52 protein-coding genes (1 of these 52 running past the window's edge) are annotated in these 57671 nt (G+C 57.4%); 12 read left to right on the forward strand and 40 right to left on the reverse strand.

The genetic code is table 11. From position 1 onward, the window contains the following. Positions 1 to 510 precede the first annotated feature (510 nt). From pssA to BMZ63_RS12350, 4 genes are all read right to left on the reverse strand, one after another. Positions 511 to 1323, reverse strand: coding sequence for a CDP-diacylglycerol--serine O-phosphatidyltransferase (gene pssA / locus BMZ63_RS12335; protein WP_091705922.1), 813 nt, complete (start codon positions 1321 to 1323; stop codon positions 511 to 513). Between the two features lie 91 nt (positions 1324 to 1414). Beyond that, complete coding sequence (gene ilvC / locus BMZ63_RS12340) at positions 1415 to 2431, reverse strand: ketol-acid reductoisomerase (protein ID WP_091705924.1); 1017 nt, start codon at positions 2429 to 2431, stop codon at positions 1415 to 1417. A gap of 67 nt (positions 2432 to 2498) precedes the next feature. Further along, entirely contained in the window at positions 2499 to 2990 is a 492-nt protein-coding gene (gene ilvN / locus BMZ63_RS12345; RefSeq protein WP_091705925.1) for an acetolactate synthase small subunit, read from the reverse strand. Between the two features lie 2 nt (positions 2991 to 2992). Beyond that, on the reverse strand, positions 2993 to 4711 hold the full coding sequence (locus BMZ63_RS12350; protein WP_091705927.1) for an acetolactate synthase 3 large subunit: 1719 nt from the start codon (positions 4709 to 4711) through the stop codon (positions 2993 to 2995). Positions 4712 to 5187: 476 nt separating this feature from the next. Between BMZ63_RS12350 and BMZ63_RS12355 the strand changes: the two genes are divergently transcribed. Further along, on the forward strand, positions 5188 to 5661 hold the full coding sequence (locus tag BMZ63_RS12355; protein ID WP_091705929.1) for a DUF4124 domain-containing protein: 474 nt from the start codon (positions 5188 to 5190) through the stop codon (positions 5659 to 5661). Between the two features lie 30 nt (positions 5662 to 5691). Here BMZ63_RS12355 and clpB read toward each other — a convergent pair whose 3' ends face one another. From clpB to rluD, 3 genes are all read right to left on the reverse strand, one after another. Next, the gene (gene clpB, locus BMZ63_RS12360; protein ID WP_091705930.1) at positions 5692 to 8268 is read right to left on the reverse strand and encodes an ATP-dependent chaperone ClpB; all 2577 of its coding nucleotides are present in this window, start codon (positions 8266 to 8268) and stop codon (positions 5692 to 5694) included. 403 nt (positions 8269 to 8671) lie between these two features. Then, positions 8672 to 9433, reverse strand: a complete 762-nt coding sequence (gene pgeF, locus BMZ63_RS12365; RefSeq protein WP_227663585.1) for a peptidoglycan editing factor PgeF — start codon at positions 9431 to 9433, stop codon at positions 8672 to 8674. Continuing rightward, on the reverse strand, positions 9423 to 10400 hold the full coding sequence (rluD, locus tag BMZ63_RS12370) for a 23S rRNA pseudouridine(1911/1915/1917) synthase RluD (protein WP_091705933.1): 978 nt from the start codon (positions 10398 to 10400) through the stop codon (positions 9423 to 9425). Before rluD ends, pgeF begins: the two co-directional genes overlap by 11 nt. Positions 10401 to 10516: 116 nt before the next feature. Between rluD and BMZ63_RS12375 the strand changes: the two genes are divergently transcribed. Next, positions 10517 to 11350 carry an outer membrane protein assembly factor BamD gene (locus tag BMZ63_RS12375; RefSeq protein WP_091706164.1) on the forward strand — a complete coding sequence of 278 codons (834 nt, stop codon included), beginning with the start codon at positions 10517 to 10519 and terminating at the stop codon, positions 11348 to 11350. A gap of 16 nt (positions 11351 to 11366) precedes the next feature. On the opposite strand, the gene BMZ63_RS12380 is transcribed toward BMZ63_RS12375, so the two are convergent. Next, positions 11367 to 13031 (reverse strand): NAD+ synthase, encoded by a 1665-nt coding sequence (locus tag BMZ63_RS12380; RefSeq protein WP_091705935.1) that lies wholly within the window; start codon positions 13029 to 13031, stop codon positions 11367 to 11369. A gap of 117 nt (positions 13032 to 13148) precedes the next feature. Between BMZ63_RS12380 and BMZ63_RS12385 the strand changes: the two genes are divergently transcribed. From BMZ63_RS12385 to BMZ63_RS12395, 4 genes are all read left to right on the forward strand, one after another. After that, positions 13149 to 14795: a sensor histidine kinase gene (locus BMZ63_RS12385; RefSeq protein ID WP_091705937.1), complete on the forward strand. Its 1647-nt coding sequence runs from the start codon at positions 13149 to 13151 to the stop codon at positions 14793 to 14795. A 63-nt stretch (positions 14796 to 14858) separates the two neighbouring features. After that, positions 14859 to 16205, forward strand: a complete 1347-nt coding sequence (locus BMZ63_RS12390) for a sigma-54-dependent transcriptional regulator (protein WP_425319896.1) — start codon at positions 14859 to 14861, stop codon at positions 16203 to 16205. 2 nt (positions 16206 to 16207) lie between these two features. Continuing rightward, positions 16208 to 16258 (forward strand): hypothetical protein, encoded by a 51-nt coding sequence (locus BMZ63_RS15310; RefSeq protein WP_425319897.1) that lies wholly within the window; start codon positions 16208 to 16210, stop codon positions 16256 to 16258. 73 nt (positions 16259 to 16331) lie between these two features. After that, positions 16332 to 16892, forward strand: a complete 561-nt coding sequence (locus BMZ63_RS12395) for a GspH/FimT family pseudopilin (RefSeq protein ID WP_091705938.1) — start codon at positions 16332 to 16334, stop codon at positions 16890 to 16892. 48 nt (positions 16893 to 16940) lie between these two features. Here the strand turns inward: BMZ63_RS12395 and BMZ63_RS12400 are convergent, their stop codons facing one another. The 13 genes from BMZ63_RS12400 to murJ all read right to left on the reverse strand — a co-directional run bounded on the left by BMZ63_RS12400 (position 16941) and on the right by murJ (position 31301). Next, on the reverse strand, positions 16941 to 17411 hold the full coding sequence (locus tag BMZ63_RS12400; protein WP_091705940.1) for a type IV pilin protein: 471 nt from the start codon (positions 17409 to 17411) through the stop codon (positions 16941 to 16943). Further along, positions 17401 to 20373, reverse strand: coding sequence for a PilC/PilY family type IV pilus protein (locus tag BMZ63_RS12405; protein WP_227663587.1), 2973 nt, complete (start codon positions 20371 to 20373; stop codon positions 17401 to 17403). Before BMZ63_RS12405 ends, BMZ63_RS12400 begins: the two co-directional genes overlap by 11 nt. 12 nt (positions 20374 to 20385) lie before the next feature. After that, positions 20386 to 20751, reverse strand: a complete 366-nt coding sequence (locus BMZ63_RS12410; protein WP_091705941.1) for a hypothetical protein — start codon at positions 20749 to 20751, stop codon at positions 20386 to 20388. 11 nt (positions 20752 to 20762) lie between these two features. Next, complete coding sequence (locus tag BMZ63_RS12415) at positions 20763 to 21263, reverse strand: pilus assembly PilX family protein (protein ID WP_227663588.1); 501 nt, start codon at positions 21261 to 21263, stop codon at positions 20763 to 20765. Further along, complete coding sequence (locus BMZ63_RS12420; RefSeq protein ID WP_227663589.1) at positions 21263 to 22360, reverse strand: PilW family protein; 1098 nt, start codon at positions 22358 to 22360, stop codon at positions 21263 to 21265. The genes BMZ63_RS12415 and BMZ63_RS12420 overlap by 1 nt, the downstream gene beginning before the upstream one ends. After that, positions 22357 to 22884 carry a type IV pilus modification protein PilV gene (gene pilV, locus BMZ63_RS12425; RefSeq protein ID WP_091705943.1) on the reverse strand — a complete coding sequence of 176 codons (528 nt, stop codon included), beginning with the start codon at positions 22882 to 22884 and terminating at the stop codon, positions 22357 to 22359. The genes BMZ63_RS12420 and pilV overlap by 4 nt, the downstream gene beginning before the upstream one ends. An 11-nt stretch (positions 22885 to 22895) precedes the next feature. After that, entirely contained in the window at positions 22896 to 23492 is a 597-nt protein-coding gene (locus tag BMZ63_RS12430; RefSeq protein ID WP_091705945.1) for a GspH/FimT family pseudopilin, read from the reverse strand. 147 nt (positions 23493 to 23639) lie between these two features. Beyond that, positions 23640 to 24593, reverse strand: coding sequence for a 4-hydroxy-3-methylbut-2-enyl diphosphate reductase (gene ispH / locus BMZ63_RS12435; RefSeq protein WP_091705947.1), 954 nt, complete (start codon positions 24591 to 24593; stop codon positions 23640 to 23642). 178 nt (positions 24594 to 24771) lie between these two features. Beyond that, positions 24772 to 25224, reverse strand: coding sequence for an FKBP-type peptidyl-prolyl cis-trans isomerase (fkpB, locus tag BMZ63_RS12440; protein ID WP_091705948.1), 453 nt, complete (start codon positions 25222 to 25224; stop codon positions 24772 to 24774). A gap of 17 nt (positions 25225 to 25241) precedes the next feature. Beyond that, positions 25242 to 25763 (reverse strand): signal peptidase II, encoded by a 522-nt coding sequence (gene lspA / locus BMZ63_RS12445; RefSeq protein WP_091705950.1) that lies wholly within the window; start codon positions 25761 to 25763, stop codon positions 25242 to 25244. Beyond that, the gene (gene ileS / locus BMZ63_RS12450; RefSeq protein ID WP_091705952.1) at positions 25763 to 28582 is read right to left on the reverse strand and encodes an isoleucine--tRNA ligase; all 2820 of its coding nucleotides are present in this window, start codon (positions 28580 to 28582) and stop codon (positions 25763 to 25765) included. The genes lspA and ileS overlap by 1 nt, the downstream gene beginning before the upstream one ends. 29 nt (positions 28583 to 28611) lie before the next feature. Further along, entirely contained in the window at positions 28612 to 29580 is a 969-nt protein-coding gene (ribF, locus tag BMZ63_RS12455) for a bifunctional riboflavin kinase/FAD synthetase (protein ID WP_091705954.1), read from the reverse strand. Between the two features lie 113 nt (positions 29581 to 29693). Then, positions 29694 to 31301 (reverse strand): murein biosynthesis integral membrane protein MurJ, encoded by a 1608-nt coding sequence (gene murJ / locus BMZ63_RS12460; protein WP_218141245.1) that lies wholly within the window; start codon positions 31299 to 31301, stop codon positions 29694 to 29696. 280 nt (positions 31302 to 31581) lie between these two features. Between murJ and rpsT the strand changes: the two genes are divergently transcribed. Continuing rightward, a complete protein-coding gene (gene rpsT / locus BMZ63_RS12465; RefSeq protein ID WP_091705955.1) occupies positions 31582 to 31842 on the forward strand; it encodes a 30S ribosomal protein S20 in 261 nt (86 codons plus the stop codon). Between the two features lie 76 nt (positions 31843 to 31918). Here rpsT and proB read toward each other — a convergent pair whose 3' ends face one another. The 4 genes from proB to rplU all read right to left on the reverse strand — a co-directional run bounded on the left by proB (position 31919) and on the right by rplU (position 35023). Further along, the gene (gene proB / locus BMZ63_RS12470; RefSeq protein ID WP_091705957.1) at positions 31919 to 33043 is read right to left on the reverse strand and encodes a glutamate 5-kinase; all 1125 of its coding nucleotides are present in this window, start codon (positions 33041 to 33043) and stop codon (positions 31919 to 31921) included. Positions 33044 to 33072: 29 nt separating this feature from the next. Next, on the reverse strand, positions 33073 to 34272 hold the full coding sequence (gene cgtA, locus BMZ63_RS12475; RefSeq protein ID WP_091705958.1) for an Obg family GTPase CgtA: 1200 nt from the start codon (positions 34270 to 34272) through the stop codon (positions 33073 to 33075). 143 nt (positions 34273 to 34415) lie between these two features. Beyond that, positions 34416 to 34676, reverse strand: coding sequence for a 50S ribosomal protein L27 (gene rpmA, locus BMZ63_RS12480; RefSeq protein WP_091705960.1), 261 nt, complete (start codon positions 34674 to 34676; stop codon positions 34416 to 34418). A gap of 35 nt (positions 34677 to 34711) precedes the next feature. Further along, on the reverse strand, positions 34712 to 35023 hold the full coding sequence (gene rplU / locus BMZ63_RS12485; protein WP_091705961.1) for a 50S ribosomal protein L21: 312 nt from the start codon (positions 35021 to 35023) through the stop codon (positions 34712 to 34714). Positions 35024 to 35265: 242 nt separating this feature from the next. Between rplU and ispB the strand changes: the two genes are divergently transcribed. Beyond that, complete coding sequence (gene ispB / locus BMZ63_RS12490; protein WP_091705963.1) at positions 35266 to 36234, forward strand: octaprenyl diphosphate synthase; 969 nt, start codon at positions 35266 to 35268, stop codon at positions 36232 to 36234. Between the two features lie 143 nt (positions 36235 to 36377). Here ispB and BMZ63_RS12495 read toward each other — a convergent pair whose 3' ends face one another. Continuing rightward, positions 36378 to 37364, reverse strand: coding sequence for a glutathione S-transferase family protein (locus BMZ63_RS12495; protein ID WP_091705964.1), 987 nt, complete (start codon positions 37362 to 37364; stop codon positions 36378 to 36380). 296 nt (positions 37365 to 37660) lie between these two features. On the opposite strand from BMZ63_RS12495, the gene BMZ63_RS12500 reads away from it, so the two are divergent. Then, complete coding sequence (locus BMZ63_RS12500; protein ID WP_091705966.1) at positions 37661 to 38590, forward strand: LysR family transcriptional regulator; 930 nt, start codon at positions 37661 to 37663, stop codon at positions 38588 to 38590. 52 nt (positions 38591 to 38642) lie between these two features. On the opposite strand, the gene BMZ63_RS12505 is transcribed toward BMZ63_RS12500, so the two are convergent. Beyond that, positions 38643 to 39266, reverse strand: coding sequence for a DUF2057 family protein (locus tag BMZ63_RS12505; protein ID WP_227663590.1), 624 nt, complete (start codon positions 39264 to 39266; stop codon positions 38643 to 38645). A gap of 142 nt (positions 39267 to 39408) precedes the next feature. On the opposite strand from BMZ63_RS12505, the gene BMZ63_RS12510 reads away from it, so the two are divergent. Then, positions 39409 to 39612, forward strand: coding sequence for a DUF6316 family protein (locus BMZ63_RS12510; protein WP_091705969.1), 204 nt, complete (start codon positions 39409 to 39411; stop codon positions 39610 to 39612). Here BMZ63_RS12510 and BMZ63_RS12515 read toward each other — a convergent pair. The 8 genes from BMZ63_RS12515 to glyA all read right to left on the reverse strand — a co-directional run bounded on the left by BMZ63_RS12515 (position 39609) and on the right by glyA (position 46212). Further along, complete coding sequence (locus BMZ63_RS12515; protein WP_244888403.1) at positions 39609 to 40163, reverse strand: phosphatidylglycerophosphatase A family protein; 555 nt, start codon at positions 40161 to 40163, stop codon at positions 39609 to 39611. The genes BMZ63_RS12510 and BMZ63_RS12515 overlap by 4 nt on opposite strands. Continuing rightward, positions 40160 to 41110 carry a thiamine-phosphate kinase gene (gene thiL, locus BMZ63_RS12520; RefSeq protein WP_091705971.1) on the reverse strand — a complete coding sequence of 317 codons (951 nt, stop codon included), beginning with the start codon at positions 41108 to 41110 and terminating at the stop codon, positions 40160 to 40162. Before thiL ends, BMZ63_RS12515 begins: the two co-directional genes overlap by 4 nt. Positions 41111 to 41124: 14 nt before the next feature. Next, positions 41125 to 41598 carry a transcription antitermination factor NusB gene (nusB, locus tag BMZ63_RS12525; RefSeq protein WP_091705972.1) on the reverse strand — a complete coding sequence of 158 codons (474 nt, stop codon included), beginning with the start codon at positions 41596 to 41598 and terminating at the stop codon, positions 41125 to 41127. Continuing rightward, the gene (gene ribH, locus BMZ63_RS12530; protein WP_091706174.1) at positions 41598 to 42074 is read right to left on the reverse strand and encodes a 6,7-dimethyl-8-ribityllumazine synthase; all 477 of its coding nucleotides are present in this window, start codon (positions 42072 to 42074) and stop codon (positions 41598 to 41600) included. Before ribH ends, nusB begins: the two co-directional genes overlap by 1 nt. 5 nt (positions 42075 to 42079) lie before the next feature. Beyond that, a complete protein-coding gene (ribBA, locus tag BMZ63_RS12535; RefSeq protein ID WP_091705974.1) occupies positions 42080 to 43195 on the reverse strand; it encodes a bifunctional 3,4-dihydroxy-2-butanone-4-phosphate synthase/GTP cyclohydrolase II in 1116 nt (371 codons plus the stop codon). A 61-nt stretch (positions 43196 to 43256) separates the two neighbouring features. After that, a complete protein-coding gene (gene ribD, locus BMZ63_RS12540; RefSeq protein WP_091705975.1) occupies positions 43257 to 44372 on the reverse strand; it encodes a bifunctional diaminohydroxyphosphoribosylaminopyrimidine deaminase/5-amino-6-(5-phosphoribosylamino)uracil reductase RibD in 1116 nt (371 codons plus the stop codon). Further along, entirely contained in the window at positions 44369 to 44887 is a 519-nt protein-coding gene (nrdR, locus tag BMZ63_RS12545) for a transcriptional regulator NrdR (protein WP_091705977.1), read from the reverse strand. Before nrdR ends, ribD begins: the two co-directional genes overlap by 4 nt. Before the next feature lie 71 nt (positions 44888 to 44958). Continuing rightward, the gene (glyA, locus tag BMZ63_RS12550; protein ID WP_091705978.1) at positions 44959 to 46212 is read right to left on the reverse strand and encodes a serine hydroxymethyltransferase; all 1254 of its coding nucleotides are present in this window, start codon (positions 46210 to 46212) and stop codon (positions 44959 to 44961) included. A gap of 200 nt (positions 46213 to 46412) precedes the next feature. Between glyA and ettA the strand changes: the two genes are divergently transcribed. Both ettA and radA read left to right on the forward strand, forming a co-directional pair. Beyond that, positions 46413 to 48074 carry an energy-dependent translational throttle protein EttA gene (gene ettA, locus BMZ63_RS12555; protein WP_091705980.1) on the forward strand — a complete coding sequence of 554 codons (1662 nt, stop codon included), beginning with the start codon at positions 46413 to 46415 and terminating at the stop codon, positions 48072 to 48074. A gap of 89 nt (positions 48075 to 48163) precedes the next feature. Beyond that, positions 48164 to 49540, forward strand: a complete 1377-nt coding sequence (radA, locus tag BMZ63_RS12560; protein WP_091705982.1) for a DNA repair protein RadA — start codon at positions 48164 to 48166, stop codon at positions 49538 to 49540. Between the two features lie 4 nt (positions 49541 to 49544). Here radA and BMZ63_RS12565 read toward each other — a convergent pair whose 3' ends face one another. The 5 genes from BMZ63_RS12565 to BMZ63_RS12585 form a co-directional block, all read right to left on the reverse strand. After that, a complete protein-coding gene (locus BMZ63_RS12565; RefSeq protein WP_091705984.1) occupies positions 49545 to 49910 on the reverse strand; it encodes a PilZ domain-containing protein in 366 nt (121 codons plus the stop codon). 215 nt (positions 49911 to 50125) lie between these two features. Next, complete coding sequence (hemE, locus tag BMZ63_RS12570; protein WP_091705986.1) at positions 50126 to 51190, reverse strand: uroporphyrinogen decarboxylase; 1065 nt, start codon at positions 51188 to 51190, stop codon at positions 50126 to 50128. Between the two features lie 121 nt (positions 51191 to 51311). Next, positions 51312 to 52730: an FAD-dependent oxidoreductase gene (locus BMZ63_RS12575; RefSeq protein ID WP_091705987.1), complete on the reverse strand. Its 1419-nt coding sequence runs from the start codon at positions 52728 to 52730 to the stop codon at positions 51312 to 51314. 13 nt (positions 52731 to 52743) lie between these two features. Continuing rightward, positions 52744 to 57192, reverse strand: a complete 4449-nt coding sequence (gene gltB, locus BMZ63_RS12580) for a glutamate synthase large subunit (RefSeq protein ID WP_091705989.1) — start codon at positions 57190 to 57192, stop codon at positions 52744 to 52746. Positions 57193 to 57370: 178 nt separating this feature from the next. Continuing rightward, positions 57371 to 57671 carry the end of an AAA family ATPase gene (locus tag BMZ63_RS12585; protein ID WP_091705990.1) on the reverse strand. The gene runs 1163 nt beyond the window's last position, so the window shows 301 of its 1464 coding nt (coding positions 1164–1464); the start codon falls outside the window, past its right edge — the gene reads right to left on this strand; it ends in the stop codon at positions 57371 to 57373.

Consider the following 57671-nt stretch of genomic DNA (forward strand, 5'->3'; position numbering starts at 1 on the left):
TTCTTAATTCTTGCTCAAGACAAAACTCAATTTCGACGAGTCACTGTCCTGATATTTCGTGTCCGAAATACCTCGGCCAGCGCCCACACGAATTACTTGGTTCACTTGTTAAAGAGCGTTGAGCTGCTGCTCAATCGAGGCTGCGTATTCTACATCCCGCCTCGCTGTTGTCAACCACTTTTTTGAAGATTTTTCGAAGCGACTCAAGCGCCTAAAACCGAAATCCCTCAAGACCAAAGTGGCCAACCTCCCCAGGAAGCCGCCGTGGCTGACCCCCTCAGAAGTGGTGCGCATTCTACAGCGAATTCGCACCCTGTCAACCGCTATTTTAAAGAATCTCTAAATCGTCTTTCTCTAAAACTTTCAAGCGGTTAACTCGCTCTCGCCACCCCCGCAATCCGGGGCGTGCCTCAAGCGAGATGCGCATTCTACAGACCGCAGATTTCCTGTCAACGCGCTTTCGGAAAAAACTTTCTGAACTTCGGTTTACACGTACAAGGCCAGCCTGATTCACGCCTTCTTTGGCTTGCCCCTGAACAACGCCCGCACCGGTCCTGACAAGGCAAAAAGCAGAAATGCCGCAAACAGCACGGTTGCCGGATCGAGCGCAATAACGACAAAAGCCAGCACAACCAGCAGGATCGCCGCGAACGGGACCCGGCCACGCAAATCCAGATCTTTAAAGCTCGGGTAGAGGATATTGCTCACCATCAGCACGCCAGCACCACCAACCACAACCATGGTGAGCAAGGTCAGCCAGGTGCTTGTTTCGAATTGGTGGAAACACCATACGAGCCCCGCCACGCACGCGGCGGCGGCCGGGCTCGGCAGCCCGACAAAGTATTTCTTGTCGACCGAGCCGATCTGGGTGTTGAAACGTGCCAGTCGGAGCGCCGCACCGGCCAGATAAACGAAAGTAATCACCCAGCCGATCTTGTCAAAGCTGTTAAGTGACCAGAAAAAGGCCACCAGCCCGGGTGCCACGCCAAAGGCCACCATATCGGCGAGACTGTCATACTCCTCACCAAACTTGCTCTGGGTATTGGTCATTCGAGCTACACGGCCATCAAGACCATCCAGCACCATGGAGACAAAAATGGCGATAGCTGCATTGTCGAAAATGCCGTTGGCGGCAGCGACGATGGCATAGAATCCGGAAAACAGAGAGGCGGTGGTCAGCGCGTTGGGCAACAGGTAAATGCCTTTGCGGCGCACCTTGGCCCCCTCCACCAGCTCCTCTTCAACGACCTCACCTTCTTCAATGGCGATATCATCCTGCCGGGATGCCTCTGCCTCTCCCGATTGTTTGTTTTCTTCAGTCATGTCCACTCACTCCGGAAAACATTTGTGCGGAGTATAAACGAAAAACGCGGCCACTCGGGCCGCGCTTTCAAAACTGCTCCACCTGAATGGATCAGTTTTTGTCCTTGTCGACAATTTTATTGTCGGTGATCCACGGCATCATGGAACGCAGCTTCTCACCCACCACTTCGATGTCGTGGGCAGCGTTCTGACGGCGGCGCGCGGTCATGGACGGGTAGTTCAGGTCGCCCTCGGAGATGAACATCTTGGCGTATTCACCGCTCTGGATGCGCTTGAGTGCGTTGCGCATGGCTTCGCGGGACTGCTCGTTGATGACCTCGGGGCCAGTCACGTACTCACCATACTCCGCGTTGTTGGAGATGGAGTAGTTCATGTTGGCAATACCGCCTTCGTACATCAGATCAACGATCAGCTTGAGCTCGTGCAGACACTCGAAATAAGCCATTTCCGGCGCGTAACCGGCTTCGGTCAGGGTTTCGAAACCAGCCTTGACCAGCTCAACGGCACCACCACACAGAACGGCCTGCTCACCGAACAGATCGGTTTCGGTTTCGTCCTTAAACGTGGTTTCGATGATACCGGTACGACCACCGCCAATGCCGCTGGCGTAGGACAGAGCCAGGTTCTTGGCAGTGCCGGAAGCGTCCTGGAAGATCGCGATCAGGTCCGGGATACCGCCGCCACGCTCGAACTCGGTGCGAACCGTGTGGCCAGGTGCCTTCGGAGCCACCATGATGACATCCAGGTCCTTACGCGGAACGATCTGGTTGTAGTGGATAGCAAAACCGTGGGCGAACGCCAGGGTCGCGCCTTCTTTCAGGTTCGGCTCGATGTCGGTCTTGTACAGTTGCGCCTGGTACTCGTCCGGGGTCAGGACCATGATCACGTCGGCACCGGCAACGGCGGTCGGAACGTCCGCGGTCTTCAGGCCATAGGCTTCAGCCTTGGGGATGGAGGAAGAACCCGGGCGCAGACCCACGGTTACATCAACACCAGACTCTTTCAGGTTGCACGCGTGCGCGTGGCCCTGGGAGCCGAAGCCCAGAATGGCAACTTTCTTGCCCTGAATGATGGAAAGATCACAATCCTTATCGTAATAAACCTGCATGGAAACCTCTTGTCAGTGATGGCCCTTGCCGGGCCATGGTTTTCAAATAAATCTGCAATAACAGCCGTTACAGGCTGAGAACTTTTTCGCCGCGGGCAATACCGGACACCCCGGTGCGTACCACTTCCAGCACACCGGACGTCCCCACCGCCTGAACAAAGCCGTCCAGCTTGTCACTGCTGCCGGCCAGCTGCACGGTGTACACCGAGCTGGTGACATCCACGATCTGCCCCCGGAATATGTCCACCGTGCGTTTGATTTCCGCACGCTGGGATCCGGTCGCCTTAAGTTTCACCAGCATCAGCTCGCGCTCGATGTGGGAACCCTCGGTCAGATCCACCAGCTTCACCACCTCGATCAGCTTGTTCAACTGCTTGGTGATCTGCTCGATCACCTTGTCGGACCCCGTGGTGGTTACCGTCAGGCGAGACAGCGTTTCGTCTTCGGTAGGTGCAACGGTCAGGGTTTCAATGTTGTAGTTGCGCTGGGAAAACAGCCCAACCACCCGCGACAGAGCACCCGGCTCGTTTTCCAGCAAAACAGAAATGATTCGACGCATGATCACACCCTCTCCGTTTTGCTGAGCCACATATCCTTCATGGAACCGCGGGCAACCTGCATGGGATAGACATGCTCGTACCGGTCGATCAGGATATCGACGAATACCAGCTTGTCTTTCATTGCCAGCGCTTCCTTGAGCTTGGGCTCGAGATCTTCTTTGCGTTCAATGCGAATGCCTACGTGGCCATACGCTTCCACCAGCTTCATGAAGTCCGGCAAAGACTCCATATAGGACTGGGAGTGACGGGACTCATAGTTCATGTCCTGCCACTGCTTGACCATACCCAGTGCCTGGTTGTTCAGGTTGATGATCTTCACCGGCAGATCGTACTGCTTGCAGGTGGACAGTTCCTGAATGTTCATCTGGATACTGCCTTCACCGGTGATACAAAGCACTTCGTCGTCCGGGTGGGTATGTTTGACGCCCATGGCTGCCGGCAGACCAAAGCCCATGGTGCCCAGACCACCGGAGTTGATCCAGCGATTCGGCTTGTCGAACTTGTAGTACTGGGCCGCAAACATCTGGTGCTGCCCCACATCCGAGGTCACAAACGCTTCGCCATTGGTCAGCCGGCTCAGCATTTCCACCACTTCCTGCGGCTTGATCACATCATCGCTGGTTTCATAACGCATGCCGTGGAACGCACGCCATTCGTCAATCTGCTTCCACCAGGCGGCCAGTGCGTCGGCATCCGGCTTTTCCTTGGCGCCCTTGACCAGCGACAGCATTTCATTGAGCACCGAATCCACCGGCCCGACAATGGGCACATCCGCATCGATCGTCTTGGAGATCGAGGCCGGATCAATGTCGATATGCACAATGCGCGCGCCCGGGCAGAACTTCTCGGTGGCATTGGTGACACGGTCGTCAAAACGTGCACCCACGGCCAGGATCAGATCCGAGTGGTGCATGGTCATGTTGGCCTCATAGGTGCCATGCATGCCCAGCCATCCAAGGTGCTGCTTGTCTGAGCAAGGATAACAGCCAATGCCCATCAGCGTGTTGGTGATCGGATACCCCAGCAGACGGGTCAATTCCGTCAGTTGCTCGGTCGCTTTCCCCAGGATCACGCCGCCGCCGGCATAAATCACCGGGCGCTTGGCGGCCAGCAACATGTCCACGGCTTTTTTGATCTGGCCGGAATGGCCACGAACAGCCGGGTTATAGGAGCGCAGCTTGACCTTCTTGGGATAGGAATATTCATAGCGCTCGTTCGGAGTGGTCATATCCTTGGGGATATCGACCACCACCGGGCCGGGACGACCGGTCGAGGCAATGTGATAGGCCTTGCGGATGGTTTCAGGAATGTCCTGCGGATGGCGCACGCTCAAGTTGTGCTTCACCACCGGCCTGGAAACGCCGATCATGTCGGTTTCCTGGAAGGCGTCTTCACCAATCAGCGAGGATGCAACCTGACCGCAAAGAACCACCATGGGGATGGAATCCATGAAAGCGGTGGCAATGCCGGTAATAGTGTTGGTGGCTCCAGGACCCGAGGTCACCAGTACGGTACCTGGTTTTCCGGTCGCCCGTGCATAGCCGTCGGCCATATGAACCGCCGCCTGCTCGTGCCGGACCAGAATATGCTTGACTTTGTCCTGCCTGAACAGCGCATCATAAATATGCAGCGCTGCACCACCCGGATAGCCGTATATGTTCTCGATCCCTTCATCCTGAAGGGAGCGGATCAGCATATCGGCGCCAGACAATAACTCCACGATATCTACCCTCTTCTACGAGTGAATGAGCCGGGTTCATCCCGGTTGCCTGGATTCTCGGTTTCCCTGCTTCTTGTGAAAGCGGAACCGGCTACTCCTCCACACCTGCAATTAAAGAGGTTGTCTCCTGGCCGGCCGACCTCCTGAGGGTTGCGGAGAGCGGCCAATCATTGGGTTGCTCGTAAGCAACAACCAGCGCGCGGCGGTCTGCGCCACGCTCAGTGTGGTGATAAACGAGGGATACGTGCCCGGGATTACCTGCCGTATTACCCCCAGTTTCAGGCAATCCGCAATTTTGACAGGGCCTGACTCCCTGTCAATAGCAGGCAGCGGTTATTGCCACCATTTTACCGACTGGTCTGGCATACTGGACCGGCCCCGGCCTCAAATCAAAGATATTTGAACCAGGCCGAAGACAAGCCATACTTTTCGGTGGCAAGTTACCCGCAGGAAGCAAACCAACAACGGACAGAGACATGAACCGAAAAATTCTGATGCTGGCAGCCCTGATGGCAGCAACCCCGGCACTGGCCTACGGCCAATCCGTCTACAAATGGACCGACGAAGACGGTGTTACGCATTTCGGTGACCGGCAACCCTCCGGCAACAAGGTAGAACAGGTCAATATTCGTACCAGCAAACCCTCAGGTTCGGGAGAGGCCCGCCCCGGCCCTCAGGAAAGACTGAATGAGCTGGAAAAACAGCGCCAGGGTGAGCAACAAAAGCGGGAAGAAACCGCAGTGGAGGAAGCCCGCCGCAAACAAAGAGAAGCCAATTGCGCGACCGCCCGCTCGAATCTTGAAATGATCAACCGCAACGCGCGGATCCGGGCGGAAATGGACGGGGAACTGCGTTACCTGACGCCTGAAGAGATCGAGGAACAGCGTCAGAAGTTTGAGGATATCGCAGAAGAAAACTGCAACCCGGAGGAAACCGGGGCCGAGCGCTGAATCCTTTCAGCGCCCCGCCAGCCTGAGCGGTCAGCCCTTGGCAAACGTCAGCTGACCGTCCTCGACCGAGGCCCGGATGGTGTCGCCTGGCACAAACTCGCCCTGCAACAACTTCTGGGCCAGCGGGTTCTCGATCATCCGCTGGATGGCCCGCTTGAGCGGTCTTGCACCGTAAACCGGGTCATAGCCCACTTCCGCCAGCAACTGCATGGCATCGTCGCCCAGGTCCAGTTTCATATCCTGGTCCCGCAGGCGCTTGGCCAGGTTATCGATCTGTACACGGGCAATGCCCTGGATCTGGTCCTTGGCCAGCGGATGGAACACCACCACTTCGTCCACACGGTTGATGAACTCCGGCCGGAAGTGCGTGCCGACCACTTCCATGACCGCACTCTTCATGGCCTCATAGTTTTCCTCACCCGCTTTCTGCTGGATGATGTCCGAGCCAAGGTTTGAGGTCATCACGATCACGGTGTTGCGGAAATCCACCGTGCGCCCCTGACCGTCGGTCAAGCGGCCATCCTCCAAAACCTGCAGCAGGATGTTGAAGACATCCGGGTGGGCTTTTTCCACTTCATCCAGCAACAACACCGAGTAAGGACGACGACGAACCGCCTCGGTCAGGTAACCACCCTCTTCGTAACCGACATAGCCGGGAGGCGCGCCAATCAACCGTGCCACGGAGTGTTTCTCCATGAACTCGGACATATCAATACGCACCATAGCCTCTTCGGTGTCGAACAGGAACGCCGCCAGCGATTTACACAGCTCGGTTTTACCCACCCCGGTCGGGCCGAGGAACAGGAACGAACCGTTGGGCCGATGAGGGTCCGAGAGGCCCGCGCGGGAGCGACGTACCGCATTGGATACCGCTTCCACTGCTTCGTCCTGGCCAATCACCCGATCATGCAAGGCTTCCTCCATGCGCATGAGCTTGTCGCGCTCGCCCTCCAACATTTTGGACACGGGGATGCCGGTCCACTTGGAGACGATTTCGGCAATCTCCTCGTCGGTCACCCGGTTGCGCAACAGTTTCATTTCCATCATTTCCGCCTGGCTGGCCATGTCGAGCTGGCGCTCGAGTTCCGGGATCTGGCCGTATTGCAACTCGGACATTCGGCCCAGATCGCCCGCCCGGCGTGCGTTTTCGAGGTCAATCCGGGCCTGCTCCAACTGGCTCTTGATCTTCTGGGAGCCATGCAGAGCGGCTTTTTCAGTGTTCCAGACCTCTTCCAGGTCAGCGTATTCCCGCTCCACACCAGTAATCACCGCTGACAATTCTTCCAGCCGTTTTTTGGAAGCCGCATCAGTCTCTTTTTTCAGGGCCTCGCGCTCGATTTTCAGCTGGATCAGGCGACGCTCCAGACGATCCAGGGCCTCGGGCTTGGAATCCATTTCCATTCGGATCTGACTGGCCGCTTCGTCCACCAGGTCAATGGCCTTGTCGGGCAACTGGCGATCGGTGATGTAACGGTGTGACAGCTTGGCGGCGGCAATGATGGCGCCGTCGGTCACTTCCACCCCGTGGTGGACCTCGTAACGCTCTTTCAGGCCGCGCAGGATGGCAATGGTGTCTTCCTCGTTGGGCTCGCTGACCAGCACTTTCTGGAAGCGGCGCTCAAGGGCCGCATCTTTCTCGATGTTTTCCCGGTACTCGTCCAGCGTGGTGGCGCCGACGCAGTGCAGTTCACCGCGCGCCAGTGCGGGCTTGAGCATGTTGCCGGCATCCATGGACCCCTCGGCTTTGCCGGCACCCACCATGGTGTGGATTTCGTCAATAAACAGGATGATCTGCCCTTCCTGCTTGGCCAGCTCGTTCAGTACGGCTTTCAGTCGCTCTTCGAATTCGCCACGGAACTTGGCCCCGGCAATCAGTGCGCCCATATCCAGCGAGAGGACCTTTTTATCTTTGAGCCCGTCAGGTACTTCGCCATTCACGATGCGCTGGGCCAGGCCTTCCACAATGGCGGTTTTACCAACACCGGGCTCGCCGATCAGTACCGGATTGTTCTTGCGCCGACGCTGCAGCACCTGGATGGTGCGGCGGATTTCGTCGTCGCGGCCGATGACCGGGTCCAGCTTGCCAGCCTCAGCCCGCTCGGTGAGATCGATGGTGTATTTGTCCAGCGCCTGGCGGCTTTCTTCGGCGTTGGGGTCGTCCACGCTTTCGCCACCGCGCACCTGGTCAATGGCATTTTCCAGCGCGGTTTTGTCCACACCCTGTTCTCGCAGGATGCGACCGAGGGAACTTCGGTCTTCCAGGGCCGCCAGCAACACCAGTTCGGAGGAGATGAACTGGTCGCCCCGCTGTTGCGCCTGCTTGTCGGCAATATTGAACAGGCGGCCCATGTTGTTGGACATGGTGACGTCGCCGGTGTTGTTCTGGATTTCCGGCAGGTTTTCGATTTCCTGGGCGATGGCCTGGCGCACGCGGCCGGGCTCAACGCCAATCTGTTTCAGCAGTGGCTTGATGGAACCGCCTTGCTGGTCCATAAGGGCCTGCATGAGGTGGACAGGCTCGATCTGGTTATGGTCTTTGCCAACTGCGATGGACTGGGCGTCTGCCAGTGCGTTCTGCAGTTTGCTGGTCAGTTTGTCGATTCGCATGTTTTGCTTCCCCGAAATCTTTGCTGAATGCCCCTTTACTTTCAGGGGTATTGATTACTTTGCTCTTTAATGTAGGGGCAAGTGGGGGGACTTCAAGTTACCCAGGGGAAATTCGTCAGAAATTTGACGGTTGTCATGCCTGTTATGGTTCTCAAGCTTTGGTGTAAGCCATGAACAGGTACAACCTCAATGCAAGCGCCGCGATTATTTAGGGGCTTCAGCCGAAAGGTGCCTGAACAGGTGGGGTAAGGCTTTCCAGAAAACGCCGTGTATACATCCATGTAGGCTTATCTGCAGCATCCCTGCTGCAGAAATTTCTGGAAAGCCTTACCCCACCTGTCCCTGGAATTTTGGAGTTGCCTTCCCGCGAAATTGCAGGGGTCTTTTATCAAGTTACTGCTTTCTATCGCTCTATCCACACCAGCGTCGACATTCTTCCGGTTTGGCCGTCGCGACGGTAGGAATAGAAACGCGCCTCGTCGGAAACGGTACAGAAGCCGCCGCCATGGACATTCGTCACGCCAGCCGCCGCTAGCCGGATTCTGGCAAGGTGGTAGATGTCCGCCAGATAGTGGCCCTCGCGGGCGCCTTCTGAACTAAACGCTCCGCCGGATTCGGGGTTCTTGGCAACGAATGCTTCGCGCACTTCCGGGCCGACTTCGAATTTTTGAGGACCAATGGCAGGGCCGAGCCAGGCGATCAGTTCGGTCGGGTCAACCGCCATGGCGGCGATGAGGTTTTCCAGTACGCCGCCGCACAAGCTCCGCCAGCCGGCATGGGCGGCGCCTACGACGGTGCCAGCTTGATCTGCGAGGATCACCGGCAGGCAATCCGCCGTGAGGATGGCGCAGGCAATACCGGGGTGGCGGGTGAAGCTGGCATCGGCATCCGGAATGGTCTGGACGTTGCCCGGCGTGAGTTCGGCCACTTCGGTGCCATGCACCTGGTTAAGCCAGCCGATACGGTTTGCTTTGAGCCCTGCCTGGTGAGCCAGGCGAAGGCGGTTTTTCTGGACGTGTTCGGGGTTGTCGCCCACGTGACAACCCAGGTTCAGACTATCCCAGGGCGGCTGGCTGATGCCGCCTTCGCGGGTGGTGCATAACGCGCCCACATTGGCCGGTGCCGGCCATTGCGGGTGGATGAGGGGGACAGCCTCAGTAGGCACTCTGCTCCAGCTCCTTGGCATGCTTACGCAGCGCCTCGATCAGTTTGACCATATCATCCGGCAATGGCGTTTCCCAGCTAAGGATTTCTCCGGTTTCCGGGTGCTCCAGGGTCAGTTTCTGGGCGTGCAGAGCCTGGCGGTGGAAGGCGGCGAGTACGTCACGAAGCTCATCGCTGGTGCCTTTGGGCAGGCGCAGGCGACCGCCGTATACCGGGTCGCCCACCAGGGGGTGGCGAACGTGGGCCATGTGCACGCGAATCTGGTGGGTTCGCCCGCTCTCCAGTTTACAGCGGACGTGGGTGTGGGCCGCAAAGCGTTCTACCAGGCGATAGTGGGTCACTGCTGGCTTGCCAGTAGGCACCACGGCCATGCGTTTGCGATCAGTAGGGTGTCGGCCGATGGGCGCGTCCACGGTGGCGCCGCCGGTGAGCGAGCCAACCACCACGGCTTCGTATTCCCGCCCCATGGTGCGTGTCTGCAGCTGCTCCACCAGTGAGGTGTGGGCCACCAGGCTGCGGGCCACGACCATAATGCCGGAGGTATCTTTGTCCAGGCGGTGCACAATCCCAGCCCTGGGCAGGTTCTCCACTTCCGGAGCGTAGTTGAGCAACGCATTGACCAGAGTGCCATCGGCATGGCCGGCCGCCGGGTGCACCACCAGGCCCGCCGGCTTATTGATCACCAGCAAGTGTTCGTCTTCGTAAACGACATCCAGGCTGATGGGCTCGGCTTCCCAGGTAACCTGCGCTTCCGGCTCGGCATCCAGTTCCAGACGGTCATCAAGCATGACTTTGTCGCGGGGCTTGCACTGTTTGCCATTAACGGTCAGCGCACCGCTTTTGATCCACGACTGCAGGCGCGAACGGGAATGTTCGGAAACCAGTTCGGCAGCGGCCTGGTCCAGGCGCTTGCCACTGAGTTCCGGCGGCACGGTGTAATGGCCGGTAATGCGGTTTTCGGATGACATAGGTTACCTTTCAGTCAGATTGGGCCGGGCAGATGTTTTTGGCACTGCACATGGGCAAGGTTCCCCGTTACAATGGCCCATCCATTCAAAACCATAACATTATACGGGATTCCGGCATGAGATCAGTTGTCCGATTACTGCTTCTTTCCACAGTCATTGCGTTTACCGGCTGTGCGACCCAGCAGGAGGAAGCGGAAGTCCTAGCGGAGCAAACCTACTATGAAAATGCCCGTCAGGCCATGAACTCGGGCAACTTCAACCAGGCCGAGGAAAACCTGGATGCGCTGGAAACCTATTATCCGTTCGGCCGTTACGCTGAGCAGGCCCAGCTTGACCTGATTTATGCCCGTTTCCAGAACATGGACCTGGAAGGCTCGCGGGCAGCGGCCGATCGTTTTATGCGCCTGAATCCACAAAGCGAGCAACTGGACTATGCCATGTATATGCGTGGCCTGGCTTCCTACAATCTGGACCTGGGCCTGGCCGCCAAATACCTGCCGATTGACGTTGCCGCTCGCAACCCAGGCGAACAGCTGCAGGCGTTCCGGGATTTCTCCCGCCTGCTGGACCGTTTCCCGGACAGCGAATACGCCCCTGATGCCCGCCAGCGCATGATTGCGGTACGTAACCGGATGGCCGATCTGGAACTGCATGCCGCCCGCTACTACATCAAGCGAGAAGCCTATCTGGCGGCGAACAACCGGGCTCGCTACGTTGTCGAGAATTATCCATCCGCACCTGCCGTTGAGGATGCGCTGATTCTGATGACCGACACCTACCGCATGCTGGAACTGGACGACGCCGCCGAAGATTCACTGGCGACACTGCGCAAGAATTTCCCGGACAGCGACGTCTTCGCCGATAATGGCGATTACCAGTCCGAAGCCATACAGCGCCAGGATCGTTCGCTACTGAACGTCGTTACCTTCGGACTGCTGGGCGAGGATTAACCCCGCCCCGAACACCTCAGTTACCCGGTTTCCAGCCATTGGTAATCGGGTAACGACGGTCCTTGCCAAAGCCTCTCTCGGTGATCCGAACACCAATCGGCGCCTGCCGACGCTTGTATTCGTTGACGTCCACCAACCGTACCACTCTGTGCACATCTTCCGGCTTGAAGCCCTGGGCGACAATAGCCTCGGCACTGAAGTCCCGCTCCACGTACAAATTCAGTATCTGATCGAGAATATCGTAGCCCGGCAGGCTGTCTTCGTCTTTCTGATCCGGCGCCAACTCGGCGGACGGCGGGCGGGTGATCACCCGCTCCGGGATCACCGGCGACACGGTATTACGGTAGCGGGACAAGCGGAACACCAGGGTTTTGGGAACGTCTTTCAGAACATCAAACCCGCCGGCCATGTCGCCATACAGGGTGGAATAACCCACCGCCAGTTCACTCTTGTTGCCGGTGGTCAGCACCAGTGAACCAAACTTGTTGGACAGCGACATCAGCAACACCCCCCGCAATCGCGCCTGCAGGTTTTCCTCGGTGGTATCGGTTTTGGTGCCGGCAAAGGGTTCAGCCAGCGCCGTCATGAAACTGTCGTACATGGGTTCGATGGAGAACACATCGTACTGGACCCCCAATGTCCTCGCCTCGGCTTCGGCATCTTCAAGACTGGCGCTGGAGGTGTAACGAAACGGCATCATCACCGCCCTCACCCGGTCCTTGCCCAGCGCATCCACAGCTACCGCAAGCGTCAGTGCCGAATCGATCCCACCGGACAGCCCCAGCACCACCGACTTGAAGCCGTTTTTGTTCACGTAATCCCGAACCCCGACCACCAGGGCGCTGTAAACATTGGCTTCCAGCGATGGCTCGGGCGGCAGGCTCTGCGCAACCGGCTGGCAATGGTGCTCACACAGAAACTCCACCGGATACAGACCCGCTTCGAACTGTGGCGCTTCAGCTGCCAGGGCACCGGAGTGGTCGTACACCATGGAACCGCCGTCGAACACCAGTTCGTCCTGACCGCCCACCAGGTTGGTGTACACCACGGTCACCCGGTTATCCGCCGCCTTGCGCTCCAGCAACGCCTTGCGCCGCGCCTGCTTGTCGATGTCGTAGGGCGAGGCATTCAGGTTCAATACCAACTTGGCCCCAGCGGCCGCGGTGTCTTCCAGTGGGCCGTCTTTCCAGATATCTTCACAGACGGTAATGCCCACCGGCACCCCCTTGATGTCCAGGACCAGGGGCCGGGCGCCGGAAGCAAAGTAGCGCTTTTCATCAAATACCTGATAATTGGGCGGGCAACGCTTGAGGTAGCGCCCCCGCACCTCACCCGCTTCGATCACCACAGCACCGTTGTACAACAGGCCATCAACCCGCAGGGGTGCTCCAAAGACAATCGCCGGTGTCAGCGCCTCTTGCTGAAGGCGCGCCAGAGCCTCGGCCACACGCAGGTCCATGCTGGGACGCAACAGTAAATCCTCAGGCGGATAGCCGGTCAGCGCCAGCTCAGGAAACACCACCACATCGGCCCGGTGTTGTTCGCAGGCCCTCTGGGTCGCCTCGATAATCCGTTCCGTGTTACCGGGAATATCGCCCACCAGAAAATCGAGCTGGGCCATTACCACCCGCAGCTTTTGCGGTTGTACGGATTCGCTACTGCCTGCACCGGCTGCCGACATGAAAGGGCTCCTGTAACTTGTTGCCGTTAAAAGGCTATTATAACGCCGCAACGCGCGGAATTCTCTGGCTGCAGGCCATCCATTTACCCGCGTTTCCGACAGAGGCAGATCAAGGCCATGAGCACCCATACACCCTCGGCCCAGGCGGTTAAGTCACCGTTCGGCCCCATTGCCGATACACAGCAGATACGCCTGTTCCGGATCTACAATCACTACCGGATGCTGATCAGCCTGATGCTCACGGGGCTGTTGTTTATCGAGCCATTCACCGCCGACACCCGGCTGCGCTGGGAAGAATATTACCAGGCCGGTGTTTTCAGTTACCTGGCCCTGAACGTATTCACCGGCATGCTGATGATGGCAGGTTTCAAACCCCGGGAGCGGCACATTACCCTGTCGATCCTCGTCGATATCGCCATACTTCATTTTTTGTTGCTCACCAGCTCCGGCATCACCAACGGCATTGCCAATCTGGTGATTGTTGCCGTGGCGGCGGGCAATATCCTGAATCCCACCCGCATGGGAACCTTCTTCGCTGCTCTGTCGGCGATCTTCTCCCTGGGCATTTCCGGCTGGGCGGTACTGGCCATTCATGAAACCGCCGACGACATCGTGCGCGCCGGCACCCTCGGCATCCTGTATTTCGCCACCGCGTTCGTGCTGCAAAGCATCTCCAAAAGGATGATCCGTAGCGAAGCCCTGGCCCGCAGCCGCGCTAAAAGTATTGCCGAACTGGAGCAGATCAACCGGCAGATTATCCAGCGCATGCGCACCGGCATTCTGGTACTGGATGCCGGGGGGCACGTCAGGCTGGCCAACGCCGCTGCCGAAGAACTGCTATTCGGCGCCCAGGAAAATGCCGGCACCACTCTGCCCCATTCCCTGGTTCTGCCGCCGGCGGTGAAAGAAGGGCTGGCTGCCTGGCGTGAAAATCCGGACCAGCGCATTGAGCCTTTTCAGGCCACGCCCACTTCCCCGCTGCTGCAAGCTACTTTCACCGAGCTGGATCAGGAGCAGGGCGACCAGACGCTGGTGTTTGTCGAGGATTTGAGCAAAATCACCCAGCAAGCACAGCAAATGAAGCTGGCCTCCCTGGGGCGACTGACCGCCAGCATTGCCCATGAAATTCGCAACCCACTGGGTGCCATCAGCCATGCCGGACAACTGCTTGATGAGTCACCCAACCTGGATCAGGGCGACCGGCAAATGCTGGACATCATTCACCGCCACTCCAGGCGGGTGAACGGCATTATCGAAAACGTGCTGGACCTTTCCCGCAGACGGGCGGCAGATGCCAGGCGCATAGACATAGCAGCCTGGCTTGAGGAGTTCCGCGCCGAATTCCGCCAGACGGACCATGACGGCTCGCCGGTGTACATAGAGCTGTACGTTAAATCGAGTTTACCGGCGGCCAGGTTTGATAAAACCCAGATCGAGCAGGTCATGGTGAATCTTTGTGACAACGGTTTGCGGTACAGCAAACAGCAGACCGGCGAAAACAGGATACAATTACACGCAGGCGCCACGGCCGATGGAGAGCGAGCCTACATCGACGTGCGTGACTTCGGACCGGGGATCAGCCCAGAACATCATAACTCGGTATTTGAGCCGTTTTTCACCACCGAGAAAACCGGCAACGGGCTGGGCCTGTATCTGGCCAGGGAACTGTGCGAAGCCAACCAGGCGCACCTGTCGCTGGTTGACGACGATCAGCCAGGCTGCAGGTTTCGCATCACCTTCGCCCACCCGGGGCGTATGATCTGAAACACAACCAACAACACACTGCCATCGGGCGTTAGACACTCAACAGGGAACCGAAGACAGACAATGACAACACACACTGCGCTGATTGTTGACGACGAACCGGATATCCGCAGCCTGCTGGAGATCACCCTGACTCGGATGGGTATCACCACTCATACCGCGGCTGACCTGGGTAGCGCCCGCAACCTTCTGGAAAAACACCAGCCCCATCTTTGCCTGACCGACATGAACCTGCCGGACGGCAACGGCATTGATCTGGTGCACTGGATCCAGCAACACGCGCCCAACACCCCTGTCGCGGTGATTACCGCCTATGGCAGCATGGATACGGCCATTGAATCACTGAAAGCCGGTGCCTTTGATTTTGTCTCCAAACCCGTGGAGCTGCCACGCCTGCGCGAGCTGGTTAACAGTGCACTGAAACTGTCCGAGCGGGACGAGCAACAAAACACCGACAAAGACGAACCCGGACTGCTACTGGGCAACTCGCCCCAGATCCGCAAGCTGCGCACCCAGACCCGAAAACTGGCCCGCAGCCAGGCCCCGGTGTTTATCAGTGGCGAGTCCGGCAGCGGCAAAGAGCTGGTCGCCCGCATGATCCACCTGCAAGGCCCTCGCAGCGACGGCCCCTTCATCGCCGTGAACTGCGGCGCTATTCCCTCGGAGTTGATGGAAAGCGAGTTCTTCGGGCACAAGAAAGGCAGCTTTACCGGCGCCACCGAGAACAAGGACGGCCTGTTTCGCAGCGCCAACGGCGGCACCCTGTTTCTTGATGAAGTGGCCGACCTGCCGCTGGCCATGCAGGTAAAACTACTGCGTGCCATTCAGGAAAAGGCCGTGCGCCCCGTGGGTGACACCAAAGAAATCCCCGTGGATATCCGTGTGTTGAGTGCCACTCATAAACACCTGGCTGAGCTGGTACAACAGGGCAATTTCCGCCAGGACCTATTCTACCGAATCAACGTGATTGAACTGGCGGTGCCACCACTGCGCGACCGGAGCGAAGACATCTCACTGCTGGCCCGCCACATTCTCGAACGCATTGCCCGTGAATACGAATGCGCGCCGGCCACACTGACACACGATGCCGTCAACCGCCTGCAGAATTACGATTTCCCCGGTAACGTGCGGGAGCTGGAAAACATACTGGAGCGGGCCTTCACCCTGTGCGATGACGATGCCATCGATGCCAACGATCTGCACCTGAATGGCGGGGTGGTACCCGATATAGCCGCTGACACAGGTGGTATCGACAATACCCCGCTTCCAGTAACGAACAACGGAAGCAACACAGCCATACCGGATGGCGAGATAGACCTGGAAAATTTCCTGGAAACCATCGAACGCCAGGCTATAGAAAAGGCGCTGGAAGCTACCCGCTGGAACAAGACGCCGCAGCAAGGCGATTAGGTATCAGCTTTCGTGCATTGAGGTATCGGTTGAAGAAACTGGGGATGGATTGATCGCACGCCAGTTTAGGCTATAGTCAGTGTGGGCAGGACGCCCGCACGTTGAACACAAGACAAGGAACTGTCCATGAAATCTGCAAAGATGTTGGCTGGCTTCACGTTGGTGGAGCTTATTACGACCATTGCCGTTCTAATGATTGTTTCTAGCATCGCATACCAAGGTTGGAACGCGTGGATCGAAAGACACCGTCATCAAACGATCCTTCAGGAGTACAACACTCTTTTTTCCTTTGCTCGTTGGTCAGCTGCCAGTAAGCGATCACTGGTAACAGTATGCCCACTATCCGACCAAGGTATATGTGTTGATGACTGGAAGCGACCGGTTTCGGTTTTCATTGACCGGAACAATGACAAAACACCAGACTCAGGAGAGATTCTCAGACAACTCGACGCGATACAAAAGCCTTATCACATAATTTCAAGAACTGCGGGCCGCGGGTATTTCCAATTTAACGAGAGAGGCTTTGCTCATGGCTCACTGGGTAGTCTGGTTCTTTGTCCCGACAGCCATACCAATGGAGTAATGAGCTACATGGCAGTCAACATGGCAGGTCGATTCCGAATCCAGTCGGATGAAGATCGTGACAGAAGCATTAAGCTGAGCTGGGGAGCAACCGTTGAATGCTAAAATAAAGCGACTCCCACCCATGAGCCGCTTTATTCTCCAAATAATGGATTATTCACTCCAAGTATTTTCATCTGAGTCAAAGCTGGAATCACCATCTGCATCCCAACGCCTAGCGCCAGTAGAATCCAACTCAAGCATGCCATCCCCTGCCTGGGCTCCCTTAGGGACAGCCCGAAGAGTATATGAACCGGCAGAAGCCGACTCTATGGTCAGGTCATAATACTTAGTATTACCATCGACTGGCGCCTCATCGGGATATATGGCGGGGGAGCCCGTATCTCCCCCCCCACTAGCGGCCCCAAGATAGCTATTATTCGTCGCGTAATGCCGTTCCATTGCGGAGGCCAACCCCATTAACGCTCCCTGCGCGTCTGAACGACGTGTTTTTTCTACATGATTCGTATAACTCGGATATGCAATAGCGGCAATAATCCCGATTATTGCGACTACGATCATCAATTCGATGAGAGTGAAGCCCGACTCCCGATTAATTCGCATATTTAGGTCCTCAATCTTCATACCAATAGGTCTCGACCACGCCCTGAACGGTGTCAATTGTTTCACATTCAGTACCTACGCATATGACATCGGTATCATCAACTCTCATCCTTTGTGCACTAGGTGGCAGCCCAGCTGTACTCAATGTCATGTATCGATCCTGCCTTGTCAGTTCATCATCTGACCCCAAACCATCATAATTTCGTACTGCTACGCCATTAAAAGCAGACACATGATAGAGCCGAGACGTACCGGTAGCTGGCAAACAGGGGTCGTCGCTAGCTTTTGGCTCGTAAGTAGTAAAAAATATTTCATTATTTACGGTCGTACTTTCAGACAAAACTTTTTCGCCGGGATTATCCAAGCGAATAAACCAACCTTTAGAACCTGCCAGCTTGGCCGCTTCGTCACCACGAACCTCCTCACTCTCTCCATCTTGGATAAGGTTATCTGTAGCATCATAGAGATCATCCTCCGTGATTGGCTCACCATAATCCACTCTCTCCTCATTTGGATCATCCGGATCTATTGGAGGGGCGCTTACATCGGGAATACGAAGCATATACAAACGATCCTTTACATCCGTATCGAGTGGATGAGCCTGATACCCTGATCCAATAACCAGTCCTAGCTCACGCCTTGCTCCTATTTTTATGCCGAACAAATCGGGAGAGTGATAGAAACGACGATTGCTCTCTTCCTCGGTCTCATTTAACCCACTCTGAGAACTACTAAGGTTAGCAATCCTTCCTCCCGTTATCGCAATTTCGCTTTTCTTATTATTCGTTTGAGTGACGACAACATCAAACCGAAAAATCTGCCCACCCATGTCACCGACATAAATTTGGTCAAATAATCCATCACCATTAATATCCAGCACTTTCGGCGACGCAGGAATACTATAATTCATTGAAGAAAGCTCTAGGTCTGCACCACTGCCCTTTGGTCCAGCCCACCAGAGCCGTTCGCCTGTTTCAGCGTCGGCGATAAACAGGGCTCTCCCTTCGGAGTCTTCCGTCCGCACATTTACATCATCCTGCTGTTCATCATAGCCACCGCCGAAAACAAGGACGTCTGTGCCATCGGCAAACTTAGCCTTGACTGGCGTTGACCAGCTTTGAGCCAGTTCTTCATAGTCAGAGCCATCAACTCCTCCCGTAATGGACCACATTAACTCTGGTGAAGTTCTATCGGTCACATCAAGGGCATAGTAGCTTTTCCCGCCTCGACGCATACCTGAGAAAATTCTTACGAAGTCCTCACTAGAACTCCCTATTTCACCGTCATTTTCTGCGTCATAACTCCACTTAACAACAGACCCATCCATCCCATAAACTTTATCGGAAGCATCTGTGCTATTCATTAGTGCGGACTGATTATCCAGCAACTCTCTTGGAATAAAGGAAAAATAACTTCCCCCGGAATTTCCATCAATTGCATGAATAAATCCTTGGTTGTCACCGTAAAAAACAGTTGTGTCCTGTTGGTTGACATCTTGGTCAGCAGAATAAATTACCAACTGAGGAACCGAATGCAGAGGATCAGCGAGGAACTTCCGTGAATCAGAAGTTGATTGATCCCCATCGTCATCATTCACATCCACTCCACGGGTCCAACGCACGAGCTTCTGAAAATCGTCATCGCTCATGCCAGGCATACCGAAGTCAGATTTTGTCAAGTTATTATTATTTTCCAATAACTGGTTCTGAGTATCACTCAGATCTGAGCGATTCGAGGCTAGATTAGAAAAAACATTTCGAGTCGGTACATCATCTGAAAGTTGCGACGCAGCCCCGCCTAACCCAACATTAGGGCCATCTACAACAGGGCTCCACCAGCTCTTAGCCGAATCTTTGAAGAATCCGGTTGTATCGTCAATAGCTTCGTTCCCGTTCACATCAACAACAACTGCTCTTTCTTGACCATCTGCCCCTTCTCTAACCTCTAACTTATATCTTTTTAAGTTTCCGTTCCATATAGCGCCAAGGTCAGACTGAAATAGTGCATAATACAGGGTATTTAGATGATTCAATCTATCGAAGGTATTTACCGCAACGCCCGGAGAAACATACGTTGTTCCTTGAGCTCTAACCGCCTGGTAAAAATCATCAAAGGCAGCAGATAACCCACTTTCATCACTCGCCAAATAATAACTACCACCACCAGAATCTGCTGTATCGGAGAGGAGCTGTTGATTGGTATGAAACCCGACTGTACTTGTTGTGACAAACTGCCTGCCTTCAAGGTTATTGAAGAGATCACCGGAAGAAAGATATCCAGCAACTTCATCTAGACAGTTGTCATTTTCATCACCTGAACTCTCAGTACCACATTTCTCTCCAATATAGTCACTGATAAAGCTATCACTATCGTCAGACTGAGGCTCCCCATCGGTTAAGAACACGACATAATTCTTTTGGCATTGATATTTCACCGGAGAATCATAAACCTCACCATTCATCACTTCATCTATAGGATCAAAATCGTAATAGGGAGTTTCACCCTTGAAATACCTGCCAACTTCTGTAAGTGCCTCGGCCATCGGAGTACTACCCCCTGCCTGAAGATCATTTACAGTGAGTTTTAGTGAATTAACATTAGCCTGAACATCGACATCCATGGGTGGGGATAGAATCTTCGATCCTCTATACTTGGCCCAGCAGGTTCCATACCAAGGACAGTCAACGTCCTCTTCGATATTGAATGTTGCCAAGCCAACATTGACACCGCTCATGTCATCGATAAGCGAATTTGTTACATCTTTTACAACCTGCAAACGGGATTTATCTCCGCCACCTGTTTCGGACATGCTTCCAGAATTATCTATAAGAAACATTATATTTGGCTTTACAACCTGGGATGCGCCTGGTGGCGCAAAAAATATTTCCGTATCATCAGCCAGAGACGACGTTGCGGATGACAAGGTAAGGACAAAAAACATCTTATAAACAAAAATCTTAAAAAAAATCGACTTATTAAACATATATCCCACCTTTCACCTATCCCCCAAAAAGGACACTCGGAAAACCATGCCGCTTTCTTTATCAACATGAACAACTCCGAACTTCCCCTCAAAATCTTGGAGGCTTGATTCATCAATATGCGAACCTGAGGCACCTGTCACCTTAATTCCGGGCGCTGCTAAAAGTGTAGAAGGGCTACAGTTATTACACTGCTCAAGCACTACCCCTAATATAGTTTCATCATCCGCCAAAAAGTCCAGAATGAATCCCTCGATCACCTCAACCTGTGGATCAATCAGCTTATCTACATCACGTTCCTGAGATGCTAGCGGCGAACAATAAGCGGAGACCGCCAGAATTGCCGCAACTGAAATGGAGAACTTTTTAAAAAGATACATAGAGCCACCAATCAATAATATTCGATCCCTTTATAAACTCTGGCAGAAGCCCCAGTATTAGCCATATTTGCTTCCCCTGTCAGTTCATAGCGAAAACCCTTCAAGTTATTACTGCTCTCATCTGCATCCATAGAGCTTCCACTAGTAACAAAAACCTCTCCCAGAAATCTCGCCTGGTAGCTTCCGGAAATATTATTTTCAGAGTCCAATGTCACATCCACTACACTGCTTAAATCATCCCCACTCTGCATGGACTCTCTTAAAAGATCTAAGTTGCTGTCATAAACATCGTCCAGCAGCGCCTGCAAAGTACTTTCTGCAGCCTGAAAAGCACGGTTCGAATTCTGTGAATTAATTGCCATTCGTTCTTGCATGACCGAGGTATTCATTCCTGCAACCCCAATCAACGTTAGGACCAGCAACACTATAAGAGATACGACGAGAACAGCCCCATCCTGTCTAGATCCGCCGCTGGAATTAGCATTAACTTTCATGGCTGCCTTAGATCTCATTAGTCCCGGTTCCTTAGCGTAATTGTCGTGGTGAATGTGCGGCGCAACCGATTGTCCTCCGGATGGGTCACCGTACCACCACTGGATGACGCAGTTATTATTTGCCCTGGAAGACTATAATCAGAACTGTCCACGTCATCCCTTACTGGATCTGAATGGCTGATCAACATCCCAAGACGTAAAGCGACAACAACGCCCATGTCATCCACTTGATCTGCCGGTCTGAAGCGGATATTCCCACTTGGCAAGCGCTCTCCATACTCTATTTGGAGGTTTTCTACACCTTCAACAATTTCCTGGGGAGCTAGTGCTGTACCGTCAAGATTATTAACTTGTCGATACAGCGCAAAAATATCTCCACCTCGTGCGTCATCCCTTCCCGTATCAGCAACAAAATAGGCCGAAGATGAAAAGCGCATTATTCGAGCAGATGATTGATAGGCCTGGCCCAATCGGTTCGTAGTGTTAACGTTGTTTGCATGAGCCCATGTGCCAGAACTCGGATTACTTGAAATTCTGAAAAGATCAGCAGCTTCACAGTCAGAAATCATCACAATGTCATTCTGAGAAAACATATCAATGTCGTCACCCGCAACTTGTATATTCGCGTTATTGGCACTCATGTTCCCGGTCAACTCGATCTCCATCGTATCGCCTCTCTGGACCACGATTACATCGCTTCCAATGACTGCTGACGACTCTATGGGCTCATCATCAAACTCTGTCCCGCCTGCCCAGTTAGAATCTGTGACTTCCCAGCCCCTGAGTGTTGATTCAAAAAAATCGGTGGTGGGTGGGTTATTAGCAATAATATTCATAGTCACTGAGTTAGGGTCAGCACACCCTTGAAAGCCGACCATTCTCATATCTCTGGCCATGACATCCGTCGCAATTCGTGCGGACTCCTGAATTCTTGCAAGCGCCGTACTCATTCTGGATGTTTGGCTAGAATCTATGTATACCGTAAAAATTCCCAGAATAAGAGCAGAGCTAAGAGCAAGCGCTATCATCAGCTCAACAAGAGATAACCCTCTCTCGTTACGATAAGCTCCCGCCACTAACACTTCTTCATAATTTTTATTCATCAGAATGCTCACAAAGCTAGCTGCACAGAATAAGAGTTGTCGCTGTCTATCTCGCTCCCATCCCGTGAGACCTCCTCCCAAGTAATCGTTATTGTGTATACTGACGTTCCCGCATCTCGCTCAATTTCTCCTTCCCCACCCGGAAGTAACGCCATATCACTTCCAACACCTTGAATCTCACGGGTCCACTCTACGAGGTCCCGAGTTACCTGCGCAGTTGGGGGGCAGCCCGCATCGCTGGTGACACAGTCCGGCAACTTTGTGCTTGCACCATCCGTTGAAAACCCGGCGTAATCGGTGACATTACTTTTGTTAGCGCGCATCCGATCAGCCATATCGTAAGCTAGCACCGTGGCTTGAGTTCGCAGATAAGCCCCCTGATTATTTCTCATACCTTCAAGAACTAATGCGGCCAAACCCAAGAGGCCAATAGCAACAATGAAAAGAGTCACTAGGATTTCGATTAAAGTGAAACCTTTCAAGCTAGCCGGATTAGTTGTGGCAAAGAAAGGCCACCTAGCGCTCATCTGCTCCATCTCTCTCCCCACTAAGGACAACTGATATCGTTACCGTCATAATCATTCAGAATTCCATTGTCATCAGTGTCTCTCGCTAAATAGGCTTGACCAGAAGCGTTTATAGACACTGCGCGAGCCTGACCTGCACCTCTCTCATCACAAATGATGAACGTACCTGAGCCGTCATCCCCGACCGAGAGGCTTCTAGGGAACCCCTTACTATCAAATTGGATGTAATTTCCACCACTGCTTGTCATTCCCCGTATTCTCAGTGAGTTGCCACCCCCCAATGCGCCTTGGACTTTGAGCAACTCATCACTGCCATCGAGAGTTCTGTCCATATCCTCGTCGTAAAAAATAATAATTCCAGTTTCGAGAGCATTATTCCCACTGCATGTAGCCCCATCGGTCGAACCACAAACGGTTACAACTCCACCCAATACTTTTGATGCCTCGCTTCTCGCATAACTTATCAAGCTAGTGACCTCGTTCGTTTGGGCAGTCAAACGATTATTCATAACCACCTCTCGAAACGAGGGAATTGCATACATCGAGACTATAGCCAAAACAGCTATTGTCACGATCAGCTCAATCAGCGTAAAACCGCTGTCGTGTTTCCTGAACATAATCCACTTCCATTAAGACGTATTGGAAGGTTAAGTAACATCCATCAAGGATGCCATGCCAGGGCGACAAGCGGCACGTTTACGGGGATAAACGGAAAGGAAGAATTCAGAAATGTGATGCGGGTCAAACAGGCCGGGCGGCCGAAGTCACGAAACCTCGACCGCCTCGATACGCAGCTCACGGGGCATGGAGAACACGATGTTCTCTTCACGGCCGGAGACTTCCTCCGGCTCTTCACCGCCCAGTTCTTTCAAGCGATTGATCACTTCAGCCACCAGTACTTCCGGGGCGGAGGCACCGGCGGTCACGCCAATGGCAAACTTGTCTTCAAGCCATTGCGGGTCAATCTGCGAGGCTTCGTCTATCAGGTAGGCCGGGGTGCCCATGCGCTCTGCCAGTTCCCGCAGGCGGTTGGAGTTGGAGCTGTTGGGGGAGCCCACCACCAGCATCAGGTCGCAGTCGTTGGCCAGCTGTTTGACCGCATCCTGGCGGTTCTGGGTGGCGTAGCAGATGTCGTCCTTGCGCGGGCCTTCTATCTCGGGGAATTTGGCGCGCAGGGCGTCGATCACCCGGGCGGTGTCGTCCATGGAGAGGGTGGTCTGGGTGACGAACGAGAGGCGTGACGGGTCTTTCACTTTCAGGTTGGCGACGTCCTGCTCGTCTTCCACCAGGTAAATGGCGCCGCCATTGCTGGCGTCGTACTGACCCATGGTGCCTTCCACTTCCGGATGGCCTTCATGGCCAATGAGGATGCACTCGCGGCCATCGCGGCTGTAGCGCATGACTTCCATGTGCACTTTGGTGACCAGTGGGCAGGTGGCATCGAAGACTTTCAGCCCACGGCGTTCGGCTTCGTTCTGTACCGCTTGTGAGACGCCGTGGGCACTGAAGATGACCAGTTTGTCGTCGGGCACTTCGTGCAGTTCGTCCACGAATACGGCGCCACGGTTACGGAGGTTGTCAACCACGAATTTGTTGTGGACGACTTCGTGGCGAACGTAGATGGGCGCCCCGAACACATCCAGCGCGCGGTTCACGATTTCTATGGCGCGGTCTACGCCGGCGCAGAAGCCTCTGGGGTTTGCCAGTCTGATTTGCATTATCTTGCCTTTGCTATTGGTCGCCCGTGGGCTGCGGGGATGCATTATCCGGGACACGCGGTGAATACGTCCATGTAGCTTGACTGCAGCATCCCTGCTGCAGACAGTCCCGGATAATGCATCCCCACACCCCACTGACTATGGCGCAGCCGGCAAACGCCGGTTCCGAACAGGTCTTTTAGTGCGTCGGCCCTGCCGGTTCTACGTCCAGAATTTCCACTTCAAATTCCAGTGTACGCCCCGCCAGCGGATGGTTGAAGTCCACATCGACTTCGTCGCCTTCCACGCGGCTGATTACACCGGGCAGTTCCTGTTGGCGCGCGTCGGCGAAGGACACCACAACGCCCGGCTCCAGCACCATGTCGGCGCTGAATTCGTGGCGTTTGAAGCTTTGTACGTTGCTGGGGTTGTGCTGGCCGAAGGCTTTTTCCGGGGTGACTTCGTAGGCGGCGTGGTCGCCGGCTTTCATGCCCATCAGCAGGGCCTCGAAGTTTTCCGGCAGGTTTTCGTCACCGATTTCCAGGGTGGCCGGGTCTTTGTCGAAGGTGGTATCCACCACGTCGCCGTCTTTGATTTTCAGGGCGAAGTGCAGTTTTACCCGGGTACCTTTATCTATAGCTAAATCTTTCATGAGTGTGCGTCACTCCTTCAGGCATCGCCGCCGTCGGCGGGTTTGCGGAATAAGTCGAGTATCATCATGGCCGCGCCAATGGTGATGGCGGTGTCGGCCAGGTTGAAGGCGGGAAAGTGCCAGTCCTGCCAGTAAAAGTGCAGGAAGTCGACCACGTAACCGTGGACGACCCGGTCATACACATTGCCCAGGGCGCCGCCGAGTATCAGTACGATGGCGATGGCGGTCCAGGTTTCATTGGTCTTGAGTTTTCGCAGCCAGGTCACCAGCACCACGCTGACCACCAGCGCCAGTGCCACAAAGAACCAGCGTTGCCAGCCGTCGGCATTGGCCAGGAAGCTGAAGGCCGCGCCGGTGTTGTGCAGCAGCGTCAGGTTGAAGCTGGGCAGTACCGGTACCGGGTTGGCGTAGGTCAGCATGGCCGTGGCCATGGCTTTGGTGCCGAGATCCACCACGATTACCAGCACCGCCAGCCACAGCCATTTGAGCTTGCTGCCTGCCTTGCCTTCAGTCATCACCACGCCTGTCAGTCCGCTCATCAGGCATAGGCGCGGGTTTCACCCGGGCCTTCCACGTTGGTTACGCAGCGGCCGCAAAGGTCGTCGTACTGCTCGTTCTGGCCGACGTCTTCACGGTGGTGCCAGCAGCGCTCACACTTGGGCTTGTCAGACGGTGTTACTTTCACCATCAGGCCTTCCAGACCGGTTTGCTCGGCGCCCCCGGCTTCGCTCACCGGCTTGACGGTGGCCTCGGAGGTGATCAGCACGAAGCGCAGCTCGTCGCCCAGGTGCTGGAGTTTTTCAGCCAGCTGGCCTTCGCAGTACAGCTCCACTTCGGCGGTCAGCGAGCCTTTGATTTCACCACGGCCACGGGCGTCTTCCAGGCATTTGTTGACGGCTTCTTTCACCGCAAAAATATCGCTCCAGTAGTCACGGCCCAGCTCGGAGTCCGCCGGCAGTTCGGTCAGGCCTTCGTACCAGGTTTCATAGAACACGGTATCGCCGCGCTCGCCCGGCAGGTGCTGCCAGATTTCGTCGGCGGTGAAGCTCAGGATCGGCGCAATCCAGCGCACCAGGGCTTCGGCCACGTGGAACAGCGCGGTTTGCGCTGAACGCCGTGCCAGGCTGTCAGCCTGGGTGGTGTACTGGCGGTCCTTGATGATATCCAGGTAGAAACCACCGAGGGTGGATTCACAGAAGTTGTACACTTTGTGGTAAATCCGCAGGAAGGCGTAGTTGCCGAAGTCCTCGTGAATTTCCTTCTGCAGCTGCAGGGCCTTGTCCACCATCCAGCGGTCCAGGGCGATCATGTCCTCCGGGGCCACCATGTGCTGTGCCGGGTCGAAGCCGGTCAGGTTGCTCAGCAAAAAGCGCGAAGTGTTGCGAATCCGGCGATAGCCGTCGGCGGTTTGCTTGAGAATGCCCTTGGACACGGTCATCTCGCCGCTGTAATCGGTGGCCGCCACCCACAGGCGCAGGATGTCGGCACCCAACTCGTTCATGACTTCCTGGGGCGCAATCACGTTGCCCTTGGACTTGGACATCTTGTGGCCCTGGCCATCCACGGTGAAGCCGTGGGTCAGTACCTGCTTGTAGGGCGCCACGCCGTTGATGGCAATGGATGTCTTCAGCGACGACTGGAACCAGCCGCGGTGCTGGTCGGAACCTTCCAGATACAGGTCCGCCGGGAACTGGCCCAGCTCTTCGCGAACCCGCAGCACGGAGTCATGGGTCACGCCGGAGTCGAACCAGACATCCAGAGTGTCGGTCACTTTTTCATAGTCGTCGGCGTCCGCGCCCAGCAACTCACCCTGATCCAGTTCGTACCAGGCGTCGATGCCATCGGTTTCAATCACATCCGCGACTTTTTCGATCAGTTCTTGAGTGTTCGGGTGCAGGTCCTGGGTTTCCTTGTGCACGAACAGTGTGATGGGCACGCCCCAGGTACGCTGGCGTGAGACACACCAGTCCGGGCTCTGCTCAAACATGGCTTCAATGCGGTTCTGGCCCCAGGCCGGCACCCAGCGCACGCCCTTGATCGCTTCCAGGGCGTCGGCGCGCAGGTTGAGCTTGTCCATGCTGATGAACCACTGTGGCGTGGCCCGGTAGATCAGCGGGGTCTTGGTGCGCCAGCAATGCGGGTAGCTGTGGCGGAATTTTTCCGAGCGAACCAGCTTGCCCTCACGCTCCAGCGCGGCGCACACTGGCTCATCGGCCTTGTACACGTGCACACCGGCAAATTCTTCCGCCGCCTCGGTGTAGGTACCATCGGCCTTCACCAGGTTCAGGGTATCGATGCCGTATTCCTTGCCCACCTCGAAATCTTCCAAACCATGGTCCGGGGCGGTGTGAACGGCACCGGTACCGGCGTCCAGGGACACGTGCTCGCCCAGGATCAGCGGCACCTGCTTGTCGTAGATCGGGTGATGCAGCGGCTGCTTCTCCAGCGCCGCGCCGGCGACGTTGGCCAGCACCTTGTAGTCTTCCACACCCCAGCGCGCCATGATGCCTTCGACCATGTCCGTGGCCAGGATCAGACGTTCCGGACCATTGCCGGTATCCACCTGCACCAGCGCGTATTCCAGGTCGGCACCGATGGACACCGCCTGGTTGGCAGGGATGGTCCATGGGGTGGTGGTCCAGATCACTACGGAAACATCGCCCTCACCTTCGTTGGTGCCGAAGGCCTTGAGCACATCCTCCGGGTTTACAGCGGTGAAGCGCACATCAATCTGGGTGGAGGTCTTGTCCTGGTACTCCACTTCGGCCTCTGCCAGTGCGGACTGACCCACCACACTCCAGTAGACCGGCTTGTATCCACGCACCAGGTGGCCCTTCTCAACAATCTTGCCCAGCGCCCGGACAATGCCCGCTTCCACTTTTGGGTCCATGGTCAGGTAAGGCTTGTCCCACTCACCCATCACGCCCAAGCGAATGAAATCGGCTTTCTGACCTTCAATCTGTTTGGCGGCGTAATCGCGGCAGGCCTGGCGGAAGGTTTTGTAGTCCACCTTCTGGCCGGCCTTGCCGATGTCCTGCTCCACCTTGTGTTCGATGGGCAGACCATGGCAGTCCCAACCCGGCACGTAGGGCGCGTCGTAACCCATGAAACCACGGGATTTGACGATCATGTCCTTGATGATCTTGTTGACCGCATGCCCGATGTGAATGCTGCCGTTGGCGTAGGGAGGGCCATCGTGCAGGATGAACTTGTCACGGCCTTCACGCTGCTTGCGCAGGTTGCCGTACACGTCGAGATCCTGCCAGCGCTTGAGCATGTCTGGCTCGCGCTTGGCCAGGTTACCGCGCATGGGGAAGGCGGTTTCCGGCAGATTCAGGGTATGCTTGTAGTCGCTCATGTCTGTGTGCGCACTCTTTGGTTGGTCAGTTAGATAGTTTCATCGGCTGGGTGGTTGGCCAGCCAGGCCCGGGCCTGCTCGAAATCCCGGGCGATCTGTTGGCGCAGATCGTCAACAGAGTCGAATTTCACTTCATCCCGCAGGCCATGGCGGAATATGACGTCCAGATGCTGGCCATAAAGTGTGCCAGTAAAGTCAAACAGGTGCACTTCCAGCGAAGGCCGCTTGCCATCCACCGTCGGCCGCAGGCCAATATTGGCCACGCCATCAAGATGCTCGCCGGTATCGGTGATCGCCCGAACCACATAGACGCCCCGCAAGGCTGGCATCCGGTGCAGCAGAATATTGGCGGTGGGCGCACCCAGTTGGCGGCCCAGTTGGCGGCCATAAACCACCCGGCCATGAATGCGGTAAGGATGGCCGAGCAAACGCTGCGCCTGATCCAGTCCGTTCACATTCAGGGCATCACGAACCCGGGTACTGCTGACCCGCCGGCCGTCCAGGCTGACCGTCAGAGTGTTTTCTACGGTAAAGCCGCGCTCTGCACCCACCTGCTCCAGCAAATTGAAATCCCCGCCCCGGTCACAGCCGAAGCGAAAATCATCGCCCACCACCAGGTGACGTACGCCCAGGCCCTCAAGCAGAACGTCCTCAATAAAGCCCATGGCTGAATAACTGCGAAAGCGCTCACCGAAACGGATACACAGCACCACATCCACGCCTTCGGCCAGCAGGGCTTCGAATTTCTGGCGAAACGGCATGAGCCTTGGTGGTGCCTCACTGCCCTGGAAGTATTCCCTGGGCTGGGGCTCAAAGATCATCACCACCGATGGCACACCCAGTTCGCGGGCTTTTTCTTTCACCTGTCCGATAATGGTCTTGTGGCCCAGATGTACGCCATCAAAGTTGCCGATGGTGGCCACACAGCCGTGAGCCAGCGGCGAATCTGCCCGCCCGGACAGTCGCTTCAGATTGGTCAGGCCTCGAATCAAGCGCATTTACCGCGAACCTTCCGTTGCCAACTGGCTTTGGCGCACGGGCAAACACCCGGCGCTGGTGAGAAAACGCGCGATTATACCCCAGGAGCGGGGTGGGTAGAAATCAGGCACCACTACTTCTGCCGGAACTGACGTACCCGAACCCCCACCACGGCCAGCGCCAGGAAATACGCCAGCACACCGGCGACCACCAATACAGACATTTCAGCGGCCCGTTGCCAGCCGCCCAAAGCCAGCCATTCGGCAACCGGCACGTTCAGCCAGAGCACCACGGCAGCCAGCGCCCCATTGGCCGCTGCTAGCTGCAACAGGAATTTCGGCCAGCCGGGCTGGCTTTGCCAGGCCCCTTCCTTGCGAAGGCCACGCCAGAGCAGATAGCCGTTCAACCAGGCCGACAGGGAGGTTGCCAGCGCCAACCCGGCGTGGGCCAGGGGGACAATCAGGGCAAGGTTAAACGCCATGTTGGCGACCATGGCAATCACGCCGATTTTTACCGGAGTTCTGGTATCTTCCCGGGCGAAGAAACCGGGCGCCAGCACCTTGATCAGCATGAACGCCAGTAAGCCGGCGGAATAGGCCCGCAGGCTCTGCGCCGACATGGCCACATCCCGGTCGGTCACCTCGCCATAATGGAACAGCGTGGCAATCAGGGGTTCAGCCAGCAGTGCCAGCGCGAGCGCGGCGGGCACGCCTATCAACAACACCGCGCGCACCGCCCAGTCCAGCGTAGCGGCAAACTGGTCCGCCGAGGCAGCGGCGTGCTTGCGGGACAAACTGGGCAAAATCACCGTGGCTATGGCAATACCAAACACGCCCAACGGCAACTCCGACAAACGGTCGGAATAATACAGCCAGGAGACGCTGCCGGTTTGCAGGAACGACGCCAGCACGGTATCCAGCAGCAGGTTGATCTGGCTCACCGACACTCCGAACAGGGCCGGCGCCATGAGTTTGAGAATGCGACTGACACCCTCGTGGCGATAATCCACCCGCGGGCGTGGCAACAAGCCCAGGCGCATCAGAAACGGTAACTGGAAGAACAGCTGCAGTGCGCCTGCAATCAGCACGCCCCAGGCCAGCGCCATGACCGGCTCCTGCATCAGCGGGGTAAGGAAAACGGCCGCGGCAATCATGGACAGGTTCAGCAAAACCGGCGTGAAGGCCGGCACCGCAAAGCGGTCATAGCTATTCAAAATGCCGCCGGCAAAGGCGGTCAGGGAAATCAGCAACAGGTACGGGAAGGTAATCCGCAGCATGTCGCTGGTCAGGGCGAATTTGACGTCATTGTCCAGGAACCCCGGGGCAAAGACCGCCGTCAATACCGGAGATCCCAGCATCGCGACCAGGGTCACCGCCAGCAGCACCAGGCCAAGCGACCCCGCCACCGCATCCACCAGGCGCTTTACTTCCGAGATGTCCTGTTTCTCCCGATAGGACGACAACACCGGCACAAAAGCCTGAGAGAATGCCCCCTCGGCAAACAGCCGGCGCAGAAAGTTGGGAATCTTGAAGGCGACAAAAAACGCGTCCGCTCCGGCACCCGCGCCGAAATAACGGGCGATTACCATGTCCCGCACCAGGCCCAGCACCCGGGAAAGCATGGTCATCACCCCTACCAGACCGGAGGACCGCAATAACCCCGGGGCCCTGGGTGGCTCTTTGCTGACCGGTGTATTACCGGACGATTCAGGCTTCACAGGTGGCTGTGGTTCGGATGGCATGGGTCAGTATCCGGGCATCAGGGTCAAAAACAGAAGTTAAGCCGGCAAGGCATTTCGGTAATCCACATAACGGCGCAAACCCCATGGAATCACACCAGCTCATGGGTTGCGGGAGTGTACCACAAGCCCTGAGCACACCCGCATTCAACCGCCATGGATCTTGACATTACATGAGTTGGGCGGCATAGTTCCGCGTCATTTATATCGACGCGCTGTTTTTGGCGCGCCCGCGATCTAAACAGTTTCAGTTTTTCTAGCAACGAATTTCAGGAGTTTTACGGTGGCAAATACCCCGCAAGCCAAAAAGCGCGCTCGTCAGAACGAGGTTAACCGCAAGCACAACGCCAGCCTGCGTTCCATGGCCCGCACCTACATCAAGAAGGTCGAAGCCAAAATCAACGCCGGCAATGCCGAAGAAGCCAAAGCTGCGCTGCAGGAAGCCCAGCCGATCATGGACAGCATGGTCAACAAAGGCATCTTCACCAAGAACAAGGTTGCTCGTACCAAGAGCCGCCTGAACGCCCGGATCAAGGCTCTGTAACAACCCTGCATCCGAGTATAAAAAAACCGGCTTTCGAGCCGGTTTTTTTGTATCTGGAAATCAATAGAACGACCCGCTACACAATCACCAGATTATCCCGATGAATCATTTCCTCATCGGACACATACCCCAGCACCTCGGTAATCCGGCTACTGGCATGCCCCAGAATGGCCCGGGCTTCGCTGGCATCGTAGTTCACCAGGCCTCGTGCCACTTCCCGGCCGCTTTCATCCACGCAAGATACCATCTCGCCCCGGCGGAACTGGCCAGCCACGGCTTTTACGCCTACCGGCAGCAGACTGCGCCCACCGAGGCAGATACCCTTAACGGCGCCAGCGTCCAAAGTCAGCCGGCCACGGGTCTGCAGGTGGCCCGCTATCCATTGTTTGCGGGCGGCTACCCGGCCCTGCTCCGGCAGCAACAGAGTACCAATCACATCGCCCTGGCGCAGGCGAGTGATCACATGCTCAATGCGTCCACCCACAATCACCGTGAAAGCCCCGGAACGGGCCGCCAATCGGGAGGCCCTTAACTTCGTGACCATGCCACCGCGCCCGAGAGCACCGGCACCGCCACCGGCCATGGCATCCAGGGCCGGATCGCTGGCCCGGCTTTCGGTCACCAATGTGGCATCGGCGTTTTTGCGGGGATCCTTATCGAACAGACCGACCTGGTCGGTGAGGATGATCAGTCCGTCTGCATCTACCAGATTGGTCACCAGAGCGCCCAGGGTGTCGTTGTCACCGAAGCGGATTTCATCGGTCACCACTGTGTCATTCTCGTTCACAATGGGAATCACGCCCACGTCCAGCAAGGCACGCAGGGTACTGCGGCCATTGAGGTAGCGCTTGCGGTCAGACAGGTCATCGTGAGTCAGGAGGATCTGGGCGGTGTGGATATCATGGCGCTTGAACTGCGCCTCCCAGGTTTGCACCAACCCCATCTGCCCGACAGCCGCGGCCGCCTGCAGCTCGTGCAACTGATCCGGGCGCTGATGCCAGCCCAGCCGGCTCATACCCACCGCCACCGCGCCGGAAGAAACAATGACGATCTCCACGCCATCGTCCACCAGTTCGGCGATCTGATCCACCCAGAGGCCCAGCGCAGCCTCGTCCAGCCCCTTGCCATCATTGGTCAGCAAGGCGCTTCCGATTTTGATCACCAGGCGGCGGGCCTGGCGCAACTGGGCTCGTTCAGTCATGGTGGCGCTCAAATCTCCGGGGCCGGGGGTTAATAAGGGGCGTAAACCACTTCCACGCCGTCTTCGTCATCATCGTCATCGAAGTCGTCGTCATCGTCATTTTCACGGGCCGCACGGCGGGCCTGCTTTTCCGCTTCGATGCGGGCGCGAGCCTCTTCATCCATCCGGCGACGGCGCTCGGCTTCCTGCTCGGCCATTTCCGGGTTTTCTTTCTCGGCCTCGGCCTGTTCTTCAATCCAGCGCATGATCGCCTGCACCAGTGGCTTGGTGCCTTCGCCGGTCAACGCGGAAATCCAGAATACCGGGCCGTCCCAGTCCAGCTCATCGACAATGGCCTGACAATGGGCCTCACGCTCATCTTCAGGCACCATGTCGACTTTGTTCAGTACCAGCCAGCGGGGGCGACTCGCCAAAGTTTCACTGAACTTTTCCAGCTCGTGGGCGATGGTACGCACGGATTCGGCCGGCGAACTGTCATCGTAAGGCGCCACATCCACCAGGTGCAGCAGCAAGCGAGTGCGCACCAGGTGTTTCAGGAAGCGGATGCCCAGCCCGGCACCTTCTGCGGCACCTTCAATCAAGCCGGGGATGTCGGCAATCACAAAGCTCTGGTGCGCCTGCACACTGACCACGCCCAGGTTAGGCACCAACGTGGTGAACGGATAATTGGCCACTTTTGGCTTGGCAGCTGATACGGAGCGAATAAAAGTGGACTTGCCAGCATTGGGCAAACCCAGCAGCCCCACATCCGCCAGCACTTTCAACTCGAGGCGCAAGTTGCGAAGCTCTCCTTCGCTGCCCTGGGTGGTCTGACGGGGCGCCCGGTTAACGGAGGACTTGAAGCGGGTATTGCCCAGGCCGTGAAAACCACCCTGGGCAACTTTCAGGCGCTGCCCCACATGGGTCAGGTCCCCCAGCACTTCGTGAGTGTCCATATCCACCACGGTGGTGCCCACCGGCACCGGCAGCACCAGATCCTCACCCTTGGTACCGGTACAGTTGCGCCCGGCGCCTGGCTCGCCATTCTGGGCCTTGTGCTTGCGCTGGAAGCGATAGTCGATCAGCGTATTCAGCGAATCATCCGCTTCCAGATAGACAGAACCACCGTCACCGCCGTCGCCGCCGTCCGGCCCGCCCTTGGGCACGTATTTTTCACGCCGGAAACTCAGGCAGCCGTGGCCACCCTTTCCTGCTTCGACAATAATGGTGGCTTCATCTACAAATTTCATGGTTAACCCTTTGCGCCATGCGCATAAACTAAAAAGCCCCGCAGCCTCTGTGAAGCTTTGCGGGGCTCCGGATGGCAACGCTTACCCGAGTTTATCAGGCCGCGCACACCATCCCAGGTTCGAAGAACCGGATCGCCGGAGGCTTACGCCGCCGGAACGATGCTTACAAACTTGCGGTTCTGCGGGCCTTTGGTTTCGAACTTCACCTGACCGGCCGCTTTCGCGAACAGGGTGTGGTCCTTGCCCAGGCCTACGTTGGAACCCGCGTGGAAACGAGTGCCACGCTGACGAATGATGATGCTGCCTGCAGAAACAGACTCGCCGCCATAGCGCTTCACACCAAGTCGTTTCGACTCGGAATCGCGACCGTTACGGGTACTACCTGCTGCCTTTTTATGAGCCATTACCAGCCTCCTCTATTAGGGGGTTATTCCCGGGCTTAGCCCTGGATACCCGTGATCTTGACTTCAGTGAACCACTGACGGTGGCCCTGACGCTTCATGGAATGCTTCCGACGACGGAACTTGATGATCTGAACCTTGTCGTGACGACCGTGGTTAACCACCTCAGCAGTTACCTTGGCGCCGTCAACAGCCGGAGCGCCAACTTTCACGTTGTCGCCGTCGGCTACCAGCAGAACACGATCAAACTCAACGGTGCCGCCGGTTTCAACTTCCAGCTTTTCCAGCTTCAGAGTTTCGCCTTCTTTTACACGGTGCTGCTTACCACCGCTAACAATTACTGCGTACATTCAATAGTCTCCGCGATTGACCCATCCCTGCTCTTATCCACCTGGTTCTAAGGGAAGCGCTTCGGCAACCCTATAGCAGGGAGCGCAGGTTGGGATGAGTTGGGCGCGTGATTGTACGAGAACCGGCCAGCCAATACAAGCCAACAGGCCGTGTAAGTTGACAGGGTAGGCGCCAATACCTAGCATTGCCGCGACCTGCCTAAAAACTCAACGAAAACACCAGCAAGGGATCTACCAGCCCGATGACAACCAAGCGCATTTACGACACCGTGGCCACCGACTTCAGCCGCGTGAATGATCTGATTATTCAGAGGCTTGCCTCGGATGTCCCGCTGGTGGAGAAGATTGCGCAATACATCATCGAAAGCGGCGGCAAACGCCTGCGCCCCCTGCTGGTACTGCTTTCCAGCCAGGCGGCCGGCTATAAGGCCGACGACCACCTGAAACTGGCCGCCGTGATCGAATTCCTTCACACCGCCACACTCCTGCACGACGATGTGGTAGACACCTCGGACATGCGACGTGGCCGTAGCACCGCCAATGCAAAATGGGGCAACGCGCCCAGCGTGCTGGTAGGTGATTTCCTCTACGCCCGGGCATTTGAAATGATGGTGGAACTGCAGAGCCTGCCGATCATGAACGTGCTGTCCCGCGCCACGGCGGTGATTGCCGAGGGCGAGGTCATGCAACTGATGAACGTAAAGAACCCGGACCTGACCGAAGAGCAGTACATGGAGGTGATTCACAACAAAACCGCCATGCTGTTCGAAGCCGCTTCCCACACTGGCGCCCAGCTGGCCGGCGCTGCGGAAGAACAGGAAGTCGCCTTGCGGGATTACGGCAAACACCTGGGCATGGCCTTCCAACTGGTGGATGACGTGCTGGATTACCAGGGCGATGCCGAAACCATGGGCAAGAATGTGGGCGACGACCTGGCCGAGGGTAAAACCACCCTGCCGCTGATTTATGCCATGGACAATGTGGATGAAGAAAGCCGCCTGCTGATTCGCCAGGCCATTCGCAAGGGTGGACTGGATGATTTGCCCAAAGTGCTGGAAACCGTACGCCAGTCTGGCGCTATCGAATACACCATGGACAAGGCGAAGGAGCAAGCCCGGATTGCCCGGGAGCTTCTGACCTGCCTGCCGGAATCGGCTCACAAGGAAGCACTGGAGCTGCTTACTGAAGTCGCTGTCGCCCGCGTGAGTTAACTCCCTAAGCTTGACGCACGCGGTCGGGTAGGCTCTCCCAAAACCGTGCGGAGCCATGGATGGCGGAGCTCGAGCGGGACAGGGACGTCTTTACAGCGTGTTTTGGGAGAGCCTACCCGACCGCGTGCCTGCACCTCACCGATCTAACCCACACTTTCACGCCCATGCGGCAAACTAAAATCCAGCTCTGGCCCCACCGGCACAATCTGCGTCGGGTTAATAGTGCGCTGGCTCACGTAGTAATGGCGCTTGATCTGGCCAATATCCACCGTTTCCGCCACACCCGGCACCTGATACAACTCCCTCAAATAACCCGACAGGTTTGGATAATCCCGAATCTGCTGCCGGTTGCATTTGAAATGGCTGTAGTACACCGCATCAAAACGAATCAGGGTGGTGAACAAACGCCAGTCCGCCTCCGTCAATCGGCTTCCTGTTAAATAGCGCCGCTCGGCCAGAACCTCTTCCAGCCAGTCCAGTGAATCAAACAGCTCGTTATACGCCTGCTCATACTTGTCCTGGGCAGTGGCAAAACCGGCCTTGTACACACCATTGTTGACCGTGTGGTACACCCGCTCGTTGATCGCTTCAATCTCAGCCCGCACGGCCTCGGGGTAGAAATCCAGATCCGCGTTCACGCCATCCAGCTCATTAAACGCCGAATTGAACATGCGAATGATATCGGCGGATTCATTGCTGACGATGGTTTCCTGCTGCTTGTCCCACAATACAGGAACGGTTACCCGCCCTGAATAATCTGGCGCCGCGCGGGTGTATATCTGATGCATGAACTCCGAATTGTAGAGATGGTCGCGGTGCCGGTCATCCTGGGGCCGGAATTCCCAACCATTTTCCACCATATCCGGGTGCACCACGGAGACACCAATGTGCGGCTCCAGCCCTTTCAGTTTCCGGAAAATCAACGTTCTGTGGGCCCAGGGGCAGGCCATGGACACATAAAGGTGATAGCGACCACTTTCAGCCTTGAAGCCACCCTTACCATCCGGCCCGGCTGAGCCGTCTGCCGTCACCCAGTTACGAAACCGGGCCGCCTCACGCTCGAACTTACCGCCGGTTTTGTCGGTGTCGTACCACTGATCGACCCACTTTCCGTCTACTAGTAAACCCATGAAAGACTCCTTTTTTAGCCACAGCCCCCACGGAAGAACACGGAAAGAAAAATGAAAAGATTTTTTAGCCACTAAATCCACGAAAAAACACGAAAGTAAAAAACAAAGATCTTTATTTTTTATACTGTTGGTCTTTTTCGTGTTCTTTCGTGGATTTCGTGGCAAAACGTCTTTGTCTTTGCTCTTTTCCGTGGGTTCCGTGGCAAATAAATGCTTTACCTTGGGGGACAGGCTACCCCCTGCCCTGCTAGGCTCATAGCAAGCATTTCTGGCAAACAACTTCAGATTATTCGAACATGCATACAGCCATTACCATCGACGCACTAAAGGTGCTGGACGCTATTGATCGCAAGGGCAGTTTTGCCGGTGCGGCGGCGGAATTGTTTCGGGTACCGTCGGCCATCAGCTACACGGTGCAGAAGCTGGAGGAGGATCTGGATATCCAGGTCTATGACCGGTCTGGTCATAAGGCCGCACTGACCCCGGCCGGGCGTTATTTGCTGAACGAGGGCCGGGCCCTGCTCGAGGCGGCAGAAAATCTGGCCCACACCACCCGACAGGTGGCACAGGGGTGGGAAACACGGCTGCGCATCGGTTTTAACTCGCTGATTCCCGCCGAATGCCTGTTCCCGGCTATTGAGGATTTTTACCAACTGGGCGTACCGGTTGACGTGCAGGTCGTTGAGGAAGTGTTCGCCGGTGCCTGGGATGCCCTGCAAAGCCGGCGAGTAGACATGATTGTTGGCGCCGATCAGCTCAGCAAGCCAGCAGGCGCTTTCACGACCAGGGCGCTGGGCGAAGTGCCTTTCGTATTTGCGGTGGCAGCCAGTCACCCTCTGGCATCAGCGCCGGAACCGCTGCCCAACTCAACGATTGCCCAATATCCGGCGGCAGTGGCCGCCGACACCTCCCGCTCCCTACCCCCGGGCAACGCTGGCATTTTCCAGCGTCAGCGCACACTCACAGTCAGTAATATTGACCAGAAAATTGCCGCACAGGAGGCCGGTCTGGGAGTGGGCTGGCTGCCGGAACCACGAATCCGTGAGCAACTGGCCAAGGGCACCCTGGTGGCCAAATCCGTGGAAGAAGCCCGGGCTCCCATCAGCATTCACCTGGCCAAGCACTCCGATGACCAGGGCAAGGCTCTGATGTGGTTCTGGGACCGGCTCAGCCAGGACTCACAGCTGACACAATGGGCCAGGCCACCACGGTCAGAACAGACATAAAAAAGCCGGGCATCCCGCCCGGCTTTTTGCTTGCTGAATTCGCTGTCGCGACTTACTCGAAAGCCCAGCGCAGGAAAGAACGCTTCTCTTCTTCGGTCGCATCCGCCCAGATGGCCTTCAATTGCTCGAGGGTATCGCCCCCCGCAGAAGCGCCGCCACTGCTGCCCGCGGAAGACACGGGTATCGGAGTACGGGCCGGAGCCACTTGCGACTTGCCATCCCATTTGCTGGAGCGAGCCACCGTGTCGCCCTCAGCGGTGACAATGTCGGCGGAGAATTCGTCCATCAGTGCCTCGGCTTCCCGGCGATTGGCCGGTTCATCGTAAGAGAAGGTGTAGGCCTGGCCGGCTTCCGCCTCGAAGCGGGCCACTTGCGGCTCGCTTTCAACGGTGTGCACCTTGGATTCACCATTATCCACCACGCCAGCCTTGGCCCAGATAGTTTTGTAAGTGAAAACCACCTCGTTCTCGCCCGGCAACAGGCCATAATCCAGTGTCAGGTCGTCAATCAGATAGGTGGTCAGGCTCTGGCCGTTCACACTCATCACCTGAATTTCTCCAGGAGCGGTCAAAACCGCCGGGTTTGTCGCCTCCTGCGGGTTGCCTTCCCAGGTATTGATTCGAGCAGCAGAGGAAGCGCAGCCTACCAACACCACACTGGCCAGAAGTGCTGCCAATTTGAACAATCTTGAAACCTGACACATACTCTTTAAGCTCCTTTTCAACGAATAGACTTCTAATAATCACACAGAACCGGCCCGGCTCCACAAACTTGTCATGCTGCCCTAAGCGTATACCAAATCGGGCCCGGGAGACACCATGGAGATGCAACAAAGAGCCGGCGAACAAGGATCGGTGCCATTTCGGAGCAACCGTTTTTTCTGCGTTGGCAACAAATGGTATTTCACCACCCGAGAAGGCTTTGACAGCGGCCCGTTTGCATCAAGGGAACGGGCCGAACAGGGCCTTCGCCGTTTTCTGCAGGTAGTCCAGATGCTGCCGGAGGAAAAGCGCCTGCATTAAACGATAAACGGCATAAGCCAGAAGTCGATGGCCCACAAACAACCCAGCGCCATGAAACCAGCCACAATATCATCGACCATAATGCCCGTGCCGCCGGGCAGGTGTTTGTCCAGCCAACTGATGGGCCAGGGTTTGACGATATCGAACAGCCGGAACAGCATGAACGCCATCAACACGCCATAAATATCGTCCGGTATTAACGCCAGCGCAATCCACATGCCGGCAAATTCGTCCCAGACAATACCGCCGTGATCATGCACTTTCAGATCACGGGCGGTCTTGCCACACAGCCATATACCGATCACACAGGCCAAAACCACCACCAGCCAGTAGAAAGGCTGTGGCAGCCAGGCAAACAGATACCAGACCGGAATGGCGGCCAGGCTCCCCCAGGTACCTGGCGCGCGGGCGGCCGCTCCGCTGCCGAAACCGAAGGCCAGCAGGTGCACAGGATCACGCAAAAAACCCGGCGGCAAAATAGCCTGCGGGACATCCGGCTCCAGGGCGGGGTCGCTGGCGTGCTTGGTGGAAGAGTCTTTATGATCGGTCAAACGTCACTCCCGAAATGATCAAATCCTGCTTTGGCGGCTATCCGTGGTGCACCCTCCAATCGCAACCCGGGTTGCGGTTCGATGCGCCCGATCACTGTGAGTTCCTGCTTCACGGGGTCCGGCAACTGCGACCATTGTTCCTGCCCGATGGTGATGCATAGCTGATAGTCATCACCGGCGGTCAGCGCCAGCTCCAGCGCCTGTTCGCCCCGGACCTGCCGGAGCGCCGCACTGACAGGGAGGTCTTGGGCGTTTATCCGGGCGCCGACCCCGGAGGCTTGCAGAATATGCTGCAAATCCGCCAGCAACCCATCGGAAATGTCGATAGCCGCCGAGGCCCGGCCAACCAGCTGTTGGCCCAGGAACAGGCGGGGTTCCGGGAAATGATAACGGGACAGCACCTGCTGTTGAACCGCAGAAGGCTCCGGTGCAGCGAGAAAGTCCAGAGCAGCTCCGGCATCTCCCAGCGTGCCAGACACACACACCAGGTCTCCGGATTGCGCGCCATTGCGGCGCAAACCGGTTCCGGTCGCGACAGTGCCATGAACCTGAAGGGTAACCGTTAATGGGCCACGGGTGGTATCGCCACCGGCCAGCGCAATCCCAAACGCCTCACTGGCCCGGGCCAGGCCTCTGGCAAAACCGGCCAACCAGTTCTGGTCGGCTTCCGGCAAGGTCAACGCCAGGGTATAGCAAACCGGCATGGCCCCCATGGCTGCCAGGTCACTGGTGGCTACTGCCAATGCCCGCCAGCCAAGGTACTCAGGATGATAATGTTCGGGGAAATGGACACCCTCGACCAGGGTATCGACAGAAAAAACCAGATCCCGACCCGGCGGCACGCGCTGGATAGCACAATCGTCACCGGGACCGAGAATCAGCTGATCGGTGACGGCTCTATCGGCCAGTGGCTGGAAAAACTGCCGGATCAGCTCAAACTCACCCATTCACAACCACCCGATCAGCGCGGGCGGGTTTCCGCCATGCGCAGGCGGCGGCTGAGTTTATCCAGAATGCTGTTAACAAACTTGTGCCCTTCGGTACCACCAAAACGCTTGGCCATTTCGATGCCCTCGTTAATCACGACCTTGTACGGCACATCAACCCGGTGCTTCAGCTCGTAGGTGCCCAAGCGCACAATCGCCAGCTCGATCGGGTCCACTTCTTTCAGGGGACGGTCCAGATAAGGCTCCAGCAACCGGTCCAGCTCAGCCTGCTCGCGGTGAACGCCGCGCAGCAGGTCCCGAAAATACATCTGGTCAACTTTGCTCATGTCGTTATCGACCATGAACTCAGCCTCAATATCAGACACCGGCGTTTTGCTGTAATGCCGGTGATACAGCGCCTGCATGGCCAGAGCCCGGGCACGGCGACGGTCGCCGGCTTTTGGTTTGTTGCTCGTTGGCTGGGGGGTATTTTCGTCTGCTTCGCTCATTACTCACCCAACTTCTTGAACAGACTAACCATTTCCAGGGCGGTAATGGCGGCTTCGGCACCCTTGTTACCGGCTTTGGTGCCCGAGCGCTCGATGGCCTGTTCGATGGAATCCACCGTCAGCACACCAAAGCTCACCGGCACATCGGAGTCCAGGCTGACCGCACCCAGACCACTGGAGGCTTCGCCGGCCACGTAATCAAAATGCGGGGTACCACCACGAATCACGGCACCCAGGGCAATCACAGCATCATACTCAGTGGTTTCCGCCACACGCTTGACCGCCAGCGGCATTTCATACGCTCCGGGCACACGCACGATGGTAATGTCATCTTTGGAGATGCCATGGCGCAACAGGGTATCAACGGCACCGTCCACCAGGCTTTCCACCACGAAACCGTTGAACCGGCCCACCACCAGGGCATAGCGACCGCTGCACTGGGTAAAATCACCTTCAATTACTTTAATATCGTTCATCACCATCACTCTTGCGAATAGGGTACATATTCCACCACTTCCAGGTCGAAACCGGAAATCGCGGAGAATTTCACCGGCGGGCTCAACAGACGCATTTTACCAACGCCAATGTCCCGCAGAATCTGCGAGCCGGTACCCACGGTAAAGTAAACGCCGGAACCACCCTTGGAGGAGGCAGCCTGGTCCCGATCGAAAAACTCGTGAATCCGGTCTTCAAGGTTGTAGCTGTCTTCCGCGCTGTTGAGCAGCACCACGACGCCCTGCCCTTCTTCAGCCACTTTCTCCAGCGCATGGTGAAGCGGCCAGCTGCGTGAATCCTTGCGGCGCGCGCCCAGCAGATCACGCAGGGTATCGGTAATGTGCACGCGCACGAAGGTAGGCTGGTCCGGGCGTATGTCGCCCATCACCATGGCCAGGTGGGTCGCGCCCTGAATGTTGTCGCGATAGGTACGCAGGGTGAACACGCCGTATTCGGTATCCAGCTTGTTCTCTTCCACGCACTCCACGGTTTTCTCGTTCAGGGTACGGTAGTGAATCAAATCGGCGATGGTGCCGATTTTCAGGTCATGCTCTTCGGCAAACCGCTCCAGATCTTCCCGGCGGGCCATGGAGCCGTCATCGTTCATGATCTCGCAAATCACGCCGGCCGGCTCGCAGCCGGCCAGTGATGCCAGATCACAGGACGCTTCGGTGTGGCCGGCACGGCTCAGCACACCGCCCGGGTCGGCCATCAGAGGGAAAATGTGACCCGGCTGCACCAGATCGGACGCCTTGGCATCACGGGCAACCGCAGCCTGCACCGTACGGGCGCGGTCAGCGGCGGAGATACCGGTGGTCACGCCCTCGGCCGCCTCAATCGACAGGGTGAATTTGGTGCCAAAGCCGGAAGCATTCTGGTGCACCATCAGGGGCAGCTCCAGTTGCTCGCAGCGCTCCCGGGTCATGGGCATGCAGATCAGGCCACGGCCAAATCGGGCCATGAAATTGATGGCCTCGGCGCTGCAATGCTCGGCAGCCATGACCAGATCACCTTCGTTTTCACGGTCTTCATCATCCATCAGGATAACCATCTTGCCCTGACGGATATCTTCGATGATCTCTTCAATACTGTTCAGTGCCATAGGTTTGTGCACCCTGCCTTTCCAGCGGCGGCAACGACCACCGGGAAAATGAATGGAACGGTTAGCGGCGGGCGAGAATCAGGCGCTGATCCTCACCCACCTGACGGCGATCCAGTACAGTCCACTGTATCTTGTCAGCCATGGTTTCGATGGGCAGATGCGCCGTGGGCCGCCCGGTGCTGCCCAGAAACACCGGTGCCTGGTATAGCCAGAGTTCATCCACCAGGTTCTGGCCGATAAAGGTGCCGGCCAGCGTCGGCCCGGCCTCCACCAGCACCTCGTTGATACCCAGCTCGCCGAGGGCATCCAGCAACTCGGCCACATCCACGCCGTTGTCTTTCCAGGCGACACCAGTGAGGCTGACACCCAGTGCCGCCAGATCCTGCGCCGGACCGGTGGCCAGCGTGGAGCTGGCGCAGAATACCTGAACATTGCCGCCGCGAAGAATACGGGAAACTGACGGTGTACGGGCATCCCTGTCGGCAATTACCCGTAGCGGCTGACGGGAGGGTTCGGTGGCGTCGCCGATGTCGCCCATCTCCTCCCGGCGCACGTTCAGGGACGGGTCGTCGGCCAGCACAGTCCCCACACCGGTCAGCACCGCATCGCTCAGAGCCCGCAGACGCTGCACATCCCGCCGGGCTTCCGGGCCGGTAATCCACTGGCTCTCGCCGGAGGCCATGGCCGTGCGCCCATCAAGACTGGCAGCCATTTTCAGGCGCACCCAGGGGCGACCGGTGGTCATGCGCTTCATAAACCCCGGATTCAGGCGCGCCGCTTCCTGCTCCATCAGACCTTCGTGCACCCGAATGCCCGCTTCCCGCAGCATGTCCAGCCCCCGGCCGGATACCGATGGGTTGGGGTCACGCACAGCGGCGAATACCTGGGAAACCCCGGCATCAATCAGCGCCTTGGCGCATGGCGGCGTGCGGCCGTAATGGCTACAGGGTTCCAGAGTGATGTAGGCCCGGGCGCCCCGGGCCTGGTCACCGGCCCGGCTCAGCGCCCGCACCTCGGCATGGGCCTCGCCGGCACGCTCGTGCCAACCTTCACCGACAATACGATTGCCCCGGGCAATGACGCAGCCCACCCGCGGATTGGGGTGAGTTGAATAACGCCCCCGCCAAGCCAGTTGAATGGCCCGGGCCATCATCGCCCGGTCACGGTCCAGAATCATGACTTGCCTTTGTCCACGGGTTGGTCTGCCAGTGCCCGGGCCACATCTGCGGCGGCTTCACCATCACCCTGTGAGAGCCGCTCAATCTCTTCCTTGAACTCATTAATGTCCTGAAAGCTGCGGTAGACAGACGCAAAACGCACGTAGGCCACCTGATCAAGCTGGCGCAGCTCGGTCATCACTTCTTCACCCAGACGCATGGATTTCACTTCCCGCTCGCCGGTGGCACGCAAGCGATAGCGAATACGATTCAGGGCGGCATCGATCTGTTCGATGCTGACCGGCCGCTTTTCGAGGGCTTTCATCAAACCGGCCCGCAGCTTTTCTTCATCGAATGGCTGACGGGTGCCATCCTGCTTGACCACACGCGGCATCACCAGCTCGGCGGTTTCGAAGGTCGTGAAGCGCTCGTGACAGGTCAAACACTCCCTGCGGCGACGCACCTGGTCGCCCTCGGCCACCAGGCGTGAATCGATCACCTTGGTTTCGGCTTCACCACAGAAAGGACAATGCATAACCTGAACTCCGGAAAGAATGCGCCCGGTGGGCGCTTAGCAGCGGCCCCGGGCAAAAGCGTTCACCTGCCTCAGCCGTAAACCGGCAGGCGACCGCATACGGCCTCAACCTGCTCGCGCACGCGGGCGATGACGGTTTCGTCTTCAAGGTTGTCGAGGATGTCACACATCCAGCCGGCCAGATCACGGCACTCGGCTTCCTTGAAACCGCGAGTGGTCACCGCCGGGGTACCGATGCGCAGGCCGGAAGTGACAAACGGCGAACGCGGATCGTTCGGAACGGCGTTCTTGTTCACGGTAATGTGAGCCTTGCCCAGAGCGGCGTCGGCATCTTTACCGGTGATGTCCTGCTTGATCAGGCTGACCAGGAACAGATGGTTTTTGGTGCCACCGGAAACCACGTCAAAGCCGCGCTCAATGAAGACTTCCGCCATGGCAGCGGCGTTTTTGACCACTTGCTGCTGGTAGGCCTTGAACTCATCACTCATGGCCTCCTTGAAGCACACGGCCTTGGCGGCAATCACGTGCATCAGCGGGCCACCCTGACCGCCCGGGAAGACAGCAGAGTTCAGCTTCTTCTGCAGGTCGGCGTCGTCGCAGGCCAGAATCAGGCCACCGCGCGGGCCACGCAGCGTCTTGTGGGTGGTGGTCGCCACCACGTGTGCGTGAGGTACCGGGTCCGGGTATACGCCAGCGGCAACCAGGCCAGCCACGTGCGCCATGTCAACAAACAGGTAGGCGCCCACTTTGTCCGCGATCTCGCGGAAGCGGGCAAAATTCAGTTCCTGGGAATAGGCGGAGAAGCCGGCAATGATCATCTTCGGCTTGTGCTCGACAGCCAGTGCTTCCACTTCGTCGTAATCGATCAGCCCGGTTTCGTTATTGATGCCATACTGAACCGCGTTGTAGATCTTGCCGGAGAAGTTGACGCTGGCACCGTGGGTCAGGTGGCCACCGTGGGCAAGACTCATACCCAGCACGGTGTCGCCGGGCTTCAACAGGGCCATGAACACCGCCGAGTTGGCCTGGGAGCCGGAGTGCGGCTGTACGTTGGCGTAAGCGGCTCCGAACAGTTCCTTGGCGCGCTCGATCGCCAGCTCTTCGGCCTTGTCGACAAACTCGCAGCCACCGTAATAACGTTTGCCCGGGTAGCCTTCGGCGTACTTGTTGGTCAGCACGCTGCCCTGGGCTTCCATCACCCGCGGACTGGTGTAATTTTCGGACGCAATCAGCTCAATATGAACTTCCTGGCGGTTGCGCTCCGCTTCCATCGCGGTCCACAGTTCGTCGTCGTAACCGGCGATTTTCATATCACGATTAAACATGGGTGTGCTGCCTCTGTGTCATTGGCCGGCCCGGGCGGTGCAATCGCGCCCGGACTGTTGAAAATTTGGTGCGGCATTCTACCGCGAAAACGGGTTGAAAATCATCCTTTATTGCTATAGCTGGCCCGTTTCGCTACCTTACGTGGCTAATCCGCACATTGGTTTTCTTTACCTCCGACACATAGAGGACACAGCCGGTTATGGCCCAATACGTATACACGATGAATCGCGTGGGCAAGGTGGTTCCGCCCAAGCGTGAGATTCTTAAAGATATTTCCCTGAGCTTTTTCCCGGGCGCCAAGATCGGCGTGCTGGGCCTGAATGGCGCCGGTAAATCCACCCTGCTGCGCATCATGGCCGGCGTCGATACCGATTACATCGGCGAAGCCCGCCCGCAGCCCGGCATCAACGTGGGCTACCTGCCCCAGGAACCGGAGCTGGACGAGGAAAAAACCGTCAAGGAAATTGTTGACGAGTCTGTCGAGCATGTTCACAACGCCCTGGCCGAGCTGGACCAGGTCTACGCCGCCTACGCCGAGCCGGACGCTGATTTCGACGCCCTGGCCCAGAAGCAGGGTGAGCTGGAGGCGATTATCCAGGCCACCGATGGCCATGACATCGAGCGTAAGATGGAAGTGGCGGCCGACGCCCTGCGCCTGCCACCCTGGGACCAGAAGGTAAAAGTCCTGTCCGGCGGTGAGCGCCGCCGGGTGGCCCTTTGCCGCCTGTTGCTGTCCGGTCCGGACATGCTGCTGCTGGACGAGCCCACCAACCACCTGGATGCCGAATCCGTGGCCTGGCTCGAGCGCTTCCTGCACGACTACGACGGTACCGTGGTAGCCATCACCCACGACCGCTACTTCCTGGACAACGTGGCCGGCTGGATTCTGGAACTGGATCGCGGCCAGGGCATTCCGTTCGAAGGCAACTACAGCCAGTGGCTGGAGAACAAGGAGAAGCGCCTGGAAATGGAAGCCAAGCAAGAAGCTTCCCACCAGAAAGCCGTAAAACAGGAACTGGAGTGGGTGCGCTCCAACGCCAAGGGCCGCCAGTCCAAGAGCAAGGCCCGTCTGGCCCGCTTCGAGGAAATGAGCTCCCAGGAATTCCAGAAGCGTAACGAAACCAACGAACTGTACATCCCGCCCGGACCGCGCCTGGGCAACAAGGTGATCGAGGTGGACGGCATCAGCAAGGCCTTTGAAGACCGCCTGTTGTACGAAGATGTGTCCTTCAGTGTGCCTCCGGGCGCGATCGTCGGCATCATCGGTGGTAACGGCGCCGGTAAATCCACCCTGTTCAAGATGATTGCCGGCTACGACAAGCCAAACTCCGGCGAGATCGTCGTGGGCGACACCGTGGAGCTGGCCTACGTGGACCAGTTGCGCGACCTGGATGGCGACAAGACCGTCTGGGAAGAGCTGTCCGACGGCAACGACATCATCAAGGTGGGCAACTACGAGACGCCGTCCCGTGCCTACGTGGGTCGATTCAACTTCAAGGGCAGCGACCAGCAGAAGCGGGTTGCCGACCTGTCCGGTGGTGAGCGCAACCGCCTGCACCTGGCCAAGCTACTGAAACAGGGCGGCAACGTGCTGCTGCTGGACGAACCGACCAACGACCTGGACGTGGAAACCCTGCGCGCCCTGGAAGAAGCCCTGCTGAACTTCCCGGGCTCCGCGCTGGTGATCTCGCACGACCGGTGGTTCCTGGACCGTGTCGCCACCCACATCCTGGCGTTTGAGGACGACGGCGACGTGGTTTACTTCGAAGGCAACTTCACCGAGTACGATGAAGACTTCAAGAAGCGCAAAGGGGATTCTGCGATGCAGCCCAAGCGCATGAAGTATAAAAAGCTCGCTTAACTCGCGCTCTTCCCCCCTCTCCCCATCCCCTCTCCCTCCGGGGGAGAGGGGGGAAGCATAACAACCACCTCACCCGCAGGAATCCCCCGATGGCCAAAGCCAAAACCGCCTTCGTCTGCACCGAGTGCGGCGCCGATTACTCCAAGTGGCAGGGCCAGTGCACGGCCTGCCAGGCCTGGAACACCATCAGCGAAGTTCGCGGTGTTGCCGGGCCGGGTAAAGGCGCCCGCAGCGCCCGGTTTGAGGGCTACGCTGGCAGCCTGTCCGAGGTCAAAAGCCTGGACGACGTCAGCCTGGCGGAACAGCCACGCATCAGCACCGGCATGATGGAGTTCGACCGGGTGCTGGGCGGCGGTCTGGTAGAAGGCTCTGCCGTACTGATGGGCGGCCATCCGGGCGCGGGCAAGAGCACCCTGCTGCTTCAGGCCGTGTGCCAGCTGGCCGCGAAAACCCCGGCGCTGTACGTCACCGGCGAGGAATCCCTGCAGCAGGTGGCCATGCGCGCCAAGCGCCTGAGCCTGCCCACCAGCGATCTGAAAATGCTCTCGGAGACCAGTGTCGAGCGCCTGATGCAGGTGGCGGAAGCCGAGAAACCGCGCATTCTGGTGATCGACAGTATCCAGGTGATGCACGTGGCCGACATTGAATCGGCCCCGGGCTCGGTCTCCCAGGTGCGCGAAAGCGCCGCCTACCTCACTCGTTTTGCCAAGCAGACCGGCACCATCCTGTTGCTGGTGGGCCATGTCACCAAGGACGGCAGCCTGGCCGGCCCGAAGGTACTGGAGCACATGATCGATTGCTCCATCCTGCTGGAAGGCTCCAGCGACAGCCGTTACCGCACCCTGCGGGGTATCAAAAACCGCTTTGGTGCGGTGAATGAGCTGGGCGTATTCGCCATGCTGGAACAGGGCCTGAAAGAAGTGAAAAACCCCAGCGCTATCTTCCTGAACCGGGGCGAAGAAGCAGCGCCGGGCAGCGTGGTGATGGTGGTCTGGGAAGGCACCCGGCCCATGCTGGTGGAAATCCAGGCGCTGGTGGACATGGCCCAGGGCAGTTACCCCAGGCGCGTCGCGGTGGGTCTGGACCAGAACCGGCTGGCCATGCTGCTGGCTGTGTTGCACCGCCACGGCGGCATGCACGTGGCGGATCAGGATGTGTTCGTGAACGTGGTGGGCGGCGTGAAAGTCGCCGAGACCAGTGCAGACCTGGCGCTACTGGCCGCCGTCGTCTCTTCCTTCCGCAATCGCGCCCTGCCTCAGGACCTGGTGATCTTCGGGGAAGTCGGCCTGTCCGGCGAAATCCGCCCGGTGCCCAGTGGCCAGGAGCGAATTTACGAGGCCGCCAAACACGGCTTTACCCGCGCGCTGGTACCCAAGGCAAACGTGCCACGCAAGCCGGTGGATGGCATGAAGGTGATTCCGGTGGCCAAGCTTTCGGATGCGCTATCGGCGTTGGAGGAGCTTTAACAGCTCACTCAATCATGTGAGCAAATTCCCGCTCCAGCATCGCGGGATCACCCAGATTCAGTTCCACCAGCCGCTTCAGGTGAGTCACACTGTCCAGATCGATGTACTGGCACTTAAAGCCCAGGTGGTCGTCTTCCACGTGCTTCAACTCCACCGCCATGACAATCGCCCGCTCGTGGTCATCCAGATGCACCACCAGCTCACAGGGTTTGTTCAACTGCGCTGACCAGCCCCGGGGCTTTCTGACCAGGACACCCTGCAGCGAAATATCCAGCACCTCCGTTTGCCACACCTCTTCCTCACAGTGCAGCTCACACACGGCATCGAATTCGATACGGTGGAATTGGCGTTTTTCAGGGGATTGAGACAAGGGAAGCTCCTGACAAATCAATGGTTCCTGTCAGAACTATAGTCCTTAATGGGAAGTAATCAAAGAGCTACCACCCATGCTCGGAAGCGGGCGGTTGGGACGGCCTCCGAAAAATTTCGAAGGCCAGGGATGGCCTGAGAGAAGCGCTCAGGGAAGAGCTCGTAGCGGTTTTTCGGAGGCCGTCCCAACCGAACGCCTCCCCAAAAGCTCGCAGGCTACGAGTGATACTGCGGACTCAACTCCACAACCGCCTCAATAAACGCCCCCGCATGCTCCGGATCCACATCCGGCGTAATGCCGTGGCCCAGGTTGAAGATATGACCGGTACCGGGACCATAGCGCTTCAGGATATCCGCCACTTCCTCGCGAATGCGCTCCTTGGGTGCATACAGCATGGCCGGGTCCATATTGCCCTGCAGCGCCACCTTATCGCCCACACGACGGCGGGCATCGCCGATATCCGTGGTCCAGTCCAGCCCGACGGCATCGGCACCGGAATCGGCGATCGACTCCAGCCACTGGCCACCATTCTTGGTGAACAACACCACCGGCACACGACGACCGTCGTTCTCGCGGATCAGACCATCAACAATCTTCTTCATGTAGCGAAGTGAGAATTCCTCGTACGCCCAGCCGGTCAGCACACCGCCCCAGGTATCAAAGATCTGCACGGCCTGGGCACCCGCCCGGATCTGACCATTCAGGTAATCAATCACCGAATCCGCCAGATGATCCAGCAAACGATGCATCACCTCAGGCTGACCATACATCAGCTTTTTGGCTTCCGAGAAGGTTTTCGAAGAACCGCCCTCGATCATGTAGGTGGCCAGAGTCCACGGGCTACCGGAAAAGCCAATCAGCGGCACACGGCCGTTGAGTTCCCGGCGAATGGTGGAGACCGCATTCATCACGTAATCCAGGTCCACGTCCGCTTTCAGGTCAGGCAAGGCCGCCACATCGGCTTCCGAGCGGATCACGTTGCGGAATTTCGGGCCTTCGCCGGTTTCGAAATACAGGCCCAGGCCCAGAGCATCCGGAATGGTCAGGATGTCGGAAAAAAGAATGGCGGCATCCAGCGGGAAGCGCTCGAGCGGCTGCAGGGTCACTTCGCAGGCCAAAGGCGTGTTCTTGCACAGACTGAGAAAATCACCGGCTTTGGCGCGGGTGGCGCGATATTCCGGCAGGTAGCGGCCGGCCTGGCGCATCATCCATACCGGCGTGCGATCCACGGGCTGGCGCATCAGGGCGCGCAGAAAGCGGTCATTTTTCAGCTCAGTCATAATCATTCCAGCGTGTTGGTAAATAGACGGATAATGGGGAGCAATGATACCCCGTTTGCAGGAATAAAAAAGGGCGGTTTGCCGAAGCAAGCCGCCCTTCTGACACCGGTCAAGCCGTTAATCAGACATCCAGGTAATCCAGAATGCCTTCAGCAGCCTGGCGGCCTTCCCAGATGGCAGTCACCACCAGATCGGAGCCACGCACCATGTCGCCCCCGGCAAAGACTTTCGGGTTACTGGTCTGGAACGGGAACTCAGCCTCTTCCGGCGCTTCAACCAGACCCCAGTCATTGGTGTTAATGCCCTGCTCACCAAACCAGGGGGCCGGGCTCGGACGGAAGCCAAAGGCCACCAGCACGGCATCGGCCGGAATCACTTCCTCACTGCCGGGCACCGGCTCAGGACGACGACGGCCATTCTCATCCGGCTCACCCAACTGGGTGGAGACCACCTTCACGCCTTCCACCTTGTCTTCACCGATGATGGCGATCGGCTGACGGTTGAACAGGAAGTTCACACCCTCTTCCTTGGCGTTGGCCACTTCCTTGCGTGAACCCGGCATATTGGCTTCGTCGCGGCGATAGGCACAGGTTACGCTTTCCGCCTGCTGGCGAATGGAGGTGCGGTTACAGTCCATGGCGGTGTCGCCACCACCGAGAACCACCACGCGTTTGCCCTTCATATCGATGAAGTCGCTTTCCCGTTTCTCATAGCCAAGGCGGCGGTTCACATTCGACACCAGGAACGGCAGCGCGTCATACACCCCCGGCAGGTCTTCGCCCGGGAAACCGCCTTTCATGTACTCATAGGTTCCCATGCCCATGAACACCGCATCAAATTCACTCATGATGTCCTTGAGCTGCACGTCCGAACCCACTTCGGTATTCAGGCGGAATTCCATGCCCATTTCCTCGAACACCTTGCGCCGGCGAGTCATCACCGATTTTTCCAGTTTGAACTCGGGGATACCGAAGGTCAGCAGGCCGCCGATTTCCGGGTACCGGTCGAACACCACTGGCTTGACACCATTACGCACCAGGATATCAGCACAGCCGAGGCCTGCCGGGCCCGCACCGATAATGGCCACTTTCTTGTCGGTCCATTCCACGTCCGACAGGTCCGGCTTCCAACCCAGGGCAAAGGCGGTATCGGTGATGTATTTTTCAACCGAGCCGATGGTTACGGCACCATAGCCGTCGTTCAGGGTACAGGCGCCCTCGCACAGACGGTCCTGCGGACATACACGGCCACAGACTTCCGGCAGGGAGTTGGTCTGGTGACACAGCTCCACGGCCTTCATGATGTTGCCTTCCGATACCAGCTTCAGCCAGTTCGGGATGTAGTTGTGCACCGGGCACTTCCACTCGCAGTACGGGTTACCGCACTCCAGGCAGCGGTGTGACTGGGAGGCCGCATGGGTTTCACTGAACGGGTGGTAAATCTCCCCGAATTCGTTCCTGCGCTTTTTGGCAGGCACTTTTTTCGGGTCAACCCGCCCTACTTCCATAAACTGAAAGTCATTGTTAAGACGTTCTTTCATAATGCTACTCCGATTACTCTGGGCGGGCCCGGGTGTTCGCCAGCAGGCTGCGCAGATTCGCGGCCTTGGGCTTCACCAACCAGAAACGACTGATATAGTCATCGAAATCTTCCAGCACGTGCGCTGCCCAGGCACTTCCGGTTTCGGAAATGTGTTCACGGATCACGCCACGCAGGTGGTTGCGGTGTGCCTCCATGTCTTCCCGGGAAATACGCTGGATTTCCACCAGTTCGTGGTTGTACTTGTCCACGAAGGTGTTGTCCCGGTCCAGCACGTAGGCAAAGCCACCGGTCATACCGGCACCGAAGTTATAGCCGGTATCGCCCAGCACGGTTACCAGGCCGCCTGTCATGTACTCGCAACAGTGATCGCCAGCGCCTTCCACCACGGCGTGAGCGCCAGAGTTACGAACGGCGAAACGTTCGCCGGCGGTACCGGCCGCGAACAGCTTGCCACCGGTCGCGCCATACAGGCAGGTGTTGCCGACAATCGAGGTTTCCTGGGTATTGAATTGACTGCCACGGGGCGGCTTGACCACCAGCTTGCCGCCAGTCATGCCCTTGCCCACGTAGTCGTTGGCATCACCTTCAAGAATGAGGTTAAGGCCACCGACGTTCCACACACCAAAGCTCTGGCCAGCGGTGCCGGTCAAATCCAGAGTGATCGGCGCGCCAACCATGCCCTGGTTGCCATGGCGAGCGGCAATTTCGCCGGACAGGCGAGCACCAATGGAACGGTCACAGTTGGTTACCCTGTAGTTCCAGGCACCACCGGATTTCTCGGCAATGGCGGCGGCAGTGTCTTTCACCATCTGCTCGGCCAGCTTGCCTTCATCAAACGGATGGTTACGCTCCACCTGACAGGTGTGCGGCTTGTCCGCCGGAATGTGGTCGTTCTCCAGCAGGCGCGTCAGATCCAGCTTCTGCTGGCGCTCGGTATCACCCGGCAGGCGTTCAAGCAGATCAACACGACCCACCAGTTCCTGCAGGCTGCGCACGCCCAGCTTTGCCAGCCATTCACGGGTTTCCTCCGCCACGAAGCGGAAGAAGTTCATGGCCATTTCCACCGTACCCTTGAAGTGCTCTTCACGCAGGTAGTCGTTCTGGGTGGCAACACCGGTGGCACAGTTGTTCAGGTGGCAGATACGCAGGTATTTACAGCCCAGCGCCACCATCGGCGTGGTACCAAAGCCGAAGCTCTCGGCGCCCAGAATGGCACCCTTGACCACATCCAGGCCGGTCTTGATGCCGCCATCCGTCTGCAGGCGAATCTTGCCCCGCAGGTCGTTGGCGCGCAGGGCCTGCTGGGTTTCGGTCAGGCCCAGCTCCCAGGGGGAGCCGGCGTAACGGATGGAGGTCAACGGACTGGCCGCGGTACCACCATCGTAGCCCGACACGGTAATCAGGTCGGCGTATGCCTTGGCCACGCCGGCGGCGATGGTGCCAACCCCAGGCTCGGACACCAGCTTCACCGACACCAGCGCCTCCGGGTTGACCTGTTTCAGGTCGAAAATCAGCTGCGCCAGATCCTCGATGGAGTAGATATCGTGGTGTGGCGGCGGTGAAATCAGGGTCACACCCGGCACCGAATAGCGCAGGCGGGCAATCAATTCATTTACCTTGCCGCCGGGCAGTTGGCCACCCTCGCCGGGCTTGGCACCCTGGGCCACCTTGATCTGCATGACATCGGCACTGCGCAGGTATTCGGCGGTTACACCGAAACGGCCCGAGGCCACCTGTTTGATCTTCGAGCGCTTGTTGCTGCCATAGCGAGCCGGGTCTTCGCCGCCCTCACCAGAGTTGGAGCGGCCTCCCAGGTTGTTCATGGCCACCGCCAGCGCTTCGTGCGCCTCCGGCGACAACGCGCCCAGAGACATGGCCGCCGAATCGAAGCGGGGGAAGATGTTTTCCACCGGCTCCACCTCTGACAGCTCAATGGGCTGCAGATCTTTCTTGAACACCAGCAGATCCCGCAAGGTGGCCACCGGGCGCTCGTTCACCAGCTTGGCGTATTTCCGGTAATTGCCATAATCACCGCTGATCACCGCATCCTGCAGGGTGCCAACCACATCCGGATTGAAGGCATGGTATTCCTGGCCATGTACGTATTTGAGCAGACCACCCTGGGAAATGGGCTTGCGCGGCTTCCAGGCGACCGAGGCCAGCAACTCCTGGTCTTTCTGGAAGTCGGTAAAGTCCGCCCCCTGGATACGGCTGGGCACGCCAGTAAAGCAAAGGCCCACCACACTGTCTGCCAGACCAATAGCCTCGAAAAGCTGGGCACCGCGGTAAGAGGTAATGGTGGAAATACCCATCTTCGACAGGATTTTCAGCAGCCCCTTGTTGATGCCCTTGCGGTAATTGTTCTTGGCATCGACCGGATCCATCACCAGTTCGCCGGTGTGGATAAGGTCATTCAGGACCTGATACGCCAGGTACGGGTAAACCGCGGTGGCACCAAAACCGAACAGCACGGCAAAGTGGTGCGGGTCACGGGCCCAACCGGTTTCGACGATCAGGTTGGAGTCGCAGCGCAGCCCCCGCTTGACCAGATGATGGTGCACGGCACCGGTGGCCATCAGCGAGTTGACCGGCAACTGGCCCTGGGCCAGATCCTTGTCGGTCAGAATAAGCAGCACCTTGCCATCGCGAACCGCCTGTTCGGCCTGTTCGCACACATCGCGAATCCCCTGCTCAAGCCCGACCTCCGGGCTGTAACTCAGGGGAATGCTCGCCACTTCAAAACCGGGACGATCGTTCTGGCTGATGCGCAGGAACTTGGAAGGCGACAACACCGGCGTGGTCAGGATGATCCGGTCCGCGTGCTCGGCGCTTTCTTCGAACACGTTCTTTTCGGCGCCCAGACAGGTTTCCAGCGACATCACGATGGACTCGCGCAGCGGGTCGATCGGCGGGTTGGTTACCTGAGCGAACTTCTGGCGGAAGTAATCGCCCACGTGGCGGACCTTGCTGGACAGCACGGCCATGGGCGCATCGTCGCCCATGGAGCCTACGGCTTCCTGGGCGTTCTCACCCAGCGGGCGCAGCACCTGGTCACGCTCTTCGAACGAAACGTTGAACATCTTCTGATGAATCTGCAGCTCCTGCGGGTCCATCAGCTCAAACTCGGCAATGCCCTGGTTCAGTGTGGTTTCCACCCGCAGAGCATTCTCTTTCAGCCAGCGCTTATAGGGCTTGGCGGTTTTCAGACGCTGGTCGATGTCATCGGTGTGGAGCACATCGCCGGTCTCGGTATCCACCACCAGCATCTGGCCCGGACCAACACGGCCCTTGGCCACGACATCGTCCGGTGTGTAGCTGTAAGTGCCCACTTCCGACGCCAGGGTAATGAAGTCGTCTTTGGTGACAACCCAGCGGGCCGGACGCAGGCCATTGCGGTCCAGCATGCACAGGGCATGGCGGCCGTCACTCATGACCAGACCGGCCGGACCGTCCCACGGCTCCATGTGCATGGAGTTGTATTCGTAAAAGGCGCGCAACTCGGAATCCATGTTTTCAACGTTCTGCCAGGCGGGCGGAATCATCATGCGCACAGCACGGAACAGATCGACGCCACCCGCCAGCAGGACTTCAAGCATGTTATCCATGCTGGAGGAATCCGATCCGGACAGGTTGACCAGCGGCTGCAGAGTCTGCAGGTCCGGCAGATCCGGCGAGCTGAACTTGGCGGCACGGGCAATCGCCCAGTTGCGGTTGGCTTCGATGGTGTTGATTTCACCATTGTGGGCCAGATAGCGGAACGGCTGGGCCAGAGGCCACTTGGGCATGGTGTTGGTGGAGAAGCGTTGGTGGAACACGCAAATGGCAGTTTGCAGGTCCGGGTCGCCCAGGTCCTTGTAGAAGTTGGCGAGGTCTGCCGGCATCATCAGGCCTTTGTAGGCGAGCGTGCGATGCGACAAGCTGCAAATATAAAACTCGGAGTCCTCAGCCATGTCTTTTTCGGCGTGACGACGGCCGACGAAAAGGCTGATGGCGAAATCTTTCTCGGATTTACCGGCCGGCTCCACAAACACCTGCTCAATGCGGGGCAGGCATTCCAGGGCCATGGGTCCCAGACAGCTGTCGTCCACCGGCACTTCACGCCAGCCCAGAATATCCAGGCCTTGTTCGGTCAATCGTTTTTCAACCGCCGCACGGCCAGCGGCCGCTTTGGCTTCGTCCGGGGCTAAAAAAACCTGGCCAACTGCAAACAAGTCGCCAGGTTTTTTATCAAACGCCGCTTGAGCAGCTTTTTGCAGAAAAGCCCTCGGACTTTGTATAAGTAAGCCACAACCATCACCGGTCTTGCCGTCGGCAGCGATACCGCCCCGATGGGTCATGCAGGTGAGTGATTCGATAGCCGTTTGCAACAGCTTATGGCTGGCCTCGCCCTTCATGTGGGCAATCAGGCCAAAACCGCAGTTGTCCCTGAATTCGTCGGGATGATACAAGCCTGTTGTCATAAGCGTTCTCTCGCGTAGAAATGCTTTGCCATCAGCCGTTTGCGCACCACGATAGTGCACAATTTGTACTGACACCTAAAAAAAGGGGGATGGGATTCTACGCACGTAAAACTACGTATGCAAGAATTTTCATGCCTTGTTGCAAGAATAGCCGACTTTATGCACCAGGGTGGTGCAATCAGAAGCTATCGAAGGAACGAACCCAGGGGTTGTCGATTCGCAATGCACCGGGCAGGTTCTCGCCGGCGGCACGGGCCTCATCCTTGCTCTGATACTGACCATATACCAGCATGAACCAGGGCTCGCCCTGGCGCTCGCCCAGGGTATAGCTCAAGTTGTTTTCGCCATTGGCCCGCTCAAGCACATTCAGCACGGTTTGCTCCAACTGCCCCGCCACCAGCTGTAACGTCCAGCCTTCGCGCTGGCGCAATTCGGCGAGAGGCACAAAGGCATCGGCATTTGCCGGCGTAAATTGCGGC

The organism is Marinobacter persicus, from assembly GCF_900114155.1.
Lineage (GTDB): Bacteria > Pseudomonadota > Gammaproteobacteria > Pseudomonadales > Oleiphilaceae > Marinobacter > Marinobacter persicus.

Coding starts and splice junctions, on each gene's coding strand:
- pssA (WP_091705922.1), bottom strand. CDS start 1,323: ATGACTGAAGAAAACAAACAATCGGGAGAGGCAGAGGCATCCCGGCAG.
- ilvC (WP_091705924.1), bottom strand. CDS start 2,431: ATGCAGGTTTATTACGATAAGGATTGTGATCTTTCCATCATTCAGGGC.
- ilvN (WP_091705925.1), bottom strand. CDS start 2,990: ATGCGTCGAATCATTTCTGTTTTGCTGGAAAACGAGCCGGGTGCTCTG.
- BMZ63_RS12355 (WP_091705929.1), top strand. CDS start 5,188: ATGAACCGAAAAATTCTGATGCTGGCAGCCCTGATGGCAGCAACCCCG.
- clpB (WP_091705930.1), bottom strand. CDS start 8,268: ATGCGAATCGACAAACTGACCAGCAAACTGCAGAACGCACTGGCAGAC.
- rluD (WP_091705933.1), bottom strand. CDS start 10,400: ATGTCATCCGAAAACCGCATTACCGGCCATTACACCGTGCCGCCGGAA.
- BMZ63_RS12375 (WP_091706164.1), top strand. CDS start 10,517: ATGAGATCAGTTGTCCGATTACTGCTTCTTTCCACAGTCATTGCGTTT.
- BMZ63_RS12380 (WP_091705935.1), bottom strand. CDS start 13,031: ATGTCGGCAGCCGGTGCAGGCAGTAGCGAATCCGTACAACCGCAAAAG.
- BMZ63_RS12385 (WP_091705937.1), top strand. CDS start 13,149: ATGAGCACCCATACACCCTCGGCCCAGGCGGTTAAGTCACCGTTCGGC.
- BMZ63_RS12390 (WP_425319896.1), top strand. CDS start 14,859: ATGACAACACACACTGCGCTGATTGTTGACGACGAACCGGATATCCGC.
- BMZ63_RS12395 (WP_091705938.1), top strand. CDS start 16,332: ATGAAATCTGCAAAGATGTTGGCTGGCTTCACGTTGGTGGAGCTTATT.
- BMZ63_RS12400 (WP_091705940.1), bottom strand. CDS start 17,411: ATGAAGATTGAGGACCTAAATATGCGAATTAATCGGGAGTCGGGCTTC.
- BMZ63_RS12405 (WP_227663587.1), bottom strand. CDS start 20,373: ATGTTTAATAAGTCGATTTTTTTTAAGATTTTTGTTTATAAGATGTTT.
- BMZ63_RS12410 (WP_091705941.1), bottom strand. CDS start 20,751: ATGTATCTTTTTAAAAAGTTCTCCATTTCAGTTGCGGCAATTCTGGCG.
- BMZ63_RS12415 (WP_227663588.1), bottom strand. CDS start 21,263: ATGAGATCTAAGGCAGCCATGAAAGTTAATGCTAATTCCAGCGGCGGA.
- pilV (WP_091705943.1), bottom strand. CDS start 22,884: ATGGAGCAGATGAGCGCTAGGTGGCCTTTCTTTGCCACAACTAATCCG.
- BMZ63_RS12430 (WP_091705945.1), bottom strand. CDS start 23,492: ATGTTCAGGAAACACGACAGCGGTTTTACGCTGATTGAGCTGATCGTG.
- ispH (WP_091705947.1), bottom strand. CDS start 24,593: ATGCAAATCAGACTGGCAAACCCCAGAGGCTTCTGCGCCGGCGTAGAC.
- fkpB (WP_091705948.1), bottom strand. CDS start 25,224: ATGAAAGATTTAGCTATAGATAAAGGTACCCGGGTAAAACTGCACTTC.
- lspA (WP_091705950.1), bottom strand. CDS start 25,763: ATGAGCGGACTGACAGGCGTGGTGATGACTGAAGGCAAGGCAGGCAGC.
- ileS (WP_091705952.1), bottom strand. CDS start 28,582: ATGAGCGACTACAAGCATACCCTGAATCTGCCGGAAACCGCCTTCCCC.
- ribF (WP_091705954.1), bottom strand. CDS start 29,580: ATGCGCTTGATTCGAGGCCTGACCAATCTGAAGCGACTGTCCGGGCGG.
- murJ (WP_218141245.1), bottom strand. CDS start 31,301: ATGCCATCCGAACCACAGCCACCTGTGAAGCCTGAATCGTCCGGTAAT.
- proB (WP_091705957.1), bottom strand. CDS start 33,043: ATGACTGAACGAGCCCAGTTGCGCCAGGCCCGCCGCCTGGTGATCAAA.
- cgtA (WP_091705958.1), bottom strand. CDS start 34,272: ATGAAATTTGTAGATGAAGCCACCATTATTGTCGAAGCAGGAAAGGGT.
- rpmA (WP_091705960.1), bottom strand. CDS start 34,676: ATGGCTCATAAAAAGGCAGCAGGTAGTACCCGTAACGGTCGCGATTCC.
- rplU (WP_091705961.1), bottom strand. CDS start 35,023: ATGTACGCAGTAATTGTTAGCGGTGGTAAGCAGCACCGTGTAAAAGAA.
- ispB (WP_091705963.1), top strand. CDS start 35,266: ATGACAACCAAGCGCATTTACGACACCGTGGCCACCGACTTCAGCCGC.
- BMZ63_RS12495 (WP_091705964.1), bottom strand. CDS start 37,364: ATGGGTTTACTAGTAGACGGAAAGTGGGTCGATCAGTGGTACGACACC.
- BMZ63_RS12500 (WP_091705966.1), top strand. CDS start 37,661: ATGCATACAGCCATTACCATCGACGCACTAAAGGTGCTGGACGCTATT.
- BMZ63_RS12510 (WP_091705969.1), top strand. CDS start 39,409: ATGGAGATGCAACAAAGAGCCGGCGAACAAGGATCGGTGCCATTTCGG.
- thiL (WP_091705971.1), bottom strand. CDS start 41,110: ATGGGTGAGTTTGAGCTGATCCGGCAGTTTTTCCAGCCACTGGCCGAT.
- nusB (WP_091705972.1), bottom strand. CDS start 41,598: ATGAGCGAAGCAGACGAAAATACCCCCCAGCCAACGAGCAACAAACCA.
- ribH (WP_091706174.1), bottom strand. CDS start 42,074: ATGAACGATATTAAAGTAATTGAAGGTGATTTTACCCAGTGCAGCGGT.
- ribBA (WP_091705974.1), bottom strand. CDS start 43,195: ATGGCACTGAACAGTATTGAAGAGATCATCGAAGATATCCGTCAGGGC.
- ribD (WP_091705975.1), bottom strand. CDS start 44,372: ATGATTCTGGACCGTGACCGGGCGATGATGGCCCGGGCCATTCAACTG.
- nrdR (WP_091705977.1), bottom strand. CDS start 44,887: ATGCATTGTCCTTTCTGTGGTGAAGCCGAAACCAAGGTGATCGATTCA.
- glyA (WP_091705978.1), bottom strand. CDS start 46,212: ATGTTTAATCGTGATATGAAAATCGCCGGTTACGACGACGAACTGTGG.
- ettA (WP_091705980.1), top strand. CDS start 46,413: ATGGCCCAATACGTATACACGATGAATCGCGTGGGCAAGGTGGTTCCG.
- radA (WP_091705982.1), top strand. CDS start 48,164: ATGGCCAAAGCCAAAACCGCCTTCGTCTGCACCGAGTGCGGCGCCGAT.
- hemE (WP_091705986.1), bottom strand. CDS start 51,190: ATGACTGAGCTGAAAAATGACCGCTTTCTGCGCGCCCTGATGCGCCAG.
- BMZ63_RS12575 (WP_091705987.1), bottom strand. CDS start 52,730: ATGAAAGAACGTCTTAACAATGACTTTCAGTTTATGGAAGTAGGGCGG.
- gltB (WP_091705989.1), bottom strand. CDS start 57,192: ATGACAACAGGCTTGTATCATCCCGACGAATTCAGGGACAACTGCGGT.